The following is a 57,671-nucleotide window of genomic DNA, read 5'->3' on the forward strand; positions in this document are numbered from 1 at the left end:
TGAAGACCCTAATTACGTATTAATAAAAATCAATCCCGACACAATTTATTACATCGATGGTGCCGGTACGACGGAGCCCGAGTTTTTACGACTATAAAATAAAATAAGCCCCCTTTAGGTGGGCTTGTTTTGTCGAAAAGTTCTTCTGAAAAAAACAATAAAATAGGTGGAACTTTCTAAAGATTCTGTTATATAATAGCAGTAACTTAAATAAACTGTATTAAAACAGATTGAGAGGAGAAATAAAATTGATGAAAAGAGAAGAACGCAAAAACATGATTGAGTTTATTGAAAAGAAAAAAGGTATTGAGCGTGACGAATTATTGTTTATGACAGACGATGAAGTAGAACATATTTATAATGTAACGTACTTTTTATATGAAGAAATTGCAGAGTAGTATAATAATCCCACCTTATTAAAAATATAAGGTGGGATTATTTCATTATCTATCCAGCCATTTGCGAGGCGGTAAAATCCCACTGATTAAAATTTCACTTTATACTTGAGAATGATTTTCATGTATAATAATGTAAGATTGGAGGAATTTTACTATGAGTTCATGGCTCTTATTCGCACTATTATCAGCAATTGCTGCTGCCCTTGTATCTATTTTCGGAAAGATTGGTTTAGATGGAATCGATGCCAATGTTGCAACAACGGTTCGTTCTATTATTATGGCATTATTTATGGTGGGTGTTATTATTATACAAGGTAAATTTCAAAATATTGGCGACGTACTGCTAAATAAAAAAGCACTGCTCTTTATCACATTAAGTGGGGTTGCAGGTGCTTCGTCATGGCTATTTTATTTTCTTGCCCTCAAAACAGGGAAAGTTTCACAAGTGGCTCCTATCGATAAATTAAGCGTCGTATTTTCTATCATCCTCGCTATGATTATACTCGGTGAGAAGTTAAACTTTATGACTGGCATTGGTGTAGTCTTTATTACAGCTGGTGTACTATTTATTGCTTTCAGCTAAAAAAACCGCTATTAGCGGTTTTTCTTTTTCTTTATGTAAAACCACACAACGCCTGTAACAACTACTGAAATGAATAAAATCCATATTCCATAATGATGTAAACTATACTCAACGAAACGCCACTTCTCTCCTAGCTTCCAGCCAAGTCCAATAAAAACACTTATCCAAATAAGCGCACCACCGTAAGCATACAAACAAAAACGCCAAAGTGTTAAATTCGACACCCCAGCAAAATATGCTGTTAAATGACGTACTCCGGGGATAAAGTAACCAATCATTAAAAGAAATGGACCATATTTTTCAAATAAAATGTGTGTTTTTTCAATATGATGTTCCTTAATTCTAATTTTTGGCCCATATTTTTTTAAAACAGGAAGTCCAAGTTTTAAACCTAATATGTAGCTTAATGTAATACCTAACATCGCACCAGCCATCCCACTTAAAAAAGCAGCCGTTCCTGACATAACTCCTTTTGAAACGTTATAACCAACAAAAGTCAATAAAAACTCATCTGGTATCGGTAATCCGACTATCCCACCTGCCAACGCTATAATAATTCCAAAATACCCATAATGCGCGATTAACTCGCCAATATGTTGTTCCATTCGGAAGACACATCCTATGCACGATCGTTATTCCACATTGTGCCCTTTCTATCTTTCAGACAAACATGGTATACATATTCACTATACATTGTTTTTATAATGAACTCTACTTCTATCCATCCCTTTAATGAACCATTAATCGTGTGCTCGCCTCTCGCCTACTTCTCCTGTATTCACCGCTTTTTGAAGTGATAGTCTCATTATCCATAAATAGCGGGATTAAAAAATAAAAATTCATATGCTTGTTTTTTTGTTACAATAAAGGAAAGTTACTTTTCGCAGCGGTTTAACTCTCAGGAAAAATGATATATCTAGCAAAAACGTAGTTTGGTCGATATAATGCAACTTCTACCTATAAAAAGAACATGCACCCTTTACATACAACATCATTTTTCTAAATTATACAGGGGGAACGAACATGACCATTGAAAATCAATTTATCCAAAAGGTTTACTATAAAACATTTTTAACAGAAGAAACTTCTACTCCAGTATCGGAAGTACTCGGTGAAGCATATATAAATGAATCTACAAACGAATTCTCCAACATTTCTAATATCCGCTTTGCTCAAGGTGAATTTTATTACCAAAATAAAGACTTCGAAGCCGCAATATTTAAATGGGAGAAAGTAAATAACGAACTTGCACTTTGGGCAACCAAAAATATTGCAGATTCTTATTTTGAACTAGGATTCTTGCCAAAAGCAGAAGAAATATATCAATCTATCCAAACGGAAGATACAACTCTTACAATGGAAGTTTCCTTACAACTTCTTTCTCTTTACATCGAACAAGATCGTTTAGGTCTAGCATTTAAGACGATTAGCGAGGCTGTTGCATTTCAACCTGACTATCCAAATATTACTGCAATCGCTCGCTCATTCTATGAAAAACAAGAAGATTGGAATAACGCCATCGAACTTGCCGTTCAAGAAGGAATTCGAACACAATCATTACACTGGTTCGATACTTTAATCAATTATGTGAATCAAGGATTTACGAAACAAATCAAACCAGAATATTTCTATGAATCTTTAAAAGCTTTATATGCAATTGATCAAGTCCAATTTAAAGAACTTGTTATTGCTCTTTGGAACAGCTATCAAAATGAGAACTTGCATCTACCTTGGATTCAAACAATAAATCATTTATTCTTACATATCGAAACAGACAACAATGACGATTGGCATGAAATTATTGAACGCTACCAAGATACGTACTTTGAATTAATTACTGGTGAACATTTCATGCATGAAATGCAGGGACTTGTACCAGATTTATTAACAAATTGGTTTAGTTTAACGAAAGCAAAAGATGCCCTATTTGTCTCTGCTGCAGTGTTAGCATGGAATGAAGTTTCACCTACAACTTTAGAGTCATTACTCGTAAAAAGTGCAGGAGCCCTACTCTCTAATTCAACAGCTGAAAAAAATGTAGATATGGAAACCGTTTCTCATTTATTCGAAACAATTGCTGTATGGGCTGAAAAAAATGATGTGGATTTAAGTCATCAATTTACGTTACTCGTTCATGAACTGTGTGATTTAAATGTTACACAATTACTAATAGCGGGAACTAGTGACCATGATAAATCATCATTCATCAATTCAATATTAGGAGAGAACATCTTAACTGAGACTGTAACAACTCCTATTCTATTTAAAGATGATAGCCAAACTGAAATAACAGAATTCACTGCGTTAGATGTACACAATATACCGAACTTTGATGAATTCCATCAAATAATGGCTACACCTTCCGATTCCGAGTCAGAACTTGAGAAGAAGTGTATAGAAATTAAGTTACCAAGTAGATTTTTGAGAAAGAATAAATTTGCATTCCTTGTTACGCCATCTGTTCAAGGGCAAGTTGATAAAAACAGCTCACATTTTGAATACTTACAAGCAGCAGATAGCCTTATTTACGTATTAAATTCTGCTTCACCATTGCATGGTGAAGAGCTTGATACATTACTTTATTTACGTGAACAAGTGCCAAACTTACAAATTCATTTCGTATTACACACAAATAGTGCGGCCAATAATGAAAAACTAATGAGTAAGATTAAAGTCCACTTCCCGAATGCAAAGTTCTTCCCATACTCTCCGTCACAAGAGAGTAGCCAGCAACTTGGAGACGTGACAGAGTCTATTCTTTCTAATCTAGCAGAACGCGACATAGAACAAGAACGTGTAAAAAAACTAATATGGTTTACGCAAAAAACAATCGCATACCTTATAAATGAACGTGTGGAATTAGAAAATACATTAGTGAAATCAGTACGCTGGAATAAACATATCTCAGTAAAACTAAACGGATTTATTAACAATCTTACTGCTCTTGAAAAAGATAAAATTCGTTCTATTACAGAATCTTATCTTTTAACGAAAGAAGAAATCACACGAGATATCCATTCTCAAATTCCTGAATTATTACAGAGCTGTTCTGACCTTGTTCAAGAAGATAGTGATTTCAAATTAGTTCATGAAGAATTAAATGCTGCAATGAACGAACGCATTCAAAAACATGTACAGCAAGTGCTTCTTCCTAAATTTACTGGATTTATTCAAGAGTGGATTGAAACAGCGCATAATGAATTTATTCAAGCTCAATCTTATTTAGATGAAATGAGTGAAACGTTTAATAAATTATATAAAGAAGAACGTATGAAACTTCCTTGCGATTTTAAATTACTAGATGACTGGCACCGGGATGTTGTACGTATGACAAACCGAATTACAGTATCGAACATCAATATTTTATTACGCTTTACACCAACACAATTTTTCTTAAAGAGTGCGGGAAAACTATTTGGTAACATGCAAAAAAATCAATCTATGCTCGCAAACAAATATAAACAATACATTGAAACGGAAGATTATACGGAAATTGCTCAAACAATCTCAAAACAATTCTTCCTTCAATTTGAAGTATTTGAAGGCGCATTAGAACGAGATATCATGATGTTCTTTAAAGATCCACTTAGCATACTGAAACAAAATGTAGAATCCGCTCAACTTGAAATACAGGAAGACGAGCAAACATTAGCAACGTTAAGAAGCAACCCAGAAACTTATCACGATCCGTTAGCATTCTTTAAACTGCAACTATTGCAGCACAAATTCGTTTTAAGTACGAACAAAAACAATGAAGATGTCTATGAATTTAATGAGTCTCCTACGATTTAACATAAAAAACCAAGCAAATGAAATTTGCTTGGTTTTTTACTTTAATTCATTATTTTCATTTGTTCAAATGGGTAATAAATTGCCGCTAATTCTCCTAATACATCCGCTTTATCAATAAGTCCTAAACCATTTCTACTATCTCTGCTTATTAAGCGATTATCTCCCATAACAAAAATCTTATTTTTAGGAATTGTAATCGGTCCAAAGTCCTCTGTTAAATTCATAAGTTTTTTTTCAGCTTGTTTTTTATTACTATACAAATACGCTTCTTGTATCACTTCATGATTCACATATAATTGATCATTTCTCACCTCAATGACATCACCAGGCAAACCAATAACCCTTTTCACATAAAAATTATCTGTCTTCACAACAATAATATCTTCTCGCCCATAACTTTCAAATTGCTTTGCCAACTTATTAACAATCACCTTATCCCCATCTTGTAACGTTGGCTTCATGGACGCTCCTTTTACAGTCGTAGGAAAAAACAAAAAGATTTTTGCCAAAAGCACCAACAAACATGCAATTGCAATTGTTCCAAAGAATTCACGCCAACGTTTTTTCTTTTGCATCATTCCACCATCTCATCATCTTTTTAATTTTATTATAAGGACTTCAACCACTTAATTTCCACAAAATTTTGAATTGTAAAATCATAATATTGTAAACTTGGAATAACTACCATAAACTTCTTATTTTACATAATTTATATTTATCTCACTATTTGTCGGCAGTAAAACTCCATCTCAAAAATCGGCTGAAGTAAAATAGTAAAAAAGATACGCTCAAAATAGTCTATCTACTATTTTGAGCGTATCTTTTTATATTCCCACATATACAATACACATTTGAGCCGCTACATATGTAAACCAAATCCAAAGTGGTTCATACTTTAATTTGCGCCCTCCAATATCTGTCACGCCTATAATAAAATCAGAAATCACAAATAGTAAACCGCCAAAAGCCGGTATCCACCATATTCCTGTATTTTCATAGTATAAGGCGAATGCAAAGCAAGCCATTCCTCCAACCCACAGTCCGTAAATTAGAGCTCCTATCGTAAACAATTTATCTTGTTTCTCATTTCGGATAAAGAAGAACCATCCTATAATGAGAAAGAGTCCGTATACGAGTAAACCAATCCAAAAACCATTCCATGAGATGCCTGTTTGCAAAAATGCTTTTACATAAAAACAATGTGCAAGCGCGAAAGTAATCATCCCTCCAATTAACCTGTGACCAATTGGAATCAAACCTGCCATAAATAAATCTCCTACAGTTGATAACGTCATACCTAGTGCAACCCACGTACTATACTCCACTGATGGATCTTGTAACCATATCCAAATTGCACTTGCTGTTAAAGAAAAACTAAGAATAAGACGCACCGCTAAAGGTAACGGCATATTATTTCTTGTCTTTTTTGTCTGTCCTATTGCGTACATTGCACCAATTAAAAAAAGAATGATTTGTCCAATTAACACCATGTAAAGTAGATTCATAACATGTTCTCCTCAATAAATGCTTTTTGTATCTTTTTTCGTTATACCTAGTCTATTATCCTTTTTCTATATAAAAAAAGAAGAACAGTACTGTCCTTCCATTGTAATCGTTTTCTTGTTATTTATGCTACTTGTTTTTCTTGCTCTATTTTCTGCTTAGCTGGCGTACGATTCACCACGATAATTCCCGCGGCTACACATGCTAAACCGAATAATACAAATGAATGAATTGCTTCTCCTAAGATCATGCTCGATAATAACACACCAAATACGGGTATAAAGAACATGTACATTGATACTTTTCCAACTTTGTTGTACTTCATAATTGTATTCCAAATACAAAAGCCTGCTGCGGATAAGAAAGATAAGTAGAGAAGCATAAGTATTGCATGTACACTAAATGTAAATGGCATGACTCCAACTTGCAAAGCTCCTATACATAATAGCCCGATAGAACCAAAAATCATTTGGTATGCTGTCATATAGCCAACATCTAATGTTTTGCTACCTTCTTTCGCTAATATGTTTCCATATGAATACAACATTGCTGCACTAAGAAGCAATAAGCTACCGATTCCGAAATGGAATGACAAACTACCATCACTCGGTACATTTACTAAAATAACACCACAAAAGCCGATAGAGACCCCAATTATTTTTCTCATATTGAGAGCGTCATCTTTATATAAAAAGTGAGCGAGTAAAATTTGAAAGAATGATGATGTTCCTGAAATGATAGCTCCTTCAATGCCAGAACTATAACTCATTCCAATATAAAAACATATATATTGAAGAAATGTTTGAAATAAACCAATTTGTACTAACTGCTTCCCCGTTCCTTTTTTGAAGCTCATATCTTTTCCTAACACTTTAAAGAATAATAAGAGCATGACTCCAGATAAAAAGAAACGATAACCAGCAAATAATATTTGCTCCCCAACTTCTTGTGGCTGAATTCCAAGTTCAGCATAACTTAATTTAATAAAAGGGAATGCGCTCCCCCATAAAAAAGTCGCTACTATTGCAGCAATCAGTACGCCAATCGGATGGGTAAAAAATTTCTCTGTCTTCACTTGTTGTCTTCCTTTCCGATCTTTTTATGAACAATATTCATATATACCAAAGGAAGTGTGAAAACACAAGTTTTCAGTTTATACGCAAACAAAAACATATCATCTAACGAAAACATATGCTATACTATAGAATAATTACAACATAATAACTATTAAAATCAGATTCAACAGAAATGCTGCTATCCATTATGGATGGCAGCTTTCGTCGTTTTATAGGGGTTTCGATTTTGATTCTTTTTCTCAATAAGAATTTGGAAGGAGCGAGTAGTAATGAACTCAGAAGTAAAAACATTACAAGTACAAAAGTCTATTTCTCATCCCTCTTTATGGGATACATTAAAGAAACATTATGAACTTATCTTTGCAATCGCATCTGGTATTTTCATTTTAGCTGGTTGGTTATTCACAAAGAACGATGCAATGAATGTAGGCATTACTTGCTATATCCTTGCTTATATAGTTGGTGGATATGCAAAAGCGAAAGAAGGTATTGAAGATACAATTGAAGAGAAAGAGCTAAATGTCGAAATGCTCATGCTCTTTGCTGCTATCGGTGCTGCTATCATTGGCTACTGGGCAGAAGGCGCGATTTTAATCTTTATCTTTGCACTGAGCGGTGCGATGGAATCTTATACATTAAGTAAAAGTCAAAAAGAAATTTCAGCGCTTCTTGATTTACAACCTGAAGAAGCATTACGTATTTCAAATGGAACCGAGGAACGTGTTCCTGTAGGACGATTACAAATTAACGACATTATTTTAATTAAACCAGGTGAGCGTGTTCCTGCTGACGGCACAATTCATAACGGTGAAACAAATATCGATGAAGCTGCTATTACAGGAGAACCTATTCCGAATGAAAAAAAATTCGGTGATGAAGTATTTGCCGGTACTGTAAATTTACGTGGTGCTATCGAAGTGAAAATTACGAAGCCGAGCAATCAAACATTATTCCAAAAGATTATCCGTCTTGTCCAAAGTGCACAAAGTGAAAAATCACCATCACAACTATTCATCGAAAAGTTTGAAGGGACATACGTCAAAGGTGTACTACTCGTTGTTGCACTTATGATGTTCGTTCCTCATTTCTTACTGGACTGGGGCTGGAATGAAACATTTTATCGCGCTATGATCTTACTTGTAGTCGCATCTCCTTGTGCACTCGTTGCTGCCATTACACCAGCAACGTTATCTGCAATTTCTAACGGAGCAAGAAATGGAATTCTCTTTAAAGGTGGCATACATTTAGAACGCCTCGCTTCAGTAAAAGCAATCGCTTTTGATAAAACAGGAACATTAACACAAGGAAAACCTACCGTAACAGATGTATATGTTCGAGAAAATATGACAGAAAAAGAAGTACTTTCTATTACAGCAGCAATTGAAAGTCACTCTACACATCCTTTAGCTGAATCTATTGTTAAATATGCACAACATACGTATAACATTGCAATAAAAAAACCAGAAAATGTTGAAGATGTAACTGGTTTCGGGCTAAAAGGTATATTCGAAAACAAAGCTTATAAAATAGGTAAAGCTGATTTTATCGGTGAAGAAACAAAGACATTTCATAGTGGTATTTCTGCCTCACTTGAAAAAGAAGGTAAAACTGTCGTTTATATTAGTGATGAAGAAGGTATTCTTGGACTTATCGCTTTAAAAGATACACTTCGCCAAGAAACAATAGCTGCTATTCGCGAATTACAAAGCATTGGTGTCGAAGCAATTATGATTACTGGTGATAATGAAGAAACGGCAAAAGCAATTGCCTCTGAAAGTAATATAAAGGAATATTACGCATCATGTTTACCAGAAACAAAAGTTGAAACGATTAAGAAGCTAAAAGAAAAATATGGGACAGTAGCAATGGTCGGCGATGGTATTAATGATGCCCCTGCACTCGCTACCGCGAGCATTGGTGTAGCAATGGGTGAAGGAACGGACGTAGCTTTAGAAACTGCAGACGTTGTACTTATGAAAAACGAATTATCTCGACTTTCCCAAGCAATCCGCTTGTCAAAACGTATGAACCGTATTGTAAAGCAAAACGTAATCTTTTCACTAGTTGTAATTGCAATGCTGATTTGTTCAAACTTCTTGCAATTTTTAGCCCTTCCATTCGGTGTTATTGGGCATGAAGGAAGTACGATTCTTGTCATTTTGAATGGCTTACGATTATTAAAAGGAAACAAATAAAGTGAAACTTTAATCAGTGGGGGTTTTTCTTCATCCCCCACTGATTATTAGTTGAACCAATCGGACTTTTATGGGCAGTTGATCCCCCACCTAACTTCTTTGCTTTCGCTGAATTTTGAGGTGGGGGGCTTACTGCCCATTAAAGCGGGATAAAAACGGGTCCCTCATAGAGGACCCGTTTTTTTAATGGTAGCTATTATGCCCGTTCGCACTACTACTCGTTTTATGCTTTGGATGCGAACTGCTCTTTTGTTTATTGTTATTTTTGTTGTTGTGGTTCTTTTTATTATTACTCATGAAATATCCCCCCTGTTCCCTTTTATTATGGAACAAGAGCTCACTTTTCATTACGGGAATTATTGTCACCCGTTCTATAATGATGGAGTAAACCATTAATTTCACCGCCAAGTAAAATTACCCATCCAGTTAAGTAAAACCATAACATTAAAATAATAATACCACCGAGACCACCGTATGTATTGGCGTAATTCGCAAATTTATCTACATAATAAGCAAATGAGTACGATACCACAATCCATCCTACAGTAGCAAATGTTGCTCCTGAAATGACTTCTCTTCTTTTTAACTTTCGATCTGGTGCAAATGTATATAAAAAACTAAACAATGCGAATAAAACAAAGAAACTCGCTACTAACCGCGTAATACTCCACACGTAAGAAAAACTATCCGATAAACCAATTGCTTTAAATACCGCTGCCCCAATCACTTGTCCAAACACTGGAACAATTAGCGCAAACACAATCATAAAAATGATTGCTAACGTAAACACAATTGATAAAGCTCTCGTTTTAATAAAAGAACGTGTTTCTGTTACATCATACGCGCGGTTAAAAGCATTCATAACCGCATTTACCCCGTTTGAAGCAAACCATAGCATCGATAATAAACCAAATGATAATAAACCACCATTTTGCTCATTTACAACTTTATCAACGTTTACTTCGATTAAGGCCATTGCATCTTCGGGTACGTACGGTTCTAATAAATTGAGCACACTTTCTGTTTGAAGGTCAATGAATCCAAGAAGCGTAATTAAGAAAACAAGCCCAGGAAAAATCGCAAGCAAGAAGAAATAAGCGAGCTGTGCTGCCAAGCCCGCTACATCATCGCGCATCGTTCGGTCATACAAGTCTTTACCAAACGAATAAGTACGATGTCTCCTCACCTTTTCTAAAATTTTTCTCATATATGTTTAAACGCTTTTCTTCTCTTCTTTATCTTGCTTTAACTCAATGTACGCTTCAGTTTTTTTTTCCTCTGCACTTGAGTCTTTCATAAATAATTCACGCGCTTCCTTCATACCGCCATCTTCAGCAACTACTGGCTCTTCCTCTGCTTTCAGCTCATCTACCTTTGTAGATACAGCTTGAATTTCAATCGTTTCTGGCTTCTCTGCTGGCTCAACCTTTTTCTTACTAAAAATTTCTTTCGTTTCTTTTAACGTCTCTACAACAGACGGCGTCAATTTTTTAATTTCTGCTACTTTCGCTTTTACTACATTGAAGTCAGCGAGTTCGCGCCCTTTATCTGTAACAGTTTGCACTTTTTCTTTGATTTTTGCATTTTCGCCGATTTCAATCATCTTTGTTTTTGCTTTTTCCGCAGTATTTTTTACTTTTTCACGGTTTTCCTTCTTCAACATAGATACAGCTACACCTGCAGCTACACCAATCGCAATGTTTCGAGCAATATTATTTTTCTTTGCCATATTCCTTCACCCTTTCATTTCTTATGTTAGAAAGTATTTCTTTCTAAGCTTCCTCATATTCCTTGTTCATTTCGAATGAAAGCTAATAGCTTTGCACACCCTTCTGTTACAAGGTCATATACTTCTTGGAAATTCCCTGTATAGTAAGGGTCGGGAACGTCTGTCCAGCCACCGTCTGGAACAAAATCGGACAGTCTACCAATATAGCCTCCAGTTTTACCTAAACTTTTTAAATCTGCTATATTCTTGTTGTCCATGGCAATAATATAATCAAACTTTGTTAAGTCTTCTTTTTCTACTTGCCTTGCTTTAATTCCTTCAAAAGTGACTGCATTTTCTTTTAAAATTTTTTGTGTTCCTTTATGTGGCGGATGGCCAACATGCCAATCTCCAGTTCCTGCAGAATCAATGACAATTTTCTCTTCGAGTCCCTCTTTTACGACAAGATCTCGAAAAATTGCTTCTGCCATCGGAGAACGGCAAATGTTCCCAAGACAAACAAACAATACTTGAACCATATTTTTGTTTCTTCCCTTCTTGGTGCATTTCTTAATATATACTTATAGTATAAACAACCAATTATTAAATATAAAGGAAATCCCTACTAATTTAATAGGATTGAAAAGATTCATTAACGAAAATGATAAAAAATGTTAAGATAGCCTTATGTTATTTTAAAGGGGGACACTTCGGTGGATTTATCCGTAAAGTCAGAAGAAAACGTTGAATATATGGTCGAAGCTATTAAAGAAAAATTACGTATGGTTAATGCTGGAGCGATGAGAGCTGCTAGCTTTAATGAAGAAATGTACGAAGACTTACGTGACATTTATGATCATGTTATGAAACGTGAAACATTCAGCATTAGTGAAATGCAAGCTATTACAGAAGAATTAGGTACATTAATTAAAAAGTAAGAAGCCTCACTTATGAGGCTCTTTTTTATTTCCAACAAATTCATGACAACTCTTCTCTTTCCCTCAACAAACTGTAAAATATTGTACAATGGAAGTAGAACCTCACCTTAGATTTTTTCTCCATACATACTACTCACAAATAATAGCAACACTACCATTGCTAACTGTTTTTACTGGAGGTGCTTACTTATGAGCAATTGGTACAGTAAGACGAAAGATCAAACGTTAATTGATCTAGAAACAAACGAACAACACGGTTTAACAGATGAAATCGTAAATGAACGTTTAAAGCAATACGGCTCTAATGAATTAGCTACAAAACAAAAACGCACGTTATGGCAGCGGATTTTCGCCCAAATTAATGATGTCCTCGTATATGTCCTTATTATTGCTGCTCTTATTTCAGCCTTTGTAGGTGAATGGGCTGATGCAAGTATTATCGCGCTCGTTGTGGTTTTAAACGCTGTTATTGGTGTCGTCCAAGAATCAAAAGCAGAACAAGCTTTAGAGGCATTGAAAAAGATGGCGACACCTAAAGCAATCGTCAAGCGAAATGGTGAACTAAAAGAAATTCCATCTGAGCACGTCGTTCCCGGTGATATCGTTATGCTCGACGCTGGCCGATATATCCCATGTGATTTACGACTTATCGAAACCGCAAATTTAAAAGTTGAAGAATCTGCTCTAACTGGTGAATCCGTCCCTGTTGATAAAGATGCAATCTCCCACCCTTCCATGCAAAGTGATGAGCAAGTACCATTAGGCGATCAAAAAAACATGGCCTTTATGTCTACTCTTGTAACATATGGCCGAGGCGTCGGTGTTGCTGTTGAAACTGGCATGAACTCACAAATTGGTAAGATTGCTACCCTTTTACATGAAGCAGACGATGATATGACACCACTTCAAAAAAGCTTGGCACAAGTCGGAAAGTATTTAGGCTTTGTCGCTGTAGCTATTTGTATCGTTATGTTTCTCATCGGCTTTTTACAAGGCCGGGATACGTTAGAAATGTTTATGACTGCTATTAGTTTAGCCGTTGCAGCTATTCCAGAAGGGTTGCCAGCTATCGTTTCCATCGTTCTTGCAATTGGTGTACAGCGCATGATTAAACAAAATGTTATCATTCGGAAACTACCAGCTGTTGAAGCTCTTGGTTCTGTCACAATTATTTGCTCAGATAAAACAGGTACGTTAACACAAAATAAAATGACCGTTACTCACTTTTATAGCGATAACACATACAATCACTTAGAAAATTTAAATGTAAATAACGATGCGCAACGCCTATTGTTAGAAAATATGGTGCTATGTAACGATGCGTCTTACGGTTCTGACTCACAAACAGGGGACCCTACAGAAATCGCTCTTCTCGTTGCGGGAAGCACTTTTAACATGCAAAAAGATCATTTAGAAAAGATACATGAGCGTGTTAACGAGATGCCTTTCGATTCCGATCGTAAAATGATGTCAACCGTGCATACATACGATGAAAGCTACTATAGTATGACGAAAGGTGCTATCGATAAGCTTTTACCTAGATGTACCCACATATTTAAAAACGGTAAAATCGAGGGTCTAACAGAGGCTGATAAAACTCAAATATTAGAAGTTGCCGGGTCAATGTCTCAAGAGGCTTTAAGAGTACTTTCATTCGCATTTAAACAATACAATTCAAGCGATGTGGATATAGGTCATCTCGAAGAAAACCTCATCTTTATTGGTCTTGTCGGTATGATTGATCCACCGCGAACTGAAGTAAAAGATTCAATTACAGAATGTAAAAAGGCCGGTATTCGCACAGTTATGATTACTGGTGACCATAAAGATACCGCCTTCGCCATTGCCAAAGAACTTGGCATTGCTGAAGACATATCTGAAATTATGATTGGAACTGAATTAGATAACATTTCAGATACAGAACTAGCAAGCAAAATTGATCACTTACATGTATTCGCTAGGGTCTCTCCAGAACATAAAGTAAAGATCGTAAAAGCATTACGTGCAAAAGGCAATATCGTTTCTATGACTGGTGATGGCGTCAATGATGCACCGTCTTTAAAGCAAGCAGATGTTGGCGTAGCGATGGGCATTACGGGAACAGACGTTGCAAAAGGAGCATCGGATGTCGTTTTAACGGATGATAACTTCTCATCTATCGTGAAGGCTGTTGAGGAAGGTAGAAATATTTATCGGAACATAAAAAAATCAATTCTCTTCCTACTCTCTTGTAACTTCGGAGAAATTATTGCTTTATTTTTAGCCATTTTACTCGGCTGGGCAACACCACTACGACCTATTCACATTTTGTGGGTTAATTTAATTACAGATACACTGCCTGCATTATCACTTGGGGTTGATCCTGAAGATTCAGACGTGATGAAGGAAAAACCACGACATGCGAAAGAAAGCTTATTTAGTGGTAGCGTTCCTTTTCTTATTTTCAATGGAGCTGTCATTGGACTTTTAACGCTGGCAGCCTTTATCGCCGGAGCAAAATTCTATACCGGTGATACAAATTTATTCCCTCTTTTCCCAGAGAAAATTGATGAAGATGCTCTATTACATGCTCAAACGATGGCATTTGTCGTTCTTAGTTTTTCTCAGCTCGTTCATTCATTTAACTTGCGTTCGAGAACGAAATCCATTTTTTCAATTGGGATCTTTACAAATAAATATTTAGTTTTCTCCCTTCTTATCGGTGTTCTCATGCAAGTTTGTATCATCTCCATCCCACCTCTTGCAAATATATTCGGTGTGCATGCATTAACGATGCGAGATTGGGGATTTGTTCTCTTATTAAGTATCATTCCACTTGTTGTGAATGAGATCATTAAATTAGTGAAGAGAAACTAAAAGGCAATGAGGACTGCTCCTCATTGCCTTTTCATTTATTTCACTATTTTTGGGAGATGTCCCCGCTGATTAAAGTTTCAATTTATCCTTGTAATTCTTTTTTAATGTTCTCAGTTAACGTAGCCATTCGTTTGCGGCTTTCTTCACGCTCACGTTTATTTTGTTCTTCAATTTGTTGTGTTTCTTGCATACCTCTTGAAATAATGTTCCAAGTTTCCTCAAGTGTTTCCATCTTAATACTAGAAGAACCAGATAATCTCGCTACTTCCACACTTTGCGTTGCGATATTTTGTGCATTCTTCTTAAGTAATTCATTTGTACGGCGATCCAGTTCAGCCATAGAATCTGCCACTAGCTTTTGACGCTTCGCATTTACCGCTTGAATGATACCATTTTTAAAGATAGGAATCGTTGTAATAAATGCTGTATTGATTTTACCGATTAATTTATTGTTACCACGTTGAATCATACGAATTTGTGGTGCTGTAAGTAACGCAACCATACGTGCTTTTTCTAAATCATCAATACGCTGCTCTAAAATTTCAACAGAGTTTTTCAGTGATTCTAATTCAATACCTGCTAATTGGTCATTGTTACGTACACGCTCTTCATACATCGGAACTAACTCTGTATTTAAACGATCTAATAACATTTCCCCTGCTACTACGTATTTTTCTAAGTCTAAATAATATTTTAAGTTTTGCTCATATAAACCGTCTAACGTACCAATTGATTTTTTCATTTCATCTTGATACTTCGTAATTTCCACATACACTTTATCAATTTCGCAGCCCATCGTTTGATACTTGCTAAAAATTTGTTCAATCATTTTATCCGCTTTTTTGAACATACGTGAGAAGAAACCACTTTTCTCTTCCGCAAAGTCTTTGCTATCGAATCTGTCCATAATTTTACCAAGCTGTTTTAATAATTCTCCAGAGTCTTCTATTTTTGATAAAGACATTGTATGTAAAATTTGATCAGCAAAACGTGAAATTTCCATAGAAGGTTCTTTTCCAAGTTCAATTAATTCTAACTGATCCTTAATATCTACCGCATTATAAATACGTTGCACATCTGCATCTTGTCTAAGTTGCAAGCGAACATCTTGTGCTGTTTGCTCATTTAATTCTGTTTTCGAATCTAGTACGACTGGGTTATTCATATGGTATTCTCCCTTTCCTTATAAAAATGGACGAAATAGTCCTTTTATTGTTTGTGATAAATTTTTATAGGCTGATGAACCATGAAACTCAAGATCGAAATTAACTTCTTCAAGCCAATGTGAATCAAATGCTGCTGCATCAATATACGGTTCAATATCATTTCGTCCCGTTGGATTGAAGTGGAATACATCTACTCCTATTTGATTTAAAAATAGTAATAAAACAGCATCAGAACGAGTTAATTCTCCGCTCTTCTCATTATTAAATATAACAATTTTCGGTACATCTTGTGAATAATCAAATTTCTCAAGCTGTTCTAAAATGTTCGGTGGTATTTGAGAAAGTTGTGCGAAAACATATAGCGCTACATCTTGTTTCGTCTCTTTTGCAATTGGTTTACACATTTCACTTTCGCACGCATGAATGATCGCCTCTGCAATACCATGTTGTAATCCTTCTGGCAATCGTTTATGCGGCCACCAATGACTGTTCATAATTAAATCTGGATGTAATTTCCCCCCGCGGTCTAAAGCATCTCGGTAATGATATTGGAAATTTGCTTTTTGTTCTTTCGTAAACGGGAATGTATTAATTAATAAACTGTTATCAAATGATGTAACAGCCTTTAATCGCTGAAAATACTCTTTATCATTTTTTGAAACACCTGATATTTTCGCAAATAAAGAAGGGATATATATGTGTTTATTCTCAACAAAGAATGTCGGGCGTACAAATGCCTTTTCTTTCGTAATTAAAAAGAGTTCATCATACGTTGTTTTGAGCGTACGAGCTACAGGCGTATATGAACGGAATTGCCACGGCTTGTACAGCAGTGAATTATCGTGGTGAAGTACTTGCTCAATTTCTTTTGAAGCTTGATACGCTACTGTTGCAACACGTTCGCGGCGGCGATCTGGAAATGGCTCAAGAGAAATACGACCTGGATGAGACACAACAAAACTTTTTCCCTCTTCATCAACATTCTCAAATCCATCTTTTCCTTCTGGATGATAATAAAGTACATCGCAGCCGAGCATAATAAGGAAGTATAAGAAATATATACGGCTCTCCGTCGCATCACCGTACCAAACGATACGTGGCATTTGTTTCTTATAATTAACCGTAGAAAACCACTTCGCTACGTAATTTTCACTTAATTTAATTATATCAATTAAGAAACGACGGAATCCTTCTGTTTTTAACGATTGGTTATGTTGTTTCTCGTATAATTTCAATACAGAAATAAACGACGTATGTATATAATGCTGTAAGTCAGGATTGTCTACTTTCGGTAAAAGTTGTTTCCCAGATAAGTGTGCCACTAACCTATTTACTGTCAGACCATTTGGTGCTTCTTGATGTAATCCGAACACTTCTTGAATATGACGAAGCTTTTCCGAATCAATCACTTTGTTTAAATTTTGTTCGTGTAAAACTTCGATTCCTTTCGCTTCACTATAATCAAATAACTCATTAAAATATTCATCTACATCATTAGGAACACCAAGGATTCTACATGCTATATAACTAAATTTCATCTCATTCTCTGTCAGTTCATACTGTGGGCGTTTTTCTAAAAGTGTTTCAAATTGCTTTAAATCTGATTCATCTTTTAATCCATATGGTTGAAGTGTAAAACGTGAAAACACAACAGTTCACCTCCAAAAACATTTACGTTTTTTCTAAGTCTTTCTTCTATTATAAACTATTTTTGGTTATAAAAAATGGGCGCTCGTAAAACGAGCAAACCCATTTCAATTATTTATGATTATTTTTAGTCGCTGCAACTTCTTCTTTAGCTTGTCCAGAATTCTTCATGTAGTGAAGTATAAATGTTGCTCCAAATGCTACAACTAAAATAATAAAGAACACTGCATGACTTATTTCAATATGAATAACAGACAGTAACATTTTTGCTGCAATAATTAAGATTAAAATATATGCTGTCGTTTCCAGTTCTGGAATACGCTCTAACAATTTTAAGAATACACCAGCGATACCGCGCATCATTAAAATACCAAGCATTCCACCTAATAATAGAATCCAAACTTCATTTGATACACCAAATGCAGCAAGTACGCTATCTACAGAGAACGCGATATCCATTAATTCAACCATCGCAACTGTTCCCCAGAAGACACCAAACATTCTGAAGAGAATACTATTTTGGTTCATACCATGAGCTTCCTCTTCTTCTGCATTACCTTTTCTTTTATCAATGAAGTATTTAACTGAAAGCCAAGCTAAGTAAAGTGCACCTAACACTTTTACCCATGCTAATTTAATTAAGAACATTCCAATTCCAATCGCAATAAATCGGAATACATAAGCTCCAATAAGTCCATAGAATAATGCCTTTTTACGTTTTTCTTCCGGAAGGTGTTTTACCATTACTGCTAATACAAGTGCATTATCAGCAGATAACAAACCTTCAAGTACAACAAGTGTACCTATTAATCCCCAAGATACTGGATCTTGCAACACTCTAATCCACATGTCCAAGTCGAAAAACTGAGCATACGTATCAAGGATTCCTTGCAAAATACTCATCTTACCTTTATCCCCTATTCTTTGCTAGATTTATAGAAAGGTCAAAAAAAGGAAACGAATATCGTTTCCTTTCTATGCATCCAAGCCATACGCTCTTACAAGCGCACCTAAGCCACCTTGGAAACCGCTTCCTACTGCATTAAACTTCCACTGTCCATTATGACGGTATAATTCACAAAAGACAACTGCTGTTTCGATGGAGAAATCTTCCCCTAAATCAAAACGAAGAACTTCTTCATTCGTTTCTTCATCCGCTAAACGAACGAACGCGTTTCCAACTTGTCCAAAGTTTTGATTACGGCCTTCTCCATCATAAATTGTAACTGTAATAGCAATTCTGTTCACATCTGCCGGAACTTTCTTTAAGTCCACAACAAGTTGCTCATCATCGCCTTCACCTTCACCTGTACGGTTATCCCCTGTATGCAAAACAGATCCACAAGGAGACTGTAAATTATTATAGAAAATAAAATCAGTTTCCTTCGTACATTTCCCGTTCGCATCTAATAGGAATGCTGATGCATCTAAATCGAAATCTGATCCACCGTCATAAGATTTAATATCCCATCCAAGACCAATTACCGCTTTTGTTAAACCTGGGCTTGTCTTACCTAAATCAATCTTCTGTCCTTTTTGCAATTGAATAACCATTTATATTCACCTCTATATTTTAATCTTAAAAAATATATCCACCAGTAAACATCTGTTTCACCGATGGATATACGAAGCTATTACTCTACATCTAAAGCGAAATTGTTACATAGAGAAGCTAATCCACCTTGGAATCCACTTCCGATTGCATTGAACTTCCAGTCACCTGCATGACGGTATAATTCCCCTACTACAACAGCTGTTTCAATAGAGAAATCTTCTCCTAAATCGTAACGAATTAGCTCCGCATTCTTTTCTTCATCTAAAATACGTACGAAAGAGTTAGAAACTTGTCCGAAGTTTTGGCTACGTCCTTCTCCATCGTAAATTGTAATTGTGAAACAAATACGTTCAATATGTGCAGGTACATTTTTCAAATCTACTTTAATCGATTCGTCATCGCCTTCACCTTCACCAGTTCGGTTATCTCCTAAATGCTCGACAGCACCATTCGCACCTTTTGGGTTATTATAGAAAACGAAATCCTCTGCACCTGAAACTTTACCGTTAGCACCTACTAAGAAAATACTAACATCTAAATCGAAATCGTTTTGTCCGTCATAACGATTCGTATCCCAACCAAGTCCTACAAGAACTTTTGAAAGACCTGGATTTGTTTTTGTTAAGTCTACCTTTTGTCCTTTTTTCAATGAAATTGATGCCATATTCAATTCCTCCTCGGTTTATTTTATTGATAACGTGATACAATCTCACTTAAGTTTTTATCTTGTGTGCCTTCTCCAACAGCTGAAAACTTCCATTCACTTCCGTGGCGATACATTTCACCTGCAATTAGAGTCGTTTTGCCAGCATAATTATCCGATAAATTATAGCGTGCTAATTCTTCACCAGTTTGCGGGTTTTGAATTCGAATATATGCATTACGAATCATCCCGAAATCTTGACGACGATTTACACAGTCATAAATATTTACAACGAATACTAAACGATTAATACGGCTCGGAACTTTATGTAATTCTACGAAAATTGTTTCGTCATCACCAGCGCCTTCACCTGTTAAATTATCTCCTGAATGAATAATACTACCACAAGTAGAAAGCTTGTTTCCGAAGTAAACTAAATCGTTTTTGTTTAAAAAGCGATCTCCTTCTAACATAACAACAGATGCATCACAATCTACATTTGGTTTACTTCCAAATAATGAAGACAGAAACCCACCTGATTGCCCAATTGGATCCCAGCCTAAGCCAACCTGTAGTTTTGCTACTTTTGGTTGTCCTTTCGTTAAATCGATCTTTTGACCTTTTTCTAAAATAATAGGCATGCAGTTTCTTCCTTTCTACAAAGCATTTTCCAAGGCGGAAAATATTGTATTCTTCCCTTATATTGTAGCATTATTTACCTAGTGATAAAAAGGATAAATTCTCAGTTATATGAAAACATTCATATAACTTACTTATGATGATGTAAGAAGTGGTAAATAGCACCAATCATTCCTGCGCAATTACCGTTTTGTGCAAGTTCAATCTCACAATTACTATAAATCTCTTTGTTTAAATATTTTTCTATCTCTTCTTTTACTTCTTTTAAGAACTGGTTTCCTCTATCAGTAATCCCTCCACCTATAACAATCATTTCTGGATTGAAAATATAAGCAAGATTACTAATTCCAATGGCTAAATGTTTAAAGAAAACCTCAACCGTTTGCGTAACTTCTCTATCTCCTTTATCGTACAGTTCGAAAATCGTTTTTCCATTCCAATCACTTTCACCTTTATATTTTCGTACAAGACGAATTAACCCTGAAATGGAAGCGACCTCTTCAAACGGCTTTCCTTCTATTAACATATTTCCCCATTCACCAGCACTAAAAGAATGTCCTCTGTATAACTCTCCATCTATAAAAATCGCTCCTCCAATACCAGTTCCAAGAGTAAGCATAATAAAATTTCTTTTTCCGTTTCCAATACCTTTCCACTTCTCACCCAAAGCTGCACAATTCACATCATTTTCAACGGACACAGGAACTTGTAATACCTCTTGCAATCTATCAATAATAGGAATAGTTGCGTAGTTCGGAATATGCTCTACCCCTCCCATTACAACTCCTTTATGAATATTAACAATTCCCGCAGTACTAATGCCAATTCCTGAAATCGTATGTTCATTCATTAATTGTTTGGATAGAAGAATAAGTTTTTGAATGATTTGTTCCCCACCCAAATGAATTTCTGTTAGAACTGTTTTATGCTTTCGTACTGTCCCTGTTTCTGAAACAATCCCATATTTAATTTGTGTACCACCAATATCAAATGCAATATATTCTTTCATCTGCTGTCACTTCCTCTACTGTAATGAGTGTAAAATTCCCACCACTCTACTATTATAAAGAATTTACACTAACTCTTTTCTCTCTTCAAAAATACACCACCTTTTTCTATATATAGTTTTTTTTGCATAAAACTCTTTTTCCTAAGAAATATTACAAAGGGATGTATTTTAGATGGAATATTAATTTCTTAGGAGGAAAACAATGACGAAAATCTTCATTTTAGCATCAACACTCTCTTTATCTTTTTTTAGCGGTTTAAATATCGGTAATGCAGCAACGGAAAACTTCTCTCCAGCAACAAACGCAATTGTACAAAATAACGATCATTTAGCAGAAGGTAACTCAAAAGATAATAATAAACCACCAGGAAACAGCGGTTCTCAGGACGATAGTGGTTCTGGTGGCAATGGTTCCGGTGGCAATGGTTCCGGTGGCAACGGTTCTGGCGATAGCGGTTCTGGTGGCAATGGTTCTGGTGGCAATGGTTCCGGTGGCAATGGCTCTGGTGGCAATGGCTCTGGTGGCAACGGTTCTGATGGCAGTGGTTCTGGTGGCAACGGTTCTGGTGGCAATGGCTCTGATGGCAACGGTTCTGGTGGCAGTGGTTCTGGTGGCAGTGGTTCTGGTGGCAATGGCTCTGGTGGCAACGGTTCTGGCGGTAGCGGTTCTGATGGCAGTGGTTCTGGTGGCAATGGCTCTGGTGGCAATGGCTCTGGTGGCAACGGTTCTGGCGGTAGCGGTTCTGATGGCAGTGGTTCTGGTGGCAACGGTTCTGGTGGCAACGGTTCTGGCGGCAGTGGTTCTGGTGGCAACGGTTCTGGTGGCAACGGTTCTGGCGGCAGTGGTTCTCAGGGCGGTAACGGTTCTGGCGGTAACGGCTCTAGTGGCAGTGGTTCTGGCGGCAATCGAGTTAAAGGCGATAGTAGTTCTCAAGGCGGTAGTGGCTCTCAAGGCAGTAACCGTGTTAAAGGCGATAGCAGTTCTCAGGGGGGCAACGGTTCTCAAGGTGGCAATGTAAAAGATAATGAGAAAAAACAAGGCGATAAGTTACCTAATACGGCAACACATTATCCTGCATCTATTTTAATGGGACTTTCAACATTCCTAATCGGTATGTTACTATTTATTCGCCGTAAAAATGCAAAATAAAACACATCCTTCCATCTAAAACATACATGAAATAAATTGTAAAACTAAAAAGGACTTTGGATTGCATTATATTATGCAGCCCAAAGTCCTTTTTATCACCTATCAGAAAGAGTATTAATACGCTTTTCCCCAATACACCATTTGTTTAGATTCTTGACCACAACAAATACATTCGTCAGCTAAATGCTCTTGCTCAAAAGGCATACAGCGTGAAGATACTCCAACTTCTTCTTTTAATTTCTCTTCACAAGCTAATTCTCCGCACCACATTGCCTTAATAAATCCTTGCTTTTCATCCGCTACTTTTTTCATCTCTTCGAAATTCGTCGCACTATACGTATTCTCATCGCGAAATACTTTTGCCTTATTAAATAAAGAATTATGAATTTCCTCAAGTAATGCTGGAATACGTTCTTCTAATTGATCCATTGATATAAATTCTTTTTCTTTCGTATCTCGTCTTACAAGTACGACTTGATTCTTTTCAATATCTTTAGGGCCAACTTCTAATCGAATTGGAATGCCCTTCATTTCATACTCATTAAATTTCCAGCCTGGTGTTTTATTACTAGCATCTATTTTTACTCGTGCAACCTTTTGAATATGTTCTTGTAACTCTGTTACTTTCGCTAAAACTCCTTCTTTATGCTGAGCAATTGGTACAATAACAACTTGCACTGGTGCGACTTTAGGAGGCATTACAAGCCCATTATTATCACTATGAACCATAATAAGTCCACCTATCATTCTTGTTGATACACCCCAAGATGTTTGGTGTACATATTGCCACTTACCGTTACGATCTAAAAACTTAATATCAAATGCTTCAGAGAAATTCGTTCCAAAGTTATGAGATGTTCCTGTTTGGAGTGCTTTCCCATCATGCATTAAGCTTTCAATCGTATAAGTCGCCTTTGCGCCCGCAAATTTTTCTTTCTCTGTTTTTTGTCCTTTAATTACTGGTATCGCTAAGTAGTCTTCACAGAAAGAAGCATATAGATTTAAAATATGTAACGTTTCAGCTTGAGATTCTTCTGCTGTTTCATGAATTGTATGACCCTCTTGCCATAAGAATTCCGTTGTACGAAGGAATGGTCGCGTTGTTTTCTCCCAACGAACTACTGAACACCACTGATTATATAGCTTTGGCAAATCATTATAGGATTGCACAATTTTTGAAAAATGCTCACAGAATAAAGTTTCAGATGTAGGGCGTATACAAAGTCTTTCTGCTAACTTTTCATCCCCGCCATGTGTCACCCATGCTACTTCAGGAGCAAACCCTTCTACATGGTCTTTCTCTTTTTGCAATAAACTCTCTGGGATAAACATTGGCATATACACATTTTCATGACCAGTTGCTTTTAACTTCTCATCCATCACTTTCTGCATATTTTCCCATAAGGCATAACCGTACGGACGTAGAATCATACATCCTTTTACACTTGAATAATCAACAAGCTCTGCTTTTTTTACAATATCTGTGTACCACTGTGCAAAGTCCTCTTCCATCTTCGTAATCGCTTGTACTTGTTCTTTTGCCATAGTCAGTCTTCCTCCTTTTGAAAATACAAAAAAGCCCGCGTCCCTAAATAGGGACCGAGCTTTGCCGGCGTTACCACCCTGATTCATGCACAAAAATTTCGCATGCTCTCTTTTTGATAACGGGAAATTCCCGCTGCATATGCAGAACGCAAAGGTAGGTTCCATATCGCCTTTTTAAGAATCTTTCAGCCGGGCTGATTCTCTCTCTGCTAAAAAGGTTGAACATGTACTAGTCCTTTTTCATCGTTATAACGAAATAAATTTGTTGATTATCATAATACAAATTCTTTTTTAAAACAATAGCTAATTTTCTCATTTTTATATATTCTTTTCGTTTTTTGCAGTTTTATACGTAGCTTTTTCTCGTGATTTTTAAAAGTTGATGTGCAATCATACCGATAAGTGTACCAAGTAGAACGAAAAAACCAATAAATCCATATCCCATTCCTTCCCATCCACCAATTACCATCATTGTAACGGGAAAGGATGCTAAACAAAGAAGTATTAAACTAAGTGCAAATATAATATCGAACTGTTTGTTTGGAAACCGTTTCTTTAGTAAATACGAAATACCAAATACAAGGATAATCGTAATTCCGCCAATGATATAAAAGATACTAAATCCATCTAGCCAATCCATAGTGTTTCCTCCTCCCATTCATTCCCTTATACTTAATTATATGTTTAACTTTTCTGAAAATAAATAATAAATTTTTACCTAGAAATATATTTTTATTACTAGGTATTAATAGTAATATATAAGAATAGGTTTTATATAATCAGGAGGGAACTTTATGGATAAAGCATTAACAAACCACGTCATTATTTTATCTTTCGATTGCTTATCAGCTTTAGATTTTCCTATATTACAAAAACTTCCTAATTTCCAAACATTAATAAACAAGGGCGCGATGGCGAGAAAAGTGGAACCTATTTATCCTTCTGTAACATATCCAAGTCACTCAACAATCGTTACTGGAAACTACCCTAATAAACATGGCGTAGTTAGCAATACATTACTTCAACCTGGACGCGAGTCACCAGATTGGCATTGGTATCGAAAATCCATTAAAGGAACAACGTTATACGATGAAGCACGTAAAGCAAATTTAACGACAGCTGCCCTTCTATGGCCTGTTACCGGCAGAGCAAATATTGATTACAATTTACCAGAAATTTTTCCAAATAGACCGTGGCAAAATCAAATTTTAGTTTCATTATTTAGCGGTAGCCCGCTATATCAATTAGATTTGAATCAACGTTTTGGTCATATAAGAAATGGCTTATCCCAGCCTGAACTCGATGATTTCGTACTTGCTTCTGCTGTGCATACAATTCAGACGAAAAAGCCTAATGTCATGTTTGTACATTTCACCGATTTAGACACCCAAAGACACTATTACGGCTTTGAATCTCAAGAAACAATAGCCGCAATTCATAGACATGATGAACGGCTAGGAAAAATTATTCAAGCTTTAAAAGACAGTGATCTATACGAAGAGAGTACAATTATTGCTCTTGGTGATCATAGCGCTTTAAGTGAAAACAAAGCCATTCAATTAAATGTACTATTTCATCAAAAAGGGCTTATATCTATAAACTCAAAAGGAAAATTAGTAGACTGGAAGGCCTATTGCCAAAGTTGCGATGGCTCTGCCTATGTATATGTGAAAGACAAAAATGATACAGATACAATTCAAAAAGTACAACTACTACTTGAAGAATTACTTCAAAATAAACAAAACGGTATTGAATTTATACTACATGATGAAGCTGCAAAAGACTGTGGTGCAGATGGTAATTGTTTATTTATGTTGGAAGCACAAGAAGGCTATTATTTCACTGAAAACTATACAGGCGATTTTATAAAAGAAATTACTGAAAAAGATGTTACGCCTAGTAAAAAATATACATTTGGTACGCATGGATACTCCCCGACAAAACCTAACTATGAAACAATTTTTATTGCTGGTGGGAAAGGGATAAAAAGCGGTGTTACCATCCCGTATATGAGACTTATTGATGAAGGTCCGACTATCGCTAGGCTACTCGGTTTACACTTAGGTGAAACAGACGGATCAATTGTAGAGGATTTACTTCAATTGTAAAGAACTGTGTATATATGTAAAAGTTATGTAAAAATCATCACTGTTTCTCTTTTTATAATTTTTATTTTTGTACACTGTTAGTAGAACAAATTTAAGGGGGAACATTATATGAAAAAAATGTCCAGACAAGAAAAAAGCTGGATATTATACGATTGGGCGAACTCGGTATATTCGCTCGTCATTACAACTGCATTATTCCCAATTTACTTTAAGGCAGCTGCAAAAGAAGCTGGACTATCTGGTGCAACTTCAACAGCATATTGGGGATATGCAAACTCGTTCGCTACACTGTTAATTTCTATACTTGCTCCTATTCTCGGCACAGTTGCTGATTATAAAGGGTTTAAAAAACGATTTTTCACATTCTTCTTCGGACTCGGCATCGTATTTACAAGTATGCTAGCAGTCGTCCCAACATCTCAGTGGTACTTATTACTAGGTTGCTATATGCTCGCACTAATCGGTTTTGCGGGAGCAAACATTTTTTATGATGCATTTTTAGTAGATGTTACCTCTAAAGATAGAATGGACCGAATTTCTACAAGAGGCTTTGCATTAGGCTATATTGGGAGCACCATTCCTTTTATCGGTTGTATCGCTCTTATTATTCTTGCTCAAAAAGGAACTATCCCTTTATCAGTCGGCATTGCTAGTCAAATTTCATTCGCAATAACAGCTCTTTGGTGGGGATTATTTACAATTCCAATGCTAAAAAACGTAGAGCAAACGCATTATATTGAACGCCATCCAAGACCGATTGCAATGAGCTTCAAACGCCTTGCTGATACTTTTAAAAATATTAAAGAATATAAAACAGTCTTCATGTTCCTAATCGCCTATTTCTTCTACATTGACGGGGTCGATACAATTATTACTATGTCTACCGCTTACGGAACAGATCTCGGTATTAGTGCAACGAATCTATTAATCATCTTATTTGTCACACAAATTGTAGCTTGTCCATTCGCTTTATTATATGGAAAATTATCAGAAACATTTACAGGGAAAAAAATGCTATATGTCGGTATTATTATTTATATTATTATCTGCACATATGCTTATTTCTTAAAAACAACACTCGATTTCTGGATTTTAGCAATGTTAGTTGCCACTTCTCAAGGTGGTATTCAAGCGCTTAGTCGTTCCTATTTTGCAAAACTAGTACCTAAAGAATCTGCAAATGAATTCTTCGGATTTTATAATATATTTGGCAAGTTCGCAGCGATTATGGGTCCAGTATTAGTCGGTGTTACGACGCAATTAACGGGAAAAACAAACGCTGGTGTCCTTAGTATTATTGTACTGTTCATTATCGGTGGATTCTTATTAACTAGAGTTCCTGAAAATAGTACATCCGTTACACCACCTAGTCCAAAAACGAAAACGCTATAAGAAAAAGATCCTCTTCATATGAGAAGAGGATCTTTTTCTTATTTTATCGATAACGTCTTACAAGTAAAAATTCTACAGCCGGCTTTACAACTATCGCAGCGCATAACGCAAACAAAAGCGGTATGTTATGAAAATCAATCCATTTATTAAAACCTACCGATGCGAAAAACAAACCAAAAATTAATACAACAAGTACATAATACGTAACATTTGCACTTGTTTTTAATACATGCTTTTCTACATCTTCTTTCTCCTCCGTTGTCCCTTCCACATTATGCGATGCCAAACTTTTAAACATATAATGTAATGCGATGCTACAAATAAATAGTGCATACCAGTTTACTTGAAGTTCAATTAACCAATAATAAAGTGCAAACACTAACGTACTTATAGCCACTAATGTCGTAACTACAAGGCTTATTTTCTCTTTCCCCAACAACTATTCCCCCTACAGCTTGTACAAAAATAGTTTATCAACAGTTGTTCCTAATACTTCAGCTAAACGGAATGCTAACGCTAAGCTTGGATCATATTTATTATTCTCAATTGCATTTATCGTCTGTCTAGAAACTTTACACTTATCAGCCAATGCACCTTGTGAAATATTGTTTTCAGTGCGTAATTCATAGATTTGATTTTTCACACCATTTCTCCTAACCTGTAAAATCGTTTTTACATCATCAGTATATAGTTGGGGCATTTCATTGTCAAAAGATTGCCACAAAAAAAGGAGCAATTCTGCTCCCTTACAATGGTTATTTCGAAGCTAACGAATTTGTTATTTCCTCTTTATTAGCGACATCTTCTTTATTTATTTGCATGCGTAGAACCGGCCCTATCGCAAATAAAATAAGTGCCATTGCTATACAAAATACAGTAACTAGTGAAGTCATCTCCTTCAATCCTCCAGCTAGTGAAGTTCCGATTAACATCGCCCCCATAAACAGCGGCAAAATTGTTCCATTTACTCTTCCAATCATATTTTCTGGTACAAGTTGAATCATAAGCGTACCGACAATGATATTAACACAAGCTAAACAAATACCTGTTCCAAACCTCATGAAACTAGTAATCCAAAATGATGTAGATAGCCCTTCTACTAAAAATGATATTGCTAATATGCTCATACCGAATACAAACATCTTTTTCGGATTCACTTTTGAAGCAAAAACTGCAGCAACAATCCCACCGACTAACATACCGATTCCATCAGCTGCGGCTAAATATTGAACTGCTTCTTTTTCCATTCCAAGCCGTTCTATTACAAGAAACACTTCTAATGGATTCGTTAGTCCAACAGCTAAGCCCATAATGGTGAAAGTGATCGTAATCATACGTAAATTTTTCGTATGAAGAACGTATTTCCACCCCTCTTTTATATCATTTTTCAATGAATCTCTCGCCACTTGCTCTTGTTCCACCCATTTTGGTAAAAACGAAAGAGCAATAGCAGATAACAAAAATAAAATGATTAAGCTATATAGTGACGTAAATAAACCAAGTTGTGTGTACACAAGCGATCCTACTACTGGTCCAAAAATCAGAAATAATGACTGTAATGTTTGGTTAAATGCAATCGCATTTGCTACCTGTTCTTCTTTTACATAGCGCTTAAATATACGCGAAGATGATGGCTGAGAAAACTGACCTACAATCGCGGAAATGAGTGTTGCAAAAAATATAGCCTGCCAATAATCTAACTTTAACAACAAGACAATTCCTACAATAGACAGTACACTTAAAACATCTCCAGCAACCATCGTTCTTTTCGGATTCCAGCGATCAGCTAGCGCCCCACCGATAAACGAGAAAATAAAAATAGGTGCATATTCCATAACCGATAACAAAGAAACTGAAACTGGATCATTATTCGTTCGCTCCATTATGAAATATAAAAGAGCCATATTTCTGATCCAAATTGCAAATTGTTGTAAAATATCAGATGCCATAACGAGCATAAATGCTCGGTTTTTAAATAAAGCGTTCATTTTCATTCCCCTTTCATAAACCGACCGTTCGGTCTAGTTTATTTTGTAAGAAAAGCAACTGACTTATTATTCAGCTGCCATTCCTTTTAACAATACATCTATTGCCTTTTTATAAATACGTTGCAGCTCTTTATAATCTAACTCATAGTAAAGTACTCCAAGCCCCGATAATAATCCATTCACAATATACATAAGATCACGCGTATTATCTTCACGAAACTCTCCAGACTGTATGCCTGCTTCAATTAGTTTCTCAAACATAACATATGATTCTCTAGTTAAAGCCAATAGTTCATCCAAAATCTCTTTACTTACAACTTGGCTCATAGAGAATTCCTCTATTGCATTTGAAATAGGCTGCTGTATGTCCTCGACATGATATTCCGCGAGACCATATAGTTTTTCAGTATTCGTACTATACAACTTCTCTTTTTCATTCCATTTTTCAAGCCAATCATACGTATGCTGTTTCACTACAAATAAAAATAATTCTTCTTTACTTTTAAAGTGATAATAAATGCTTCCTTTACTTCGCTCTGTAATTTCACAAATCTCTTCCATAGATGTAGCTGCATAGCCCTTCTGTGAAAACAGACTTTCTGCTTTATAGGCAATTTCTTTCTTTATCTCTTCTGCACTTCTTCTCATATTCACACCTCTTTAAACCGACCGTTCAGTCTAATAATAACAAATAAAAAACCTCTATCGCAAGAGGATATACTCCTTATTTAAGAAAACGTACTTTCAAACCACGTTCGAATCATATGTATGATTCCAATTTTAAATCCTAATTTAACAAGAACTACGCCTCCCGCAGCTAATAAAAATAACACTACTTTCCCCTTGTTTTTCACTTTCAGTTCCCTTTTCATTTCTATTCCCCTTAGTACGTTAAAAATATTAATCAAACGTTTGTTTAACTGTTGTTATGCATATGTAAGCCAACTAATCAAACGTTTGTTTAAAAAGAAATACGCCCGTTATAGGGCGTATTCTCATCAATCACCGCCGCCTCCGCCACCATCGCAGCTACCTCCGCTATCTCCGCCAAAAGATCCTCCACAATCATGTGATCCTCCATGCGAGCTATCATTATCAGATCCAGCAAAGAAAAATAATGGTGATGAGTTGTTAGATGAATTATGAATGTTATTTTGTTTCGTAAGATTTACCTTCTTTTTGTTTGATCGAACTGCTGTTACGATCGTTCCAACTACAACAAATAATAGTATGACAATAATAAATTCCATATAAAAGCCTCCCTTAATCTTCGAATAATTGAATGGTTCTTTCTAGATTTTCAAGTGAAATGAAGCGCGATTCACGAAGGATCTCTTTTCCATTATAAAATAATAAAACCGTTGGCCCTGTAAATACTGCATATCGCCCCGCAATTTCTTGCATGTCTTGGAGTAATATTTCTACTTTCTCTACGTAATCATAATTCTCTAGTACGCCATTTACTTTTCTTAGCATAACATCACAAACACCACAATTTTCCGTTTTAATAAAGAGCATCACTAATTGTTGTTCTTCAATATATGTTGCTAATTCTTCGATCGTTTCAAATGTATTCATCTTATCCCTCTTAGCGTAATTTACGAAATACTTTACCTTGATACATACGAAAAGCTGAACTATCTTTAATCTTTCTCTTTTCCATTACCTGCTGAAAACGAAGCGTTTTTGCTGTTAACTCTTCTTGTAATTCTTTTCTCTCTGCTTCATCATAACAGCACGCAATTAAGTCTTCTATTTTTAATATATCTTTTTGTAGTTCCATTTCTGGTGGAATCATACCCGCATTTTTTAAAATTTTATAACTCATTCTAAGTTCTGGAGGTACCATTGAAAGGTCTTCTAATTGTAGTGGTTTTCCTTTTCCCGGAATATGATCAAGGTCTCCATTCCGTATTGCCTGTCGAATTTTTTCTTCAGCAATGTTCAAAAAGACATCCACACCACTCGCTCCTTTACATATTTTTACCATTATTTTACATGATATTTTCTCATCTCGCTACGCTATTACAAATTGACTTCATACAATTTTTTCTCAAATTTAATTACAAGAAGCCTTTTCCCCCCTAATCAATATTTTATTTTCATGTGTAATCTGTATTAGAGCCACTTCATATTGAGAAAGTCTTCTCGAGTCCAATAAAGCGTTTACACCAAATCTTACATTTGCTACGATTTAATCACCCCCAGCTCCCTTGTATAGACTTCGTGATGTCTGATCATTTTTTATCTAGACGTTTCATACGTCTAGATTCATTTTGGTTTATTGGCGTATGCCTTTAAATATATCTTTTATTTTGAAAGGAGAAATGACTATGAGATCAAAAAAATTCACGCTGCTATTACTATCCCTACTACTCTTCTTACCTCTTTTTCTCACAAACTTTATTACTCCAAATTTCGCATTAGCAGATTCACCAAAGCAAGGTCAAAAAATTGTCGGGTATTTCCCTTCGTGGGGCGTGTACGGACGTAATTATCAAGTTGCAGACATTGATGCATCAAAGCTAACTCATTTAAACTATGCTTTCGCTGATATTTGCTGGAATGGAAAACATGGAAACCCTTCTACTCACCCCGATAATCCAAATAAACAAACGTGGAACTGTAAGGAATCTGGTGTACCACTGCAAAATAAAGAGGTCCCTAATGGCACTCTCGTACTCGGTGAACCATGGGCTGATGTCACAAAATCTTATCCAGGATCGGGTACAACTTGGGAAGATTGTGATAAATATGCCCGCTGCGGAAATTTCGGAGAACTGAAACGATTAAAAGCTAAGTACCCTCACTTAAAAACAATTATTTCAGTTGGTGGATGGACTTGGTCTAACCGCTTTTCTGATATGGCCGCTGATGAAAAAACAAGAAAAGTATTCGCTGAATCTACAGTAGCCTTTCTTCGCGAATATGGATTTGACGGCGTGGATTTAGACTGGGAATACCCGGGTGTTGAAACGATTCCTGGTGGTAGTTATCGTCCTGAAGATAAACAAAACTTCACCCTACTCCTTCAAGATGTTCGAAATGCATTAACGAAAGCTGGTGCAGAAGATGGAAAACAATATTTACTAACAATCGCATCAGGTGCAAGCCAACGTTATGCGGATCATACAGAGCTAAAGAAGATCTCTCAAATACTGGATTGGATTAATATTATGACATATGATTTCCACGGTGGATGGGAAGCTACTTCTAACCATAATGCAGCACTATACAAAGATCCAAATGACCCAGCAGCAGATACGAAATTTTACGTAGATGGTGCGATAGACATTTATACAATTGAAGGGGTTCCAGCGGATAAACTCGTATTAGGTGTGCCTTTTTACGGACGTGGGTGGAAAAGTTGCGGCAAAGAAAATAATGGGCAATATCAACCTTGTAAACCAGGTAGTGACGGAAAGCTAGCTTCTAAAGGTACTTGGGATGATTATTCTACCGGTGACACAGGTGTGTACGATTACGGTGATTTAGCAGCTAATTATGTGAATAAAAATGGTTTTGTTCGCGGATGGAACGATGTAGCGAAAGTACCTTATTTATATAATGCGACTACAGGAACGTTTATTAGCTATGATGACAACGAATCTATGAAATATAAAACAGACTATATAAAGACAAAGGGTTTAAGTGGTGCAATGTTTTGGGAACTAAGTGGAGATTGCCGTACAAGTCCAAAATATAGTTGTAGTGGACCTAAATTACTTGATACGTTAGTAAAAGAATTACTTGGTGGACCTATTACTCAAAAAGATACTGAATCACCAACAAACGTAAAAAACATTGCTGTTACAAATAAAAATTCAAACTCAGTTCAATTAAACTGGACTGCATCTACTGATAATGTAGGAGTTACGGAATATGAAATTACTGCCGGAGAAGAGAAATGGAGTACAACAACAAATAGCATTACAATTAAAAACTTAAAATCTAATACAGAATACACATTTTCAATAATAGCAAAAGATGCTGCTGGGAATAAATCACAGCCTACTTCTATTCTTATAAAAACAGACGATGCTAACACAACACCTCCTGCGGGAAATGGGAATGCTACTTTTTCAGTCACTTCAAATTGGGGAAGTGGTTACAACTTCTCGATTGTAATTAAAAATAGTGGAACGACTCCTATTAAAAACTGGAAATTAGAATTTGATTACAACGGCAATTTAACACAAGTTTGGGATTCTAAAATTAGTAGTAAAATAAATAATCATTACGTAATTACGAATGCAGGATGGAATGGTGAAATTCCTCCTGGTGGGTCTGTTACAATCGGAGGAGCAGGAACAGGCAATCCTGCTGAACTATTAAATGCATCCATTAGCGAAAACTAAACGTAACCTCCATTAATTATTTCACTAAAGTTTGAATTTAGGTTTGAGTCCTCTGACCTAAATTCAAACTTTTAATTTTATGAAAAATCACAAATCTATATTACGATAACCTATTATAATCATATTTAGTTTCTAATATGAAGTTCATGTGAAGTTCATCTGAATTTTACATGAATTTCCTTTCAGTTCTATTGTCTTCCTATACTAATCACATTATCCTTTACATATAGGAATTATTTTCATTCCACTTCAAACTATCTATATATACAAAGAAAAGATAGTCGCCTATTAGGGAAAGGCATCTAAATATAAACATAACATAAGAAAAAGCACGCTTATAAGCGCACCATAAGAGTGCTTCTTCATACAATTCTCATGTAAGAGTTCTCGAAAATCATGTTAATCACAAAGAAAAGGCATTAGCTTTTATAAGCTAATGCCTTTTCTTTATTCATATTGTTCAGCGTTCCATTCTTCTATATTCCATACTTTTGTGACCCATTCTTCATAGAAAGACGGCTCATGTGAGACAAGTAAAACTGTTCCTGTATATTGTTGTAACGCTTCCTGCAAAGACTTCTTTGTTTCTATATCCAAATGATTAGTCGGTTCATCTAAAATTAACACATTGCTTTTCGTTACGATAAGTTCACATAAACGCACTTTCGTTTGTTCTCCGCCGCTTAATAAACGAATGGGTTTTAATACGTGCTCTTCTTTCAAGCCACACTTTGCTAATGCTTGGCGTACTTCTTTCCTAGTCATATCTGGTCTTTCTGTCCAAATTTTCTCTAATGGTGTTGTTTCTGGAGCAAACTCTTCCTGTGCAAAATAGGCAGGATTTACTCGCTCGCCAACAGAAATCGAACCACTGAGCGGCTTTATTTCGCCTAATAACGTTTTTAACATCGTCGTTTTTCCAATTCCATTATGACCAACAATCGCTATCTTTTCTCCCTTTTTCACTTGTAAATTCAACTCTGAACATAATGGATTACTATAACCTATCCTTAGTTTCTCAGCTTGCAATATACGACTTACTGGCTCCTCATAAACAGTAAAATCAAAACGGGATCGAGTTACATGATTGACCTTTTCAATCCTTTGCATTTTCTCTAATACTTTCTCTCGACTTTTAGCCTGTTTCGCTTTTCGAATTTTATTTTTTTGAATAAATGTTTCTAACTGAGCAATTTCTTTTTGTTGTTTCGCATGCGCTGATTGTAATTGTTTCCTTTGCAATTGATAACTTTGCACAAATTTTTCATAATTTCCTACGTACCGCTTCACTTTCCTTTCTTCTAGATGATAAATAACATTCGTAATACTGTTCAAAAATACTTCGTCATGTGAAATGATCACATAAGCTTTTTCATACAGCCTCAAATACGATTGTAACCATTCTATATGGGCTGTATCTAAATAGTTTGTTGGCTCATCTAGCAATAAAACATCTGCTTTTTCTAAAAGGAGCTTCCCAAGTAATAACTTTGTTCGCTGTCCTCCACTTAACTGTGAAACATCCTTTTTCAAACCTATTTCAAATAAGCCTATTGCTACTTCTTCAATTTCTGTATGAATTTGATAGAAATTAGAACTTTCCAATATAGTTTGTAATTCGCCATACTTTACTAACAGTTTTTCTATTTCTCCTGCTCCATTCATTTCTTCAGCAATTTTTAACATTTCGTATTCAATCGTATACAAATCCGAAAATGCACTTTGTAGGTATCCTTCAATTGTTATCCCCTCTTGTAAATCCATATGCTGTTGTAAAAAACCTATCTTCACATGTGGAAACCATTCAATGTTTCCGTCATCATGTATAAGTTCTCCTGTTAAAATTCTTAACAATGTTGATTTTCCAATTCCATTTTTCCCAACTAACCCAACATGCTCGCCCTTTAATAGTCGAAAACACGCATTATATAAAATGGTTTTCTCACCATACGAATGACTTAAATTTTCTACTGTTAATATACTCATTTTTTTCTCTCCTCTACTTATAGTTCATAAGCTAAATAGAGAGAACAACAGTATAAAGCCTTATTTAATTGTATATATAAAAAATGGGTAAGGTGAATACACCTTACCCATTACATATTATCGTAAAAAAGGATTAAGGTTCTTTACCTGCTGTCTTCAATTTAGCTTAATCGTTAAAAATGGGCAGACTTCTCCCGTATCAAGCTAAAACCATTTGAAGAACAGTTGATAAAGTCATTTTATCCTTTCACTCCTTTAACATTTGTTATATTAAGAGTATAAACTACTCTGTTATATTCTATTCTCTATTTTTTCTTTTGTTCCTTCTCCTCTTTATCATTTTCTGCATAAATTTCTTTATACATCTTTTCTAATGCATATGGACTTGTAAAGATGAGCGTTAACGAATCAACTATTTTCTCTATAGATTTCATCTTTCTCCCCCTATCTAAAAAAGCCTCTTAACAGTAATTATACAAAAAACTGTTAAAAGGATTTTTCTATTTTTTCATATACGGGGCTAATACTCTCAGAATTTCTTCCTTATCCTTCTTTAACTCAAGTGATGTTAACATATCCATCGTTCTCGGCCTAGGTAATTTCACTTGTACCTCGCCAACTATTGATGCTGGTCTTTGAGATAAAATAAATACGCGATCCGAAAGCAAGATTGCCTCATCTAAGTCATGTGTGACCATAACGATTGTTTGCTTCTCTTGGTGCCAAGAGTTTAAAAGCCAGCTATGTACTTCCATTTTTGTAAAGGCATCTAATTTTCCAAAAGGCTCATCAAGTAGCATAATTGGCTTTTCACATAAATATGTGCGCAGAAAACTAATTCTTTGACGCATACCACCAGACAATTCATCTGGATAATGGTCTGCATACTCATCTAGTTCAAACTGCTTTAATGCTTCCATTCCCTCTGTTAGCCTTTGTTTTTTCGGTTTCCCTTCGATTTCCAATGGAAGAACTATATTTTGCAAAGCTGATCGCCACGGTAGTAATAAATCTTGTTGCGGCATATAACTTACAACATCTTGCTCTTGCATTTGCTTATCGTTATACGTTACATCCCCACTTGTTGGATTTTCAACATTTGCAATCATATTTAATAATGTGCTTTTCCCGCAACCACTTGGGCCCACAAAAGAAACGAACTCTCCCTCTTGTATAGTAGCACTAATATTTGCTAATACATTCTTTCCATCAAAAGCTTTTACAACCTCTTTTATTTGTAATCCACTCATTTTTCGCTTGGAAGGAACTCATTTGTAAAGGCATCTTTCACATCAATTTTCTTCTTAATAACTTTGTTATCATATAAGAAATTCATGTAATTCGTCCAAACTTCTTCCTTCTGTACTCCCCATGCTTTTGCATCATCTTGATACTTCGTACTTAGCCACTTTTGACTTTCTTGTACTAAGTCTTTATTCACGTCTGGAACAGCTTTAATTAAAATATCAGCAGCTTCTTTCGGTTCTTTAATTGCAAAATTATAACCGTCTGTCGTTGCACTCATAAACTTTTTCACAAAGTCTTTATCTTGTTTCGTATGTTTTTCACTCGTAATCATAACAGGACTATAGAAATCAAGCGCTGGGTCTAAGTCTTTCACCATAATCGTATTTAACTCTTTTCCTTGGCGCTTCGCTTCAATTCCATCCCATCCGTAATAAATCCATTCAAAGTCTGCATCACGGCCGATTGATTTAAAGAAATCGGTTTGTCCTAATATGATTTTTTCAACTTTATTAAAATCAGCTTGATGTTTCTCCATAATTGTCTTTAACGTTGCTTCTTCTGCTGGTCCTCCCCAGCCTCCGTAACGTTTACCTTCAAAATCTTTCGGTGAAGTCATGTTATCTTTCTTAAGCGATGCAAAAGCTGAAGTGTTATGCTGAATAATCGCTCCAACAGATACAACAGGAATACCTTCTACACGAGCCAACGTTACATTTTCTTGTGCGCTTATTGCGAAGTCAGCTTTTCCTGAAGCTATCATTTGCTCCGCTGTCACATTATCACCAGGCTGAATAATTTCTACATCTAAGCCTTGTTTTTTATAATAATCTTTCGCTTGCGCTACATATAAGCCAGTATGATTCGTATTTGGAAACCAATCTAATACTACTTTTACTTTTTGATCTTTACTTGCACTTTCTTCTTTCTTCGCCGGATTACATCCAACCACACCTACTGCTAATAAGGCAGCCAACATAACTTTTAAACCTTTTTTCATTTTCTGCCGTCCTTTCTATATATCCATGGTGCTGTTATTCTTGCCATAAACTCTACGATAAAATACAGGCATAATGTCACCATAACAATAATTGCTGCCACACCAAATACTCGGGCTGTTAAAAAGGATTTTGTAGCTCTCGTAAGCATAACTCCTAATCCTTCACTGGCACCGAGCCATTCCCCAATAATCGCTCCCATTACACTATATGTAACTGCAATTTTTAAACCTGAGAAAAAGTATGGAAGCACTGCTGGAAACTTTACTTTCTGGTAAACTTGCCATTTCGTTGCCTTCATCGTTTGCAACAACTTCAACATATTTTTATCTACCGTTTGAAAACCTTCTAAAATGCTAAGCGCAATCGGGAAGAAACAAACGAGTATGACTACCATTACTTTCGGTAGCATTCCATATCCAAACCAAATAATAAATAACGGTGCAAGTACAACGATTGGAATCGTTTGCGAAATAACAAGCAGCGGATTTATTAAAATACGAAATAAAGGGATAACGTCCATAATAATTGCAATACTTGTCCCAATTAAAATCGCAAAGAATAGTCCAATTAAAACCTCTTGTAACGTTTGCATCGTATTCGGTAATAGTAAATCTTTCATTCCAATTAATTCTTGAACAATGGCAGAAGGCTTCGGTAAAATCCACGGTTCAATTTTAAATAATGAAACAGATCCTTCCCATATCGCAATGAGAAGGATAAGCCAAATAGTTGTAATTATTTTAGATTGCTTCTGGTTTTGCATATTCATCACGGTACTTCCAAACCTTTTCATCTATCGTTACACCAGTGCTTGGACGATAGTGGATTTTAATAGAAGTAATCACTTCCTCTGCTCCAGCATCCACACAAGCTTGTTGCGCACGTTTAATGACATCAAGAAGTACATCTAATTCTCCTTCCAGCGTTGTTTCCATTGCACCTACTTCATAACGAACTCCCGATTGTTGTACAACCTCAATTGCTTTATCAACAACAGAATACACATCTTTGTTCTTCGCTTGTGGTACTACTGAAAATGAAATTGTAACTTGTTGTGACATAGTAAAATCCCCCTTATAAAATGAAATGTTAAAACAAGAAAAGGCTTTCCTACGCAGTAGGAAAGCCTTGTATGCAAGTTATTATAGAATAACATATGCTACATCACTTTAAGTAACTCCCTACGCTGGCATTATCCAGATCAGGTTGAGGGTCGATGTTTGTTTACATCCTCTCAGCCAATTGGCTCCCCGGTCCTTAATTCGTTTTCATTGTAGCATGATTTATTTTATTGAACAAACAAAAGCACGTATAATCATTTCATTTAACTTTTGAATTCCCCTATTAACTCTTGTAACTCCTGTGAAAGCCAGCTTAAAGAACTGGCTAATTCAGCAATATCTTGTACAGACATTTCCTGTTCTTTCATACTTTCTTCAACATTACTACTACTATTCGCATACGTATTTGCGATAAGTGATAGTTCATTTACAATCCGCACAATATTTTGGCTATTTTGCAATATATCACTTGAATTGTCAGAAACAACTCTAACCTGATTTGTAACAGATTGTGCTGATTTTGAAATCCCACCAAAGAAAGCACCACTACTTTCAACAAGTTTCATTCCAAATTCTACTTCTTTTAAAGCATTTTTCATTGAAACAACAGCTTCTTCCGTACCAGCTCGTGTTTCCCCTATTAATTTTGCTATATCTTTTGCTGATGCTTCGGTCTGCTCTGCTAATTTACGCACTTCATCCGCAACAACGACAAATCCCTCACCAGTTTCCTCAACACGTGAAGATTTAATAAAAGCATTTAGAGCTAGCGAATTCGTTTGATTTGAAATACCGGTAATTACTGTTACAATATCACTAATTTCTTTTGATCTTGTTTCCAAAGAATAAATAATAGAAGATAAATCTTGTACTGCATTTTGTATTATGTTCATTTGATTAATCGTCTGTTCAATAATGCCATTTCCTTTTACTGAATGATGCTTTGTACCTTCAGACTCTTTCGCCATTTGTTTTGCAGTATTCGTTATCTCTTCCATCCTATCTTCCATTTCATGTATAATATCTAAATACTTCGGTACTGCAGTTTCTTGTAATTGAACGCCAGCCCTTAACTCAACTATAGAACTTACGATTCCTTGAACTGCCATGCTATTCTCTTTCGTACTCACTGACAATTCTTGTGAAGATGAGGAAACCTGTTCTGCTGTCTGCTTCACTTTATCTATAATTCCTTTAAACTTCTCGATGGTATTATTAAAATACGCATTAATAATACCAATATCATCTGGTCTTTCCTCTAATTTAATACTTAAATCACCTTCACCGACTTTACGTAATCCTTCACGTAAATCTCGCAATGGAGCAAGTGCGTTACGTACGATTAGGAATTGAATAACCGTTGCAATTAAAACAGAAATACAAATAAACATTAAACCTTGTATAATGAACTTTTGTTTTGTCATAGGAACAATAGAAGCATCTACATCAGCTGCAACAATTGCCACAATATTATCTTCCTCATCTTTAATTGGCTCTAATATCGTTACCCATGATCCCAATGCGTCTTCATATACTACTGTCATGTTTGCTTTTTTTGTGCTCATTACTTTATCATACGCTTCCATCCAAAGACCTGGTTGTTTATAATATTCCCCTGGCCTTACCTCAACAACATTTGCTAAACCTGTGGACAAATCAATGATTTGTAGCTCACCTTTTTCATTTTTTTTCGCTCCAACAATATACGTTTGTCCAACACTATTCAATTCTTCCGTTGATTCATCTAATTTCTCTGTTAACTTCTCTCTCTTTTCTCTTTCTGCCGCTGGGTCTTTTGCAACATCTCTCAATATTTCTGCATCTAATTTATGTAATACCGTATCTCCTGTTTCAAAAGAATGCCTTTCAAATATAGACATCATACTATTTTGAAACATGTTAAAACTTAACGCTCCCATAGTACCAACAAGCGTCAAAATAACTAATACAGTTAGCAATACATTTTTTTGAAGAAATGATAGCTTGTGCCAATATTTTTTCATTAACATCACCTTTCTTAATTAATTTACTATAAAGTAACGCTATTAAAATATACACCTTATTAATAAATGATAACGGTTCTCATTTTTTTACAAACAAAAAAAGACCAATGAAAAGAGCATTGGTCAAGACCAACCCTATCCGTCCGGTAACTGGCTAGCATAACCTTTCGGCCGTAGCTCCTGTAGTTTTGCGTCCTAATGTTTCCATCAGTTTGCCTTTCTCGCTGAACGAGTTGAACGATATGGGAGTTCTATGAGAATTAAAGTATTCTCTATCAAAGATTACAACATAAAAATTAAAAAGTCTACCTATTTAAAGATACAAATGTAAAGTTTTAATGTATTATTTTTTCGAAATAATTTAACAAAGTTCGTGAATGTTACATTTCTTGTGTTATATAATAAAAAATGTATATAACACAAGGATTATTTTGAGTATTTATTTTAATTTTCATTCAAATTAAATTATTCGAATATATCTTAACTAATGAATTTCGGAGGTAGTTTATTATGTTTTGGCTACAATTTCTTACATTACTACTCTGCATTTTTATTGGCGCACGCCTAGGCGGAGTTGGTCTAGGAGTAATGGGTGGCGTTGGTATGGCAATACTTGTTTTCGTCTTCCACTTACAACCTACAGCTCCTCCTATTGATGTAATGCTTATGATTTTAGCAGTAATTACAGCTGCCGGTGCACTGCAAGCCGCTGGAGGAATGGACTACCTTGTTCATCTGGCTGAGAAAGCATTACGAAAAAATCCAAAGCGCATTACATTCTTTGCTCCAATTGTTACTTATTTATTTACACTATGCGCAGGAACTGGTCACGTTGCTTATTCTGTACTTCCTGTTATCGCAGAAGTCTCTCGCGAATCTGGGATTAGACCAGAACGACCAATGTCAATTGCCGTAATCGCTTCCCAACAAGCAATTACAGCAAGTCCTATATCAGCTGCAACAGTTGCCCTTTTAGCAATGTTAGCTGACTATAAAATTACTTTATTAGATATTTTAAAAGTAAGTATTCCTTCTACCTTCATCGCTTGTATGGTAGCTGCATTTGTTGCTAGCAAAATGGGGAAAGAATTAAATGAAGACCCTGAATACTTGAAACGTTTAAAAGAAGGAATGATTCCTAAAATTGAAGAGAAGAAAGAATTTGTTGGTTTAAAAGGCGCTAAACTATCCGTTATCCTTTTCTTAGTGGGAACTTTCCTTGTCGTACTTCTCGGTTCATTTGAAGCACTTCGCCCAGGATGGATGGTCGACGGGAAGTTAGCTCGTCTTTCCATGCCAAACACAATTGAAATGGTTATGTTAACTATCGCAGCTCTTATTATTATTTTCTGCAAACCAAATGTAGAAAGCATCGTGTCTGGTAACGTCTTTAAAGCGGGGGCAACAGCAGTTGTTGCTATTTTCGGTATCGCTTGGATGGGAGATACTTTCTTTAACGGAAACTTAAATATGATTCAAGGATCAATTCAGCACCTAGTAACAAGTGCACCATGGCTATTTGCCATCGCATTATTCATTCTATCTATTTTACTATATAGCCAAGCCGCAACAGTACGTGCTTTAATGCCTCTTGGATTATCACTCGGTATTCCACCAGCACTACTAATCGCGATGTTCCCTGCAGTAAATGGATATTTCTTCATTCCAAACTATGGAACAATCGTTGCTGCCATTAACTTTGATCGCACTGGTACAACAGGCATTGGTAAATATGTTTTAAATCATAGCTTTATGATTCCAGGTCTAATCGCAACATTCACTTCTATCGGAATTGGAATGCTCTTAATTTCAATTATGTTTTAAAGAAAAAGTACAAACCTACAATTTTAAAGGGTTTGTGCTTATTTAATCAAACGTTTGTTTAAATAAACGAAACAACTCATTTTGCAACTCTACAAACCTATTCCGTTTCAAATAATCCCCCTTATTTCTAATTATTAATACCCAAAAAGCTATGTAGCATTTTAATACTACATAGCTTTTTTCTACAAATTCTTACTTACTTCCTCTACTAACTTCTTCGTACTTTCATACGCAGATTCCGCTAAACTAATCGCAGAAATAACTGAAACACCGTCCGCACCAGCTTCTATAACTGAAGCTGTATTTTCAATTGTAATGCCACCAATCCCAACGATCGGTGTTGTAATTCCTTGTTCTCTAAAATGAGCTAAACCTCTCGTTCCTTGCACTGCTTTCGTATCTTTTTTCGTACTCGTTGGAAAAACAGGGCCAACACCTAAATAATCAGCTCCGTTTTCAATTGCCCAGCATGCTTCTTCAATTGTATGCGTAGATACACCAACAATTTTATCCCCCATTTTTTCACGAACAGAAGTAATTCCTTCATCATCTTGTCCAACATGCACACCATCTGCATCTAACTCGATAGCTAGTTCCACATCATCATTTACAATGAATGGGACACCGTACTCCTTACAAATAGCTTGTAGTTCTTTTGCGAAACAAATACGTTTCTCTCCCGTTAAAGCCCCTTCTCCCTTTTCACGGAATTGAAAAATTGTTATACCACCTTCAAGTGCATCTCTCAACACTTGTAGTGGTTCCTTCGTACAATTGTTACTTCCCATAATAAAGTATACTGATAACAATCTAGACATTTCAGCCTTTGTAATACGTGACATCTAATTCCCCTCCTTACTATATAAGCTCAATCTTCCCATACTTCTCAATATCATCTGAAGTGGTATTCGCTAACTGATTTAAAAATTCAATTTGGAAACTACCAGGTCCCTGCTCCACTGTCTTAGCAGCTGCCAGTTCCGCAGCTACACCATAAAACGTTAATGCAGCTACTGCTGCCTTTACATAATCCTTTTCTACTGCTACAAATGCTCCTATTACAGAAGTTAGTAAACAACCAGTTCCCGTAACTTTCGTTAAAATAGGGTGACCATTTCGAATAAGAATCGTTCGCTCCCCATCTGTAACAACATCTTCTTTTCCAGTAATCACCGCAACTGTATTTAATTCATCGGCTGCCTGTTTTGCAATACTTACAACATTGCCATTTCCAGCACCGGCGTCTACCCCTTTAATTTCCCAACTCTCATTAATAACGTTCGCTATTTCAGCTGCATTTCCGCGAATAATTGCTAAATCAATTTCGGCCGGAATATGTCTCGCAACTTCTGTTCGATACGATGTTGCTCCTGCACCAACTGGATCAAACAACACTGGTACATTGTTCACATTTGCTGTTTTACCCGCAAGTAACATCGCTTCTACTTCTTCAGGACGAAGTGTCCCCATATTTAATACTAACGCTCCAGCAATGCTAGCCATTTCTGCTACTTCTTCTTTTGCATACGCCATTACAGGCGATGCTCCTAACGCTAACAAACCGTTAGCTGTAAAGTTTGTTACAACCACATTTGTAATATTATGAATGAGCGGATTAGATTCTCTCACCAAATCCACTACTTTACTAATTTCTTTCATATTCATCCTTCTCATCCCCTAACTATAGTGATGGGAGATACACAAAAAGGCACTTTGCGCGTACGCAAAGTGCCTGAACATGTGCTTTTACACTCTCCCTACGCTGGCATTATCCAACAGGTTCAAATGGTCAATGACGGATTAGTCATACTCTCAGTTTGCATCCACAAACTCCCATGTGTTTAGTATTCTTCTACTTCAAAGTCTACTCTTATTCTACTAAAATAACAAGTTCTTTACTTTTCTATTTCATATAGAAGCAATAATAAAACAACACGCATAATAAATATCTATTTCTCATAGTCTCATCATGGTGCATATTATGTTCTATCGCCATCATTCACCTTCAAACGGATGTTATCCCACTAAAAAACGTTCAAATCTGGAGCGAAACTGAATCTCAAGAAGATGTATGCTATAGTTAACGTATGGAAATTTGAAAGGATGTTTTAAATATGTCAAAAAGCGTTATAATCGCTGAAAAGCCTTCCGTTGCACGTGATATTGCGCGTGTACTTAAGTGCGATAAAAAAGGAAATGGCTACCTTGAAGGTAGTAAATATATTGTAACTTGGGCTTTAGGTCATCTCGTTACATTAGCAGATCCAGAAAGCTATGATGTGAAATATAAAAAGTGGAATTTAGAAGATTTACCGATGCTACCTGAGCGTTTGAAATTAACGGTTATTAAACAAACAGGGAAGCAATTTAATGCTGTAAAAAGTCAACTACTTAGAAAAGATGTAACTGACATTATTGTAGCAACAGATGCTGGACGTGAAGGAGAATTAGTCGCTCGCTGGATTATTGATAAAGTTCGAGTTAACAAACCAATCAAACGTCTATGGATTTCATCTGTTACCGATAAAGCGATTAAAGATGGCTTCGCTAATTTAAAACCAGGTAAAGCATATGACAATTTATACGCTTCAGCAGTTGCACGTTCAGAAGCTGACTGGTATATCGGTCTTAACGCAACTCGCGCTTTAACGACTCGCTTTAATGCCCAGCTGAATTGCGGCCGTGTACAAACACCTACTGTCGCTATGATCGCTAATCGTGAAGATGAAATAAAAAACTTCAAAGCTCAAACTTACTACGGCATCGAAGCACAAACGACGAATCAGTTAAAGCTAACTTGGCAAGATGCTAACGGTAATAGCCGCAGTTTTAATAAAGAAAAAATTGATGGCATTGTAAAAGGTTTAGATAAACATAATGCTACTGTTGTGGAAATTGATAAAAAACAGAAGAAGTCATTCTCTCCTGGTCTTTACGATTTAACTGAATTACAACGTGATGCCAATAAAAAGTTCGGTTACTCTGCGAAAGAAACATTAAATATTATGCAGAAATTGTATGAGCAACATAAAGTGCTAACGTACCCTCGTACAGATTCACGCTATATTTCATCTGATATCGTTGGAACACTTCCAGAACGTCTAAAGGCGTGCGGAGTTGGAGAGTACCGTCCTTTAGCGCATAAAGTATTACAAAAGCCTATCAAGGCTAATAAGTCATTTGTTGATGATAATAAAGTAAGTGATCATCACGCAATTATTCCGACAGAAGGATACGTTAACTTCTCGGCCTTCACAGATAAAGAACGTAAAATTTATGATTTAGTTGTAAAACGCTTCTTAGCAGTTTTATTCCCAGCATTCGAATACGAGCAACTAACGTTACGCACAAAAGTTGGTAATGAAACGTTCATTGCACGCGGAAAAACTATTCTGCATGCCGGTTGGAAAGAAGTATATGAAAATCGCTTTGAAGATGATGATGTAACGGATGACGTAAAAGAGCAACTTCTACCTCACATTGAAAAAGGCGATACATTAACTGTAAAGTTAATTATGCAAACATCAGGTCAAACAAAAGCACCTGCACGATTTAACGAAGCTACTTTACTTTCAGCAATGGAAAACCCTACAAAATATATGGATACGCAAAATAAACAACTTGCTGATACACTAAAATCAACTGGTGGATTAGGTACTGTAGCAACGCGTGCTGATATTATTGACAAGCTATTCAATTCATTCTTAATTGAAAAACGTGGTAAAGATATTCACATTACTTCAAAAGGCCGTCAGTTACTTGATTTAGTGCCAGAAGAATTAAAATCACCTACACTAACTGGTGAGTGGGAACAAAAGCTCGAGGCAATTGCAAAGGGTAAACTGAAAAAAGAAGTATTCATTTCAGAAATGAAGAACTATACGAAAGAAATTGTTTCTGAAATTAAATCGAGTGATAAAAAATATAAACATGACAACATTTCTACAAAGTCTTGTCCAGACTGTGGTAAACCAATGCTAGAGGTAAATGGCAAAAAAGGAAAGATGCTCGTTTGCCAAGACCGTGAATGTGGTCATCGTAAAAATGTATCTCGTACAACAAACGCTCGTTGTCCGCAATGTAAGAAAAAATTAGAATTACGTGGTGAAGGTGCAGGACAAATCTTTGCATGTAAATGTGGCTATCGAGAGAAATTATCCACATTCCAAGAAAGACGTAAAAAAGAATCTGGAAACAAAGCTGATAAGCGCGATGTTCAAAAATATATGAAACAACAGAACAAAGAAGAAGAACCATTAAATAATCCGTTCGCAGAAGCTTTAAAGAAATTAAAATTCGATTAAATAAAAAGGTTCCTACCACTCTCGGTAGGAACCTTTTATTATTAATGGATAATTTTACTTCCTTTTGCGTTCTCAACGAATTTTTCACTCGATTTGTTAATTGGTGTTTTCAGTAATAACGCAGCAACAATCATAACTACTACGAAAGCACTTAACACAAGTAAATCTCGCGTTACGATATCCCATAGCATTCCGCCTACTGTTTCACGAATTGCACTAATTGCGTATGTGAACGGTAAGAACGGATAAATTGCTTGGAAGAACGCTGGTGTCATTTGAATTGGGAATGTTCCACCCGATCCCGCTACTTGCAGTACAAGTAAAATGATCGCCATCGATTTCCCAACGTTTCCGAAAATAGAAACGAGTGAGTATACGATACAAACGAAGACCCCACCAATAAATAAACTAAATAATACAAACCAGAACTTATCGACTACGTACGTACCGAGTAAGAATATATCTCCCATCGATACGATAAACGCCTGTGAAAGACCTATCGTTAAGAATGTTAATAAACGTCCGAAGTAAATTTCATGGCTCTTATAATTCGCGCCCTCTTCGTGTACTTCTACTGTTAATAATGAAACCATTAATAATGCGCCTACCCATAATGCAAGCACTGTATAGAATGGTGACATTGCTGAACCATAGTTCGGCATCGCAAATAATTTATTCTCTTTTAAATTTACTGGATTCGCAAAGTAGTCACTTTGCTTTTCAACATCATTTTTCAATAAGCGTATGATGTCTTTTATATCCTCTTCCGATTCAAAATCACGAATTTTATTTGCTAAGTCTTTAATCTTTTTCTCAGTTTCCGGCATGTCAGCCTTAATGTCTGTTAATTTCTTTTTACCGTCTACTAAGCCTTTTGATGAATCTTCTAGTAGCTTTTTAACATCTGGAAGCTTTTTGTCTGCTTCTTTTAAAATTTGAGATGTGTTTTTAGACATACGTTTCGTACGTTCAATTGCTGTGTTAAAGTTTGGAACGATTTCTGAATCATATGTTGCTAAGAAATCGCCTAATTGAGCTGAAGCATTTTTAGTTGCTTCATTAATACTTTCTACGACCTCTTTTGTAGGCTTCTGTCCATTATTGATTAGTGTAGTTGCCTTATTCGTTGCATCTATACCTTTTTGAACAGAATTTTGTATTTTGTTTAATTTTGCAATTCCGCCATTAAGGTTTTTGTCACTATTTACATCTGCTAATACCTTATTTGTACTTTCTAGAACCGGAATCGCATCACCAATTAGATTATTAGTAGCTTGTAGTTGACCATTTAAATCATTTAAAGCTACTTTTGTACTATCTAATCCATTAACACCTCTATTATTTACGTCTGCTATAACACCTTCAAAATTATTTTTTGCCTTTTCATATTCATTTTTCACACTATCGTATGCTTCATTTGCATCAGCTTTAGCTTGATCGACTGTGCTAACTGCTTTTTTATAATCTGCTACAAACGTTTCATTATAATCTTTTTCCGCTTGATCAATTAATCCATTTGCTGCATCTAATTTTTGATTCGCTACATCTGTTACATCTTTCTTTACTTCTTGTCCTGTACCGATAACATTTACAATATCTTTAATACCGTTGTTTGCATTTTCCATACCGCTTTTCAGCTTAGTTAAGCGATCCACTCGCCCTTGGAAAAAGCTTTGACCAAAATCAGTCGTTGCCGATTTTTGAAGTTCAGTAAATACATTAATAAGGTATGCAATACTATCTGTACGACCTTGAAGATTTTCAGAAACCGCATTAAGGTCTTGTTTTGCCTTTTCTGGATCAAACTGGCCATTTTGCAATCCATTCACAACACTTTTCCCGTATGCTGTTCCTGCACGTGCTGAGTTTAAAACATTATTCACTGTTTGATTAATGTTTCTTGCAATATTTTTATAACCTTCATCGTTCATCTTTGAAAGATCCGGGCGTGCTGGAAACTCCGGTAATCCCTTCATACCAGAAAGGTCTATCCCTGGATTCATTAAAAAGTTCGTAAAAGTATTGGCCTTATCCATTACATCTTTTGCTACAGTTAAATTATTTCTCATTGTTCCAGGTGCATTCTTTAATGTTTCATCATTGTTGGCAAAGAACTTATCTAAGTTCCCTAACGCTTCTTGCCCATCATTGATAACACTTTCTACAACTGGCAACTCTTTCTGAGCTACTTTTACCAGATCCTCTGCTCGAGTCGCATCATCTAACGCCTTATCCATCAATGTATTCATTTCTGGGAACTGCGCTTCTAACTTAAACACAAGATCTTTTACTTTCTCGATACTTGGTAAGTTTGTTTCTAAATCGATTCCAAGATCATTAAAAACTTTAAAAATCTCACCGTTTGCTGTTTTAACGAAGTTTTTACTAATTTCTTCTGTAATACCTGATGCACCTTTTGCTGTAATTTTTGGTGCAATCGCATTTACCTTTTCATTTACATAGTAATCAAGTTCTGGCTTCTGCGGATTTTCATCCAGAACAGTTGCAATCTTTTCAGAGAAATCTTTTGGGATTGTAATACTTGCATAGTAATCCCCGCGCTCAACTCCGTAAACTGCTTGTTTTTCATCTACAAATTTCCACCCAAGATTTTTGTTTTTCTTAAGAGAATCTACAATCTCGTCCCCGATATTGATATCTTTCCCTCTTAAATTAGAGCCTGCATCTTGGTTAGAAACTGCAATGGGAACCTCTTTTGTATTTCCATATGGATCCCAAGAAGCTTTAATGTTAAACCATGCATATAACGATGGTAAAATCATTAACCCTAAAACAATAACAATTGCAGCCCAATGTTTAGCTACATTCCGTAAATCTGTCTTATAAATACGCCAAATTTGTTTCATAGAAGTTATCACCTAATTATATATTTTTCCTTCTTTAGAAAATGATACATACATTTTGCAATTATATCACTTTCTACATCGTGGATTAACCAAAAACGAACTATTTTTTCTCATTAACTTTGACTTACTACATTATATAACGAAGTCAGTCAAAGTATGAATACAAAATGACCAAATCGGTTTTACATTCAATAATAACAAATATATAGGAAATGTCATAAAAAATACAAGTATTTTATCTTGGAAATACTTGTATTCCTAAAAAAAATCCTCACAGCTTTTCATCATCTGTGAGGTTTTCTTCTATTATATATCTACTTGTACTTCTACACCGAAATGATCTGAAATTATATTTCGGTTTGTACCATTAAAAATGACTTTTGAAGAGCGAACCTTTTCACTTTGGTTACACAATATTAGATCGATTCGCAAATTATGTTTATTTTCATCCCAACCAGCAATCTCACCTTGGACAGTTGTTCCTTCATCCTTCTCTGTTGCTAGTTCATATGTGTCATACAAACCTTTTTGTATCATATACTCATAACCCTCTCCTTGCAAACGGGCATTATTATTAAAATCACCCATTAAGAAGGAAAGTTCATTGCGATTTACACGCTCCATTAAACGATCAACTTGAACTGTGAATGACTCTTCTTCATCATTCCACCAACCGAGGTGACAAGAGTAAAACGTGATGTTCTTACCATTATAAGCAATTGTTGCACTTACAATTTTGCGTGTTTTCCAATACGTTGTATCCTTATTTTCTGATACAAAAAACGTATCTTCATTTATAACATTATGTTTCGTTAGAATCGCTAATCCTTCTTCATACACATCATATCCAATATGAGAGAAATCCCAAGTAATATTGTAATCTTTTACATGTAACGCTCTTAACTCTTCTAATAGTAAAAGTCCAAAATTATCTTTTTTCTTGTGACCGCATACATTTTCAGCTTGTATAGACTGACTTACCTCTTGCAATGCGATCACATCATAATCTTCTTCTTGAATGACATTAGCAAGATATTTTATCTTTTCTAGTTGATTCTCTTCTTGCCAAGAGTGACAGTTTAAAGTTAGCAATTTCATCTTATTACGCACCTAACATATCTTGAATGTCTGACTTTAATACGTCAGCTTTCGGACCATATACTGCTTGTACACCTTTATCTTTTACGATAAGTCCTAAAGCACCATTTTGTTTCCATTGTGCTTCTGGTGCAACAACATCTAAATCTTTTACTGTTACACGTAAACGCGTCATACAAGCATCTACGTCAGCAATATTTTCTTTACCACCTAATAAATCAATAACTTTTGTTGCTAATGAACCATCTTGTACATTTCCTGTTCCTTCTGATGACTCATCTTCATTATCAATGTAGTTACCTGCACGGCCTGGTGTTGGTAAGTTGAACTTTTTAATTAAGAAATTGAATAATGTAAAGTTCAGGCCGAAGAATACTAATGAAACGATAACGAAATTGATTAAATCTCTAGTTAGTCCTGCATTAACCATCATCGGTGTACGAGTAATTAACTCAATAAATCCAAATGCGTGAACACGTAAGTTGATTAAATCTGCTAATGCGAATGCAAGTCCTGTTGTAATTGCATATACAACATATAATACTGGAGCAATAAACATGAACATGAATTCAATTGGTTCTGTTACACCTGTTAAGAATACTGCTAATGCTGCTGATAAGAACATTGGTTTATATTTTGCACGCTTTTCTTTATCAACATTACGGAACATCGCGAAAGCGATACCCATTAACGCTGCTGTTGAACCGATAACTTGTCCAGCTTTGAAACGAGCTGGTACAACATTATTTAATAGATCGTTATATGCTTTTGTATCTCCATTTGCTAATAAGTTATTTAAATCTGTAATCCATGCAAGCCATAATGGATCTTGTCCTGCTACAACTTGTCCAATTTTTGAGCCAGTTAACATTGTATACGTTCCGCCTAGCTCTGTGTAGTTCATCGGAATCGTTAACATATGGTGTAAACCGAATGGTAATAGTAAACGCTCTAACGTTCCATATACAAATGGTGCAACAACCGGTGCACTATCCTTTGAAGCTGCAATCCAGCGACCAAATTCATTTAATCCACTTTGAATGAATGGCCATAAAAGTGATAATACAATTGCAGTGACTGTAGACCAAACAATTACAACGAATGGTACAAATCGTTTTCCGTTAAAGAATGCTAATGCCTGTGGCAGTTTGTTATAGTTATAATATTTGTTATATAGAGTAGCTCCTAAGAAACCTGTGATAATCCCTACGAAAACTCCCATGTTTAATGCTGGTGCACCAAGTACAGAAGTAAAGTAATCTTTTACAATTAAATCTCCTGCTAATATTGAAGAAACTTTCGCTTTTGAATCCGCTAACATTTCAGCGTTTACGCCAAATATAGCTCCTGTAATTCTGTTCGTTAAGACGAATGCTAATAGCGCTGCAAATGCACCACCTGCGCGATCTTTCGCCCAAGATCCCCCAATTGCTACTGCGAATAAGATGTGCAGATTTGTAATAATTGCCCAACCGATATCTTCCATTACGCGAGCGATTGTATGAACTGCGTTAATATCCCCAGCAGACATCCCAATCAACTTACCAATAGAAATCATTAAACCAGCTGCTGGCATTACAGCTACAACAACTAATAATGCTTTCCCGAACTTTTGCCAAAAATCAAAAGACGTAATTTTCATCTGTTCTTCCTCCCCTTTATTTATAACAACATAATGATTTAAATTATAATTTCTGTTTCTATCATGAAAACGATTCCTTATGTTACTTTACTTTTATCCTTTACGCAACCGTTTTCATAAATCTATTTTAATAAAAGCGTTTTCACTTTGCAATAGAAATTTATTTTTTTTCATAAAAAAAGATGCTCTAAGAGCATCCTTTTTTATTATGAAATGCGATAAACCCTTGTTTCATAAGGCTTTAACGTAATTGTAGTCACTTGTTCATGTTCCGCAACTTCATAGTTATTTAAAAGCAAACGTTTGCGTTCTAGTGCAAATGAACCCTCATTATACATTGCTTCCTCTTTTGAGATATTACTAATTACAACGATTTTTTCATCGTTTAATGTACGAGTATATACATAAATTTGCGGATCATCTTCTAAAAGTAAATCGTACGTACCGTAATTCAGTACATCATGCTCTTTTTTCAGGGCAATCATTTTCTTATAGAAGTTGAAAATAGAGTTTTCTTCATTCTTTTGCTTTTCAACATTAATCTCTTTGTAGTTTGGATTCATACCAAACCAAGGTGCACTTGTTGTAAAGCCAGCATTCATCTCATCGTTCCACTGCATAGGTGTACGTGAATTATCGCGGCAAGAAGCCCATATAATCTCCATCATATCTTGATGTGATATACCCTCTGCAATTTTCTCGCGATATAAATTTTTAATTGCTACATCATCGTAATCTTCAATATTTGGGAATTGAACATTTGTCATTCCAATTTCTTGTCCTTGATAAATAAACGGTGTACCGTGCATAAAGAAATACATTGCTCCAAGAGCTGTTGCACTTTCACGCCAATATTGTTTATCATCTCCCCAAGTTGAAACGATACGTGGCTTATCGTGATTCTCAATATATAAAGCATTCCATCCTTTATTTTCTAACCCTTTTTGCCATTTCGTTAATACCTTTTTCAATCCTACAACATCAAGATCTTTCTTCTTCTCTGCATCCCATAAGCTTAAATGCTCGAATTGGAATACCATATTGAACTTACCTTGCTCTTCTCCAACCCAAAGCTCAGCATCTTCAATCTTAACGCCATTCGCTTCGCCAACAGTCATAATATCGTACTTAGAAAATGTATTTTCTTTTAACTCTTCTAATAAAGGTTGAATACCATCTACATTCATATGTTTATCAAAAGATGGTACATACTTTATTTCTTTTGGATTTGGCATATCTTTGAAGCCATCTTCTTTTTTAATATGGCTAATTGCATCCACGCGGAAACCATCAATTCCTTTATCAAGCCACCAATTAACTGTATCGTATAACACTTCGCGAACTTCTTTATTCTCCCAGTTTAAATCTGGTTGTTTACGCGAGAATAAATGTAAATAATATTGTCCTGTTACTTCATCATATTCCCATGCCGAACCATTAAAAATACTTTCCCAGTTGTTTGGTTCCGCACCATCTTTACCATCGTGCCAAATATACCAATCACGCTTCGGATTGTCTTTAGATGAACGAGACTCAATAAACCATGGATGTTCATCACTTGTATGATTAATAACTAAATCAATAATAAGCTTCATATCACGCTTATGAACTTCATCTAGTAAAGCATCAAAGTCTTCCATCGTACCAAACTCATCCATGATATCTTGATAATCACTAATGTCATAACCATTATCATCATTAGGTGACTTATACATTGGACAAATCCAAATTACATCTATACCTAAATCTTTTAAATAGTCCAGTTTCGCAATAATCCCTTGTAAATCCCCAATACCATCACCATTTGAATCCATAAAGCTACGTGGATAAATTTGATAAGCAACCGCTTCTTTCCACCATGTCTTATTCATAGTCATTCTCTCCTTTTGCATCCCATCGGAAATTTTTATGCAAACGTTTTCGTAACACTATCATAACAAAATATGAATAGTTTGCAACTGTTTTCATTGAACTCTATGTAGATTCCTTATTCTTATGCTTTATTTATTTCTCACAAAAGCAAATCTCATTCCTCACCTGCTCTTGTCCACGCACGTTACATACGCTTTTCATATATTAATAAAAAGCACTGCTTATTTTTAGAAAGGAGTGATAAATTGAAACAAACAAAATTAACAGGTCGTATCGTTGTTCCCTCCGATCCTGACTATGACGTAGCCCGAATGAATTTGAATTTAAGTATTCCTAAACTCCCTTGTATTATTGTTTTTTGCCAAAATAAAAATGATGTGTGCAACGCCTTAAAATGGGCACGCGAACGTCATGTACCATTTCGCTTAAGAAGCGGCCGTCATAGCTATGAAAATTTTTCCCTTTTAAATAGAGGACTTATTATTGATGTGAGTGAAATGCATCGCATTACTGTTAATACAGATACATTAACAGCAACAATTGAAGCTGGCGCAAATCTTGGCACTGTTTATAAAGAGCTTTGGAATTATGGTGTGACAATACCGGCTGGTACAAGTGCAAGCGTTGGAATTGTTGGATTAACACTTGGCGGTGGCATCGGTATGCTTTCACGCTTATTTGGATTAACATGTGATCAATTAGTAGAAGTTGAAATGGTACAAGCGTGCGGTAAATTTGGAGCAAAACTCATTCGCGCAAACGAACATGAAAACCATAACTTGCTTTGGGCATGCCGCGGTGGTGGTGGTGGAAACTTCGGAATTGTTACTTCTTTAACTTTTCGAGTGCATCCTATAAAGAATGTATCAATCTTCTCCATTACATGGAAATGGAAAGATCTTATCGCTGCATTTCAAGCGTGGCAAAACTGGGCGCCTTATATAGACGAACGTCTCACTTCATCAATTGAATTATTCGCAAAGCAACGAAATAAAATTGAAGTAAAAGGTGAATTTGTTGGCCCTCCCTCTGAACTCCATTCCTTATTATCTCCTCTTCTCGAAACTGGTACCCCCTCACTTTTTATAGATGAAGTTCCGTATATACAAGCTGTTCAATTCTTTAATAGCGGTAATATTCCTGAAAACTTTAAGCGTTCTGGTTCCTACGTGTATAACCCTATCCCTCTTAAAGGAATTCAAATCATGCAACATTTTCTTTCTCATGCTCCAAATAAAGATGCGAGTATTTGGCACCAATCGCTCGTAGGTGCTGTTGAAAATATTCCGCCTACTGAAACAGCTTATTTTCATCGTAAAGCAATTATTGCGCAAGAATACATTACCTCTTGGAAATGTGATGCTGAAGAAAATCGCAATATACACTGGGTTAAAGATTTACGAGAAAGCTTAGATCCTTATACACGAGGTGACTATGTCAATTGGCCCGATATCGACATTAAAAATTGGCAAACTAGTTATTACGGTTCTAACTTTCAAAGATTACGTAAAGTGAAAACCATATATGATTCGTGCAATGTTTTTCGTTTTCAACAAAGTATCCCTCCTTTTTACATTGAAAATCGTTCAATTGTTTGTTTCAAATCCGCTGCTTGCTTCTCTAAATCCTTTAGTAATTGATCGATTAGTACCATATTTTTTGATTGTTGCAACGTCACACGCGCTACTTCTTGTGAACCAGCTGACGTTTCCTCAGCAATCGCTGCTACAGCCTTCGTCTGTGCTCCTGTTTGATGAATGTGACTAACTTGTTCGTTCATATAGCTACTAATCTGCTTCGTTGCATCGGCAACTTCCATAATACTTGATGACATTTCTTTTAAAATTAATTCAGTAGCTTCCCCACGTTTTGCCTCTTCTTTAGCTGTTTTCACTTGCTCTGTCATTTTCAATGCGACTTGTTGCACTTCCTCTTGCATATTCCGTAATAACTGCGAAATATTTCTTGCAGAATGATCGCTTTCATCAGCAAGCTTACGTACTTCTTCAGCTACAACTGCAAAGCCCCTTCCGTGCTCTCCAGCACGAGCTGCCTCAATAGAAGCATTCAGTGCTAATAAATTCGTTTGACTAGCAATCTCACTCACAACAGAAACAATATGTTCCACTTGTTTCATTCGTTCTTCTAACTTCTGTACATTTTGCATCGAATTTTCATTTTCTTTTGCCAATGTTTGAATACCTTGAATTAAAGAAGTAAAGACTCGTGTACTTTGCCCCAAAGCTTGAACCATTTCTAAAGACAACTCATCAGACTGTTTTGCTTTTTCTTCTACTTCACTCGCAATGGAAGTTGTTGTATCAACAGCCGAAACAATCGCCTGAATGGAAGCTGCTGATTGCTCAGCGCCAGAAGAAATCTCTGTAAGGGTTTCAGACACACCTCGTGCTTGCTTTGTTGCTTCCCCTGTTTGTCTTCTAATTTGCTGAACTTGATTATTTGTATACGAAAATGTAGTATCAATATTTTTTACCATACCTCTTAAGTTCCCTAGCATC

52 protein-coding genes, 1 pseudogene, 3 riboswitches and 1 other annotated feature (3 of these 57 running past the window's edge) are annotated in these 57,671 nt (G+C 35.8%); of the genes and pseudogenes, 14 read left to right on the forward strand and 39 right to left on the reverse strand.

What is annotated here, in order from left to right:
• The 3 genes from PDL00_RS20005 to PDL00_RS20015 all read left to right on the forward strand — a co-directional run.
• Window positions 1-97, forward strand: partial view of a pyridoxamine 5'-phosphate oxidase family protein gene (locus PDL00_RS20005; RefSeq protein WP_270730831.1) — the 3' end only. It extends 320 nt beyond the left edge of the window; only the last 97 of its 417 coding nucleotides appear in the window; its start codon lies off the left edge, out of view; it ends in the stop codon at window positions 95-97.
• 154 nt (window positions 98-251) lie between these two features.
• Entirely contained in the window at window positions 252-398 is a 147-nt protein-coding gene (locus tag PDL00_RS20010; RefSeq protein WP_000817786.1) for a BH0509 family protein, read from the forward strand.
• A 154-nt stretch (window positions 399-552) separates the two neighbouring features.
• A complete protein-coding gene (locus PDL00_RS20015) occupies window positions 553-981 on the forward strand; it encodes an EamA family transporter (protein ID WP_098498942.1) in 429 nt (142 codons plus the stop codon).
• A gap of 11 nt (window positions 982-992) precedes the next feature.
• On the opposite strand, the gene PDL00_RS20020 is transcribed toward PDL00_RS20015, so the two are convergent.
• Window positions 993-1,586, reverse strand: a complete 594-nt coding sequence (locus PDL00_RS20020; protein ID WP_063263194.1) for a DedA family protein — start codon at window positions 1,584-1,586, stop codon at window positions 993-995.
• Window positions 1,587-2,004: 418 nt separating this feature from the next.
• Between PDL00_RS20020 and PDL00_RS20025 the strand changes: the two genes are divergently transcribed.
• On the forward strand, window positions 2,005-4,773 hold the full coding sequence (locus PDL00_RS20025) for a tetratricopeptide repeat protein (protein ID WP_270730835.1): 2,769 nt from the start codon (window positions 2,005-2,007) through the stop codon (window positions 4,771-4,773).
• Window positions 4,774-4,814: 41 nt separating this feature from the next.
• Here PDL00_RS20025 and lepB read toward each other — a convergent pair whose 3' ends face one another.
• The 3 genes from lepB to PDL00_RS20040 all read right to left on the reverse strand — a co-directional run bounded on the left by lepB (window position 4,815) and on the right by PDL00_RS20040 (window position 7,351).
• On the reverse strand, window positions 4,815-5,351 hold the full coding sequence (gene lepB / locus PDL00_RS20030) for a signal peptidase I (protein ID WP_270730836.1): 537 nt from the start codon (window positions 5,349-5,351) through the stop codon (window positions 4,815-4,817).
• A gap of 246 nt (window positions 5,352-5,597) precedes the next feature.
• A complete protein-coding gene (locus PDL00_RS20035) occupies window positions 5,598-6,278 on the reverse strand; it encodes a lysoplasmalogenase (protein ID WP_242254601.1) in 681 nt (226 codons plus the stop codon).
• 122 nt (window positions 6,279-6,400) lie between these two features.
• Window positions 6,401-7,351: a DMT family transporter gene (locus PDL00_RS20040; protein WP_270730838.1), complete on the reverse strand. Its 951-nt coding sequence runs from the start codon at window positions 7,349-7,351 to the stop codon at window positions 6,401-6,403.
• 270 nt (window positions 7,352-7,621) lie between these two features.
• Here PDL00_RS20040 and PDL00_RS20045 point away from each other — a divergent pair, with 270 nt between their 5' ends.
• Window positions 7,622-9,547: a heavy metal translocating P-type ATPase gene (locus tag PDL00_RS20045; protein WP_270730840.1), complete on the forward strand. Its 1,926-nt coding sequence runs from the start codon at window positions 7,622-7,624 to the stop codon at window positions 9,545-9,547.
• A 337-nt stretch (window positions 9,548-9,884) separates the two neighbouring features.
• On the opposite strand, the gene PDL00_RS20050 is transcribed toward PDL00_RS20045, so the two are convergent.
• Genes PDL00_RS20050 through PDL00_RS20060 form a run of 3 tightly spaced genes read right to left on the reverse strand, consistent with a single transcriptional unit; the run spans window position 9,885 to window position 11,794 of the window.
• Window positions 9,885-10,754 (reverse strand): YihY/virulence factor BrkB family protein, encoded by an 870-nt coding sequence (locus PDL00_RS20050; protein WP_242254604.1) that lies wholly within the window; start codon window positions 10,752-10,754, stop codon window positions 9,885-9,887.
• A gap of 6 nt (window positions 10,755-10,760) precedes the next feature.
• A complete protein-coding gene (locus PDL00_RS20055; protein ID WP_242254606.1) occupies window positions 10,761-11,276 on the reverse strand; it encodes a DUF4075 domain-containing protein in 516 nt (171 codons plus the stop codon).
• 53 nt (window positions 11,277-11,329) lie between these two features.
• Complete coding sequence (locus PDL00_RS20060; RefSeq protein ID WP_000250910.1) at window positions 11,330-11,794, reverse strand: low molecular weight protein-tyrosine-phosphatase; 465 nt, start codon at window positions 11,792-11,794, stop codon at window positions 11,330-11,332.
• Between the two features lie 174 nt (window positions 11,795-11,968).
• Here PDL00_RS20060 and PDL00_RS20065 point away from each other — a divergent pair, with 174 nt between their 5' ends.
• Both PDL00_RS20065 and PDL00_RS20070 read left to right on the forward strand, forming a co-directional pair.
• Entirely contained in the window at window positions 11,969-12,193 is a 225-nt protein-coding gene (locus tag PDL00_RS20065) for a DUF1128 domain-containing protein (RefSeq protein ID WP_000366196.1), read from the forward strand.
• A gap of 189 nt (window positions 12,194-12,382) precedes the next feature.
• Window positions 12,383-15,049 carry a cation-translocating P-type ATPase gene (locus tag PDL00_RS20070; protein WP_270730843.1) on the forward strand — a complete coding sequence of 889 codons (2,667 nt, stop codon included), beginning with the start codon at window positions 12,383-12,385 and terminating at the stop codon, window positions 15,047-15,049.
• A gap of 82 nt (window positions 15,050-15,131) precedes the next feature.
• Here the strand turns inward: PDL00_RS20070 and PDL00_RS20075 are convergent, their stop codons facing one another.
• From PDL00_RS20075 to PDL00_RS20105, 7 genes are all read right to left on the reverse strand, one after another.
• Entirely contained in the window at window positions 15,132-16,214 is a 1,083-nt protein-coding gene (locus PDL00_RS20075; protein ID WP_270730845.1) for a toxic anion resistance protein, read from the reverse strand.
• Window positions 16,215-16,232: 18 nt separating this feature from the next.
• Window positions 16,233-17,864, reverse strand: coding sequence for a YceG family protein (locus PDL00_RS20080; protein ID WP_270730847.1), 1,632 nt, complete (start codon window positions 17,862-17,864; stop codon window positions 16,233-16,235).
• A gap of 109 nt (window positions 17,865-17,973) precedes the next feature.
• The gene (locus tag PDL00_RS20085) at window positions 17,974-18,765 is read right to left on the reverse strand and encodes a TerC family protein (protein WP_242254613.1); all 792 of its coding nucleotides are present in this window, start codon (window positions 18,763-18,765) and stop codon (window positions 17,974-17,976) included.
• Window positions 18,766-18,837: 72 nt separating this feature from the next.
• Complete coding sequence (locus PDL00_RS20090) at window positions 18,838-19,416, reverse strand: TerD family protein (RefSeq protein ID WP_270730849.1); 579 nt, start codon at window positions 19,414-19,416, stop codon at window positions 18,838-18,840.
• 80 nt (window positions 19,417-19,496) lie between these two features.
• The gene (locus PDL00_RS20095) at window positions 19,497-20,081 is read right to left on the reverse strand and encodes a TerD family protein (protein ID WP_270730850.1); all 585 of its coding nucleotides are present in this window, start codon (window positions 20,079-20,081) and stop codon (window positions 19,497-19,499) included.
• A gap of 23 nt (window positions 20,082-20,104) precedes the next feature.
• Complete coding sequence (locus PDL00_RS20100; RefSeq protein WP_001121586.1) at window positions 20,105-20,701, reverse strand: TerD family protein; 597 nt, start codon at window positions 20,699-20,701, stop codon at window positions 20,105-20,107.
• Between the two features lie 128 nt (window positions 20,702-20,829).
• Window positions 20,830-21,708: an ROK family protein gene (locus PDL00_RS20105; protein WP_242254615.1), complete on the reverse strand. Its 879-nt coding sequence runs from the start codon at window positions 21,706-21,708 to the stop codon at window positions 20,830-20,832.
• Window positions 21,709-21,910: 202 nt separating this feature from the next.
• Here PDL00_RS20105 and PDL00_RS20110 point away from each other — a divergent pair, with 202 nt between their 5' ends.
• Complete coding sequence (locus PDL00_RS20110; protein WP_270730853.1) at window positions 21,911-22,858, forward strand: LPXTG cell wall anchor domain-containing protein; 948 nt, start codon at window positions 21,911-21,913, stop codon at window positions 22,856-22,858.
• A gap of 114 nt (window positions 22,859-22,972) precedes the next feature.
• Here the strand turns inward: PDL00_RS20110 and proS are convergent, their stop codons facing one another.
• Together proS and PDL00_RS20120 are read right to left on the reverse strand one after the other, a co-directional pair.
• Entirely contained in the window at window positions 22,973-24,403 is a 1,431-nt protein-coding gene (gene proS / locus PDL00_RS20115; RefSeq protein WP_242257276.1) for a proline--tRNA ligase, read from the reverse strand.
• Between the two features lie 46 nt (window positions 24,404-24,449).
• Window positions 24,450-24,656 (reverse strand) — a binding site (T-box leader).
• A 93-nt stretch (window positions 24,657-24,749) separates the two neighbouring features.
• Window positions 24,750-25,043, reverse strand: a complete 294-nt coding sequence (locus PDL00_RS20120; RefSeq protein WP_242257275.1) for a YesK-like family protein — start codon at window positions 25,041-25,043, stop codon at window positions 24,750-24,752.
• A gap of 154 nt (window positions 25,044-25,197) precedes the next feature.
• Between PDL00_RS20120 and PDL00_RS20125 the strand changes: the two genes are divergently transcribed.
• Together PDL00_RS20125 and PDL00_RS20130 are read left to right on the forward strand one after the other, a co-directional pair.
• Window positions 25,198-26,511: an alkaline phosphatase family protein gene (locus tag PDL00_RS20125; protein ID WP_242257274.1), complete on the forward strand. Its 1,314-nt coding sequence runs from the start codon at window positions 25,198-25,200 to the stop codon at window positions 26,509-26,511.
• A 108-nt stretch (window positions 26,512-26,619) separates the two neighbouring features.
• Window positions 26,620-27,903 (forward strand): MFS transporter, encoded by a 1,284-nt coding sequence (locus PDL00_RS20130; RefSeq protein ID WP_061676697.1) that lies wholly within the window; start codon window positions 26,620-26,622, stop codon window positions 27,901-27,903.
• 43 nt (window positions 27,904-27,946) lie between these two features.
• Here PDL00_RS20130 and PDL00_RS20135 read toward each other — a convergent pair whose 3' ends face one another.
• From PDL00_RS20135 to PDL00_RS20170, 8 genes are all read right to left on the reverse strand, one after another.
• Window positions 27,947-28,339, reverse strand: a complete 393-nt coding sequence (locus tag PDL00_RS20135; protein ID WP_242257273.1) for a hypothetical protein — start codon at window positions 28,337-28,339, stop codon at window positions 27,947-27,949.
• 12 nt (window positions 28,340-28,351) lie between these two features.
• The gene (locus tag PDL00_RS20140) at window positions 28,352-28,603 is read right to left on the reverse strand and encodes a helix-turn-helix transcriptional regulator (protein WP_002070345.1); all 252 of its coding nucleotides are present in this window, start codon (window positions 28,601-28,603) and stop codon (window positions 28,352-28,354) included.
• Window positions 28,604-28,658: 55 nt separating this feature from the next.
• Window positions 28,659-29,891 (reverse strand): MFS transporter, encoded by a 1,233-nt coding sequence (locus PDL00_RS20145; RefSeq protein WP_242257272.1) that lies wholly within the window; start codon window positions 29,889-29,891, stop codon window positions 28,659-28,661.
• A gap of 66 nt (window positions 29,892-29,957) precedes the next feature.
• Window positions 29,958-30,539, reverse strand: coding sequence for a TetR/AcrR family transcriptional regulator (locus PDL00_RS20150; protein ID WP_001254436.1), 582 nt, complete (start codon window positions 30,537-30,539; stop codon window positions 29,958-29,960).
• A gap of 80 nt (window positions 30,540-30,619) precedes the next feature.
• Window positions 30,620-30,763, reverse strand: a complete 144-nt coding sequence (locus tag PDL00_RS20155) for a hypothetical protein (RefSeq protein WP_000817921.1) — start codon at window positions 30,761-30,763, stop codon at window positions 30,620-30,622.
• A 126-nt stretch (window positions 30,764-30,889) separates the two neighbouring features.
• On the reverse strand, window positions 30,890-31,141 hold the full coding sequence (locus PDL00_RS20160) for a hypothetical protein (RefSeq protein WP_000394367.1): 252 nt from the start codon (window positions 31,139-31,141) through the stop codon (window positions 30,890-30,892).
• Between the two features lie 13 nt (window positions 31,142-31,154).
• Complete coding sequence (locus PDL00_RS20165) at window positions 31,155-31,469, reverse strand: thioredoxin family protein (protein ID WP_242257271.1); 315 nt, start codon at window positions 31,467-31,469, stop codon at window positions 31,155-31,157.
• A 10-nt stretch (window positions 31,470-31,479) separates the two neighbouring features.
• The gene (locus PDL00_RS20170) at window positions 31,480-31,851 is read right to left on the reverse strand and encodes a DnaJ family domain-containing protein (protein WP_000382352.1); all 372 of its coding nucleotides are present in this window, start codon (window positions 31,849-31,851) and stop codon (window positions 31,480-31,482) included.
• A 373-nt stretch (window positions 31,852-32,224) separates the two neighbouring features.
• On the opposite strand from PDL00_RS20170, the gene PDL00_RS20175 reads away from it, so the two are divergent.
• A complete protein-coding gene (locus tag PDL00_RS20175; protein WP_270730858.1) occupies window positions 32,225-34,249 on the forward strand; it encodes a glycosyl hydrolase family 18 protein in 2,025 nt (674 codons plus the stop codon).
• A 447-nt stretch (window positions 34,250-34,696) separates the two neighbouring features.
• Here the strand turns inward: PDL00_RS20175 and PDL00_RS20180 are convergent, their stop codons facing one another.
• From PDL00_RS20180 to PDL00_RS20210, 7 genes are all read right to left on the reverse strand, one after another.
• Window positions 34,697-36,235: an ABC-F family ATP-binding cassette domain-containing protein gene (locus tag PDL00_RS20180; RefSeq protein WP_270730860.1), complete on the reverse strand. Its 1,539-nt coding sequence runs from the start codon at window positions 36,233-36,235 to the stop codon at window positions 34,697-34,699.
• A gap of 305 nt (window positions 36,236-36,540) precedes the next feature.
• Entirely contained in the window at window positions 36,541-36,669 is a 129-nt protein-coding gene (locus PDL00_RS20185) for a hypothetical protein (RefSeq protein WP_270730937.1), read from the reverse strand.
• A 66-nt stretch (window positions 36,670-36,735) separates the two neighbouring features.
• Entirely contained in the window at window positions 36,736-37,485 is a 750-nt protein-coding gene (locus PDL00_RS20190) for an ABC transporter ATP-binding protein (RefSeq protein ID WP_270730862.1), read from the reverse strand.
• Complete coding sequence (locus PDL00_RS20195) at window positions 37,482-38,480, reverse strand: ABC transporter substrate-binding protein (protein ID WP_242253279.1); 999 nt, start codon at window positions 38,478-38,480, stop codon at window positions 37,482-37,484. The genes PDL00_RS20190 and PDL00_RS20195 overlap by 4 nt, the downstream gene beginning before the upstream one ends.
• Entirely contained in the window at window positions 38,477-39,250 is a 774-nt protein-coding gene (locus PDL00_RS20200; RefSeq protein ID WP_001057159.1) for an ABC transporter permease, read from the reverse strand. Before PDL00_RS20200 ends, PDL00_RS20195 begins: the two co-directional genes overlap by 4 nt.
• A complete protein-coding gene (locus PDL00_RS20205) occupies window positions 39,222-39,542 on the reverse strand; it encodes an MTH1187 family thiamine-binding protein (RefSeq protein WP_000082898.1) in 321 nt (106 codons plus the stop codon). Before PDL00_RS20205 ends, PDL00_RS20200 begins: the two co-directional genes overlap by 29 nt.
• Window positions 39,543-39,642: 100 nt before the next feature.
• A riboswitch (TPP riboswitch) is annotated at window positions 39,643-39,744 on the reverse strand.
• Window positions 39,745-39,805: 61 nt separating this feature from the next.
• A complete protein-coding gene (locus PDL00_RS20210; protein WP_270730866.1) occupies window positions 39,806-41,545 on the reverse strand; it encodes a methyl-accepting chemotaxis protein in 1,740 nt (579 codons plus the stop codon).
• A gap of 142 nt (window positions 41,546-41,687) precedes the next feature.
• Window positions 41,688-41,772: riboswitch (cyclic di-GMP riboswitch) on the reverse strand.
• A 283-nt stretch (window positions 41,773-42,055) separates the two neighbouring features.
• On the opposite strand from PDL00_RS20210, the gene PDL00_RS20215 reads away from it, so the two are divergent.
• Window positions 42,056-43,369, forward strand: a complete 1,314-nt coding sequence (locus tag PDL00_RS20215) for an anaerobic C4-dicarboxylate transporter family protein (RefSeq protein ID WP_000498711.1) — start codon at window positions 42,056-42,058, stop codon at window positions 43,367-43,369.
• 182 nt (window positions 43,370-43,551) lie between these two features.
• Here PDL00_RS20215 and thiE read toward each other — a convergent pair whose 3' ends face one another.
• Together thiE and thiM are read right to left on the reverse strand one after the other, a co-directional pair.
• Window positions 43,552-44,211, reverse strand: a complete 660-nt coding sequence (thiE, locus tag PDL00_RS20220; RefSeq protein WP_242253277.1) for a thiamine phosphate synthase — start codon at window positions 44,209-44,211, stop codon at window positions 43,552-43,554.
• Between the two features lie 16 nt (window positions 44,212-44,227).
• A complete protein-coding gene (gene thiM / locus PDL00_RS20225) occupies window positions 44,228-45,034 on the reverse strand; it encodes a hydroxyethylthiazole kinase (protein WP_270730869.1) in 807 nt (268 codons plus the stop codon).
• Window positions 45,035-45,106: 72 nt separating this feature from the next.
• Window positions 45,107-45,216, reverse strand: a riboswitch (TPP riboswitch).
• Between the two features lie 267 nt (window positions 45,217-45,483).
• On the opposite strand from thiM, the gene topB reads away from it, so the two are divergent.
• Window positions 45,484-47,673 carry a DNA topoisomerase III gene (gene topB, locus PDL00_RS20230; RefSeq protein ID WP_242253268.1) on the forward strand — a complete coding sequence of 730 codons (2,190 nt, stop codon included), beginning with the start codon at window positions 45,484-45,486 and terminating at the stop codon, window positions 47,671-47,673.
• 41 nt (window positions 47,674-47,714) lie between these two features.
• Here topB and PDL00_RS20235 read toward each other — a convergent pair whose 3' ends face one another.
• The 4 genes from PDL00_RS20235 to PDL00_RS20250 form a co-directional block, all read right to left on the reverse strand.
• Window positions 47,715-50,540: a YhgE/Pip domain-containing protein gene (locus PDL00_RS20235; RefSeq protein WP_270730871.1), complete on the reverse strand. Its 2,826-nt coding sequence runs from the start codon at window positions 50,538-50,540 to the stop codon at window positions 47,715-47,717.
• Window positions 50,541-50,846: 306 nt separating this feature from the next.
• Window positions 50,847-51,638, reverse strand: a complete 792-nt coding sequence (locus PDL00_RS20240; protein WP_132134525.1) for an endonuclease/exonuclease/phosphatase family protein — start codon at window positions 51,636-51,638, stop codon at window positions 50,847-50,849.
• 4 nt (window positions 51,639-51,642) lie between these two features.
• Complete coding sequence (locus tag PDL00_RS20245) at window positions 51,643-53,280, reverse strand: PTS transporter subunit IIBC (protein WP_242253256.1); 1,638 nt, start codon at window positions 53,278-53,280, stop codon at window positions 51,643-51,645.
• Between the two features lie 206 nt (window positions 53,281-53,486).
• Window positions 53,487-55,151, reverse strand: coding sequence for a glycoside hydrolase family 13 protein (locus PDL00_RS20250; RefSeq protein ID WP_270730874.1), 1,665 nt, complete (start codon window positions 55,149-55,151; stop codon window positions 53,487-53,489).
• A 246-nt stretch (window positions 55,152-55,397) separates the two neighbouring features.
• On the opposite strand from PDL00_RS20250, the gene PDL00_RS20255 reads away from it, so the two are divergent.
• On the forward strand, window positions 55,398-56,792 hold the full coding sequence (locus PDL00_RS20255; RefSeq protein ID WP_270730876.1) for an FAD-dependent oxidoreductase: 1,395 nt from the start codon (window positions 55,398-55,400) through the stop codon (window positions 56,790-56,792).
• Here the strand turns inward: PDL00_RS20255 and PDL00_RS20260 are convergent.
• Window positions 56,723-57,671 carry the 3' portion of a methyl-accepting chemotaxis protein gene (locus PDL00_RS20260; protein ID WP_442868343.1) on the reverse strand. The gene runs 2 nt beyond the window's last position, so the window shows 949 of its 951 coding nt (coding positions 3-951); its start codon straddles the right edge of the window (only 1 of its three bases is visible, at window position 57,671); the stop codon is at window positions 56,723-56,725. The genes PDL00_RS20255 and PDL00_RS20260 overlap by 70 nt on opposite strands.
• Window positions 57,665-57,671: pseudogene (locus PDL00_RS34885) on the reverse strand (HAMP domain-containing protein); its annotated part runs 344 nt beyond the window's last position; the annotation flags it as partial. The gene PDL00_RS20260 and the pseudogene PDL00_RS34885, both read right to left, overlap by 9 nt.

Origin of the sequence: Bacillus cereus group sp. TH152-1LC (assembly GCF_027710505.1) — a bacterium.
Taxonomy (GTDB): Bacteria; Bacillota; Bacilli; order Bacillales; family Bacillaceae_G; genus Bacillus_A; species Bacillus_A mobilis.

Excerpts from the sequence above, each read along its gene's own strand:
- PDL00_RS20010 (WP_000817786.1), top strand. The coding sequence starts at position 252 with ATGAAAAGAGAAGAACGCAAAAACATGATTGAGTTTATTGAAAAGAAA.
- PDL00_RS20015 (WP_098498942.1), top strand. The coding sequence starts at position 553 with ATGAGTTCATGGCTCTTATTCGCACTATTATCAGCAATTGCTGCTGCC.
- PDL00_RS20020 (WP_063263194.1), bottom strand. The coding sequence starts at position 1,586 with ATGGAACAACATATTGGCGAGTTAATCGCGCATTATGGGTATTTTGGA.
- PDL00_RS20025 (WP_270730835.1), top strand. The coding sequence starts at position 2,005 with ATGACCATTGAAAATCAATTTATCCAAAAGGTTTACTATAAAACATTT.
- lepB (WP_270730836.1), bottom strand. The coding sequence starts at position 5,351 with ATGATGCAAAAGAAAAAACGTTGGCGTGAATTCTTTGGAACAATTGCA.
- PDL00_RS20035 (WP_242254601.1), bottom strand. The coding sequence starts at position 6,278 with ATGAATCTACTTTACATGGTGTTAATTGGACAAATCATTCTTTTTTTA.
- PDL00_RS20045 (WP_270730840.1), top strand. The coding sequence starts at position 7,622 with ATGAACTCAGAAGTAAAAACATTACAAGTACAAAAGTCTATTTCTCAT.
- PDL00_RS20050 (WP_242254604.1), bottom strand. The coding sequence starts at position 10,754 with ATGAGAAAAATTTTAGAAAAGGTGAGGAGACATCGTACTTATTCGTTT.
- PDL00_RS20055 (WP_242254606.1), bottom strand. The coding sequence starts at position 11,276 with ATGGCAAAGAAAAATAATATTGCTCGAAACATTGCGATTGGTGTAGCT.
- PDL00_RS20060 (WP_000250910.1), bottom strand. The coding sequence starts at position 11,794 with ATGGTTCAAGTATTGTTTGTTTGTCTTGGGAACATTTGCCGTTCTCCG.
- PDL00_RS20070 (WP_270730843.1), top strand. The coding sequence starts at position 12,383 with ATGAGCAATTGGTACAGTAAGACGAAAGATCAAACGTTAATTGATCTA.
- PDL00_RS20075 (WP_270730845.1), bottom strand. The coding sequence starts at position 16,214 with ATGAATAACCCAGTCGTACTAGATTCGAAAACAGAATTAAATGAGCAA.
- PDL00_RS20085 (WP_242254613.1), bottom strand. The coding sequence starts at position 18,765 with ATGAGTATTTTGCAAGGAATCCTTGATACGTATGCTCAGTTTTTCGAC.
- PDL00_RS20090 (WP_270730849.1), bottom strand. The coding sequence starts at position 19,416 with ATGGTTATTCAATTGCAAAAAGGACAGAAGATTGATTTAGGTAAGACA.
- PDL00_RS20095 (WP_270730850.1), bottom strand. The coding sequence starts at position 20,081 with ATGGCATCAATTTCATTGAAAAAAGGACAAAAGGTAGACTTAACAAAA.
- PDL00_RS20100 (WP_001121586.1), bottom strand. The coding sequence starts at position 20,701 with ATGCCTATTATTTTAGAAAAAGGTCAAAAGATCGATTTAACGAAAGGA.
- PDL00_RS20105 (WP_242254615.1), bottom strand. The coding sequence starts at position 21,708 with ATGAAAGAATATATTGCATTTGATATTGGTGGTACACAAATTAAATAT.
- PDL00_RS20110 (WP_270730853.1), top strand. The coding sequence starts at position 21,911 with ATGACGAAAATCTTCATTTTAGCATCAACACTCTCTTTATCTTTTTTT.
- proS (WP_242257276.1), bottom strand. The coding sequence starts at position 24,403 with ATGGCAAAAGAACAAGTACAAGCGATTACGAAGATGGAAGAGGACTTT.
- PDL00_RS20120 (WP_242257275.1), bottom strand. The coding sequence starts at position 25,043 with ATGGATTGGCTAGATGGATTTAGTATCTTTTATATCATTGGCGGAATT.
- PDL00_RS20125 (WP_242257274.1), top strand. The coding sequence starts at position 25,198 with ATGGATAAAGCATTAACAAACCACGTCATTATTTTATCTTTCGATTGC.
- PDL00_RS20130 (WP_061676697.1), top strand. The coding sequence starts at position 26,620 with ATGAAAAAAATGTCCAGACAAGAAAAAAGCTGGATATTATACGATTGG.
- PDL00_RS20140 (WP_002070345.1), bottom strand. The coding sequence starts at position 28,603 with ATGCCCCAACTATATACTGATGATGTAAAAACGATTTTACAGGTTAGG.
- PDL00_RS20145 (WP_242257272.1), bottom strand. The coding sequence starts at position 29,891 with ATGAACGCTTTATTTAAAAACCGAGCATTTATGCTCGTTATGGCATCT.
- PDL00_RS20150 (WP_001254436.1), bottom strand. The coding sequence starts at position 30,539 with ATGAGAAGAAGTGCAGAAGAGATAAAGAAAGAAATTGCCTATAAAGCA.
- PDL00_RS20155 (WP_000817921.1), bottom strand. The coding sequence starts at position 30,763 with ATGAAAAGGGAACTGAAAGTGAAAAACAAGGGGAAAGTAGTGTTATTT.
- PDL00_RS20160 (WP_000394367.1), bottom strand. The coding sequence starts at position 31,141 with ATGGAATTTATTATTGTCATACTATTATTTGTTGTAGTTGGAACGATC.
- PDL00_RS20165 (WP_242257271.1), bottom strand. The coding sequence starts at position 31,469 with ATGAATACATTTGAAACGATCGAAGAATTAGCAACATATATTGAAGAA.
- PDL00_RS20175 (WP_270730858.1), top strand. The coding sequence starts at position 32,225 with ATGAGATCAAAAAAATTCACGCTGCTATTACTATCCCTACTACTCTTC.
- PDL00_RS20180 (WP_270730860.1), bottom strand. The coding sequence starts at position 36,235 with ATGAGTATATTAACAGTAGAAAATTTAAGTCATTCGTATGGTGAGAAA.
- PDL00_RS20185 (WP_270730937.1), bottom strand. The coding sequence starts at position 36,669 with ATGAAATCTATAGAGAAAATAGTTGATTCGTTAACGCTCATCTTTACA.
- PDL00_RS20190 (WP_270730862.1), bottom strand. The coding sequence starts at position 37,485 with ATGAGTGGATTACAAATAAAAGAGGTTGTAAAAGCTTTTGATGGAAAG.
- PDL00_RS20195 (WP_242253279.1), bottom strand. The coding sequence starts at position 38,480 with ATGAAAAAAGGTTTAAAAGTTATGTTGGCTGCCTTATTAGCAGTAGGT.
- PDL00_RS20200 (WP_001057159.1), bottom strand. The coding sequence starts at position 39,250 with ATGAATATGCAAAACCAGAAGCAATCTAAAATAATTACAACTATTTGG.
- PDL00_RS20205 (WP_000082898.1), bottom strand. The coding sequence starts at position 39,542 with ATGTCACAACAAGTTACAATTTCATTTTCAGTAGTACCACAAGCGAAG.
- PDL00_RS20210 (WP_270730866.1), bottom strand. The coding sequence starts at position 41,545 with ATGAAAAAATATTGGCACAAGCTATCATTTCTTCAAAAAAATGTATTG.
- PDL00_RS20215 (WP_000498711.1), top strand. The coding sequence starts at position 42,056 with ATGTTTTGGCTACAATTTCTTACATTACTACTCTGCATTTTTATTGGC.
- thiE (WP_242253277.1), bottom strand. The coding sequence starts at position 44,211 with ATGTCACGTATTACAAAGGCTGAAATGTCTAGATTGTTATCAGTATAC.
- thiM (WP_270730869.1), bottom strand. The coding sequence starts at position 45,034 with ATGAATATGAAAGAAATTAGTAAAGTAGTGGATTTGGTGAGAGAATCT.
- topB (WP_242253268.1), top strand. The coding sequence starts at position 45,484 with ATGTCAAAAAGCGTTATAATCGCTGAAAAGCCTTCCGTTGCACGTGAT.
- PDL00_RS20235 (WP_270730871.1), bottom strand. The coding sequence starts at position 50,540 with ATGAAACAAATTTGGCGTATTTATAAGACAGATTTACGGAATGTAGCT.
- PDL00_RS20240 (WP_132134525.1), bottom strand. The coding sequence starts at position 51,638 with ATGAAATTGCTAACTTTAAACTGTCACTCTTGGCAAGAAGAGAATCAA.
- PDL00_RS20245 (WP_242253256.1), bottom strand. The coding sequence starts at position 53,280 with ATGAAAATTACGTCTTTTGATTTTTGGCAAAAGTTCGGGAAAGCATTA.
- PDL00_RS20250 (WP_270730874.1), bottom strand. The coding sequence starts at position 55,151 with ATGAATAAGACATGGTGGAAAGAAGCGGTTGCTTATCAAATTTATCCA.